General features: G+C 45.3%; 40 protein-coding genes and 3 pseudogenes. 24 read left to right on the top strand and 19 right to left on the bottom strand.

Translation table 11 applies throughout. From position 1 onward, the window contains the following. Window positions 1-463: 463 nt before the first annotated feature. The 4 genes and pseudogenes from carB to RIE73_RS30720 all read left to right on the top strand — a co-directional run bounded on the left by carB (window position 464) and on the right by RIE73_RS30720 (window position 8,239). A complete protein-coding gene (gene carB, locus RIE73_RS30735; protein WP_446404785.1) occupies window positions 464-3,718 on the top strand; it encodes a carbamoyl-phosphate synthase large subunit in 3,255 nt (1,084 codons plus the stop codon). Window positions 3,719-4,240: 522 nt separating this feature from the next. Then, complete coding sequence (locus tag RIE73_RS30730; protein ID WP_446404784.1) at window positions 4,241-4,867, top strand: GNAT family N-acetyltransferase; 627 nt, start codon at window positions 4,241-4,243, stop codon at window positions 4,865-4,867. Between the two features lie 289 nt (window positions 4,868-5,156). Then, a complete protein-coding gene (locus RIE73_RS30725) occupies window positions 5,157-6,356 on the top strand; it encodes an RNA-guided endonuclease InsQ/TnpB family protein (protein ID WP_446404783.1) in 1,200 nt (399 codons plus the stop codon). Window positions 6,357-6,938: 582 nt separating this feature from the next. Then, window positions 6,939-8,239 (top strand): annotated as a pseudogene (locus RIE73_RS30720) (group II intron reverse transcriptase/maturase). Between the two features lie 203 nt (window positions 8,240-8,442). Here the strand turns inward: RIE73_RS30720 and RIE73_RS30715 are convergent. The 4 genes from RIE73_RS30715 to RIE73_RS30700 all read right to left on the bottom strand — a co-directional run bounded on the left by RIE73_RS30715 (window position 8,443) and on the right by RIE73_RS30700 (window position 11,582). After that, a complete protein-coding gene (locus tag RIE73_RS30715) occupies window positions 8,443-9,075 on the bottom strand; it encodes a Crp/Fnr family transcriptional regulator (RefSeq protein WP_446404782.1) in 633 nt (210 codons plus the stop codon). A 4-nt stretch (window positions 9,076-9,079) separates the two neighbouring features. Further along, window positions 9,080-9,397, bottom strand: a complete 318-nt coding sequence (locus RIE73_RS30710) for a hypothetical protein (RefSeq protein WP_446404786.1) — start codon at window positions 9,395-9,397, stop codon at window positions 9,080-9,082. A gap of 31 nt (window positions 9,398-9,428) precedes the next feature. Beyond that, window positions 9,429-10,226 carry an alpha/beta fold hydrolase gene (locus RIE73_RS30705; protein WP_446404781.1) on the bottom strand — a complete coding sequence of 266 codons (798 nt, stop codon included), beginning with the start codon at window positions 10,224-10,226 and terminating at the stop codon, window positions 9,429-9,431. 327 nt (window positions 10,227-10,553) lie between these two features. Next, window positions 10,554-11,582, bottom strand: a complete 1,029-nt coding sequence (locus RIE73_RS30700) for a chlorophyll a/b binding light-harvesting protein (RefSeq protein WP_446404780.1) — start codon at window positions 11,580-11,582, stop codon at window positions 10,554-10,556. A gap of 299 nt (window positions 11,583-11,881) precedes the next feature. On the opposite strand from RIE73_RS30700, the gene RIE73_RS30695 reads away from it, so the two are divergent. From RIE73_RS30695 to feoB, 3 genes are all read left to right on the top strand, one after another. Next, window positions 11,882-12,037 carry a hypothetical protein gene (locus RIE73_RS30695; protein ID WP_446404779.1) on the top strand — a complete coding sequence of 52 codons (156 nt, stop codon included), beginning with the start codon at window positions 11,882-11,884 and terminating at the stop codon, window positions 12,035-12,037. A gap of 211 nt (window positions 12,038-12,248) precedes the next feature. Beyond that, a complete protein-coding gene (locus tag RIE73_RS30690; RefSeq protein WP_446404778.1) occupies window positions 12,249-12,914 on the top strand; it encodes a FeoA family protein in 666 nt (221 codons plus the stop codon). Then, window positions 12,907-15,231 (top strand): Fe(2+) transporter permease subunit FeoB, encoded by a 2,325-nt coding sequence (feoB, locus tag RIE73_RS30685; protein ID WP_446404777.1) that lies wholly within the window; start codon window positions 12,907-12,909, stop codon window positions 15,229-15,231. The genes RIE73_RS30690 and feoB overlap by 8 nt, the downstream gene beginning before the upstream one ends. Window positions 15,232-15,432: 201 nt before the next feature. Here feoB and RIE73_RS30680 read toward each other — a convergent pair whose 3' ends face one another. Further along, window positions 15,433-15,714 carry a hypothetical protein gene (locus RIE73_RS30680; protein WP_446404776.1) on the bottom strand — a complete coding sequence of 94 codons (282 nt, stop codon included), beginning with the start codon at window positions 15,712-15,714 and terminating at the stop codon, window positions 15,433-15,435. 29 nt (window positions 15,715-15,743) lie between these two features. On the opposite strand from RIE73_RS30680, the gene RIE73_RS30675 reads away from it, so the two are divergent. Next, window positions 15,744-16,028 (top strand): FeoC-like transcriptional regulator, encoded by a 285-nt coding sequence (locus RIE73_RS30675; protein ID WP_446404775.1) that lies wholly within the window; start codon window positions 15,744-15,746, stop codon window positions 16,026-16,028. A 30-nt stretch (window positions 16,029-16,058) separates the two neighbouring features. Here the strand turns inward: RIE73_RS30675 and RIE73_RS30670 are convergent, their stop codons facing one another. From RIE73_RS30670 to RIE73_RS30650, 5 genes and pseudogenes are all read right to left on the bottom strand, one after another. Further along, window positions 16,059-21,629: a caspase, EACC1-associated type gene (locus tag RIE73_RS30670; protein ID WP_446404774.1), complete on the bottom strand. Its 5,571-nt coding sequence runs from the start codon at window positions 21,627-21,629 to the stop codon at window positions 16,059-16,061. Between the two features lie 10 nt (window positions 21,630-21,639). After that, a complete protein-coding gene (locus RIE73_RS30665; RefSeq protein ID WP_446404773.1) occupies window positions 21,640-22,035 on the bottom strand; it encodes a hypothetical protein in 396 nt (131 codons plus the stop codon). Between the two features lie 48 nt (window positions 22,036-22,083). Continuing rightward, window positions 22,084-22,293 (bottom strand): annotated as a pseudogene (locus RIE73_RS30660) (glycosyl transferase group 1); the annotation flags it as partial. Then, the gene (locus RIE73_RS30655; protein ID WP_446404772.1) at window positions 22,254-22,520 is read right to left on the bottom strand and encodes a hypothetical protein; all 267 of its coding nucleotides are present in this window, start codon (window positions 22,518-22,520) and stop codon (window positions 22,254-22,256) included. The gene RIE73_RS30655 and the pseudogene RIE73_RS30660, both read right to left, overlap by 40 nt. 167 nt (window positions 22,521-22,687) lie before the next feature. Then, entirely contained in the window at window positions 22,688-23,800 is a 1,113-nt protein-coding gene (locus tag RIE73_RS30650) for a precorrin-8X methylmutase (protein ID WP_446404771.1), read from the bottom strand. Between the two features lie 77 nt (window positions 23,801-23,877). Here RIE73_RS30650 and RIE73_RS30645 point away from each other — a divergent pair, with 77 nt between their 5' ends. The 5 genes from RIE73_RS30645 to RIE73_RS30625 all read left to right on the top strand — a co-directional run bounded on the left by RIE73_RS30645 (window position 23,878) and on the right by RIE73_RS30625 (window position 34,499). After that, window positions 23,878-25,776, top strand: a complete 1,899-nt coding sequence (locus tag RIE73_RS30645; RefSeq protein ID WP_446404770.1) for a heavy metal translocating P-type ATPase — start codon at window positions 23,878-23,880, stop codon at window positions 25,774-25,776. 457 nt (window positions 25,777-26,233) lie between these two features. After that, entirely contained in the window at window positions 26,234-27,757 is a 1,524-nt protein-coding gene (locus RIE73_RS30640; RefSeq protein WP_446404769.1) for a carboxypeptidase M32, read from the top strand. Between the two features lie 206 nt (window positions 27,758-27,963). Continuing rightward, entirely contained in the window at window positions 27,964-30,384 is a 2,421-nt protein-coding gene (locus RIE73_RS30635) for a sucrose synthase (RefSeq protein WP_446404768.1), read from the top strand. A gap of 2,036 nt (window positions 30,385-32,420) precedes the next feature. After that, window positions 32,421-33,854, top strand: coding sequence for an ATP-binding protein (locus RIE73_RS30630; RefSeq protein WP_446404767.1), 1,434 nt, complete (start codon window positions 32,421-32,423; stop codon window positions 33,852-33,854). Window positions 33,855-33,899: 45 nt separating this feature from the next. Further along, window positions 33,900-34,499, top strand: coding sequence for a Uma2 family endonuclease (locus RIE73_RS30625; RefSeq protein ID WP_446404766.1), 600 nt, complete (start codon window positions 33,900-33,902; stop codon window positions 34,497-34,499). A 182-nt stretch (window positions 34,500-34,681) separates the two neighbouring features. On the opposite strand, the gene RIE73_RS30620 is transcribed toward RIE73_RS30625, so the two are convergent. The 3 genes from RIE73_RS30620 to RIE73_RS30610 form a co-directional block, all read right to left on the bottom strand. Then, entirely contained in the window at window positions 34,682-35,431 is a 750-nt protein-coding gene (locus RIE73_RS30620; protein WP_446404765.1) for an FHA domain-containing protein, read from the bottom strand. Window positions 35,432-35,620: 189 nt separating this feature from the next. Continuing rightward, window positions 35,621-36,619 carry a cysteine peptidase family C39 domain-containing protein gene (locus RIE73_RS30615; protein ID WP_446404764.1) on the bottom strand — a complete coding sequence of 333 codons (999 nt, stop codon included), beginning with the start codon at window positions 36,617-36,619 and terminating at the stop codon, window positions 35,621-35,623. Between the two features lie 483 nt (window positions 36,620-37,102). After that, window positions 37,103-37,702 (bottom strand): class II aldolase/adducin family protein, encoded by a 600-nt coding sequence (locus tag RIE73_RS30610; protein WP_446404763.1) that lies wholly within the window; start codon window positions 37,700-37,702, stop codon window positions 37,103-37,105. 158 nt (window positions 37,703-37,860) lie between these two features. Between RIE73_RS30610 and hemC the strand changes: the two genes are divergently transcribed. After that, window positions 37,861-38,826: a hydroxymethylbilane synthase gene (gene hemC / locus RIE73_RS30605; protein WP_446404762.1), complete on the top strand. Its 966-nt coding sequence runs from the start codon at window positions 37,861-37,863 to the stop codon at window positions 38,824-38,826. A 147-nt stretch (window positions 38,827-38,973) separates the two neighbouring features. On the opposite strand, the gene RIE73_RS30600 is transcribed toward hemC, so the two are convergent. Next, entirely contained in the window at window positions 38,974-39,339 is a 366-nt protein-coding gene (locus RIE73_RS30600; RefSeq protein WP_446404761.1) for a hypothetical protein, read from the bottom strand. A 190-nt stretch (window positions 39,340-39,529) separates the two neighbouring features. On the opposite strand from RIE73_RS30600, the gene rsmI reads away from it, so the two are divergent. The 4 genes from rsmI (at window position 39,530) to queF (ending at window position 42,231) form a co-directional block, all read left to right on the top strand. Beyond that, window positions 39,530-40,360 carry a 16S rRNA (cytidine(1402)-2'-O)-methyltransferase gene (gene rsmI, locus RIE73_RS30595; RefSeq protein WP_446404760.1) on the top strand — a complete coding sequence of 277 codons (831 nt, stop codon included), beginning with the start codon at window positions 39,530-39,532 and terminating at the stop codon, window positions 40,358-40,360. A gap of 126 nt (window positions 40,361-40,486) precedes the next feature. Next, complete coding sequence (locus RIE73_RS30590) at window positions 40,487-40,864, top strand: phasin family protein (protein WP_446404759.1); 378 nt, start codon at window positions 40,487-40,489, stop codon at window positions 40,862-40,864. 247 nt (window positions 40,865-41,111) lie between these two features. Further along, complete coding sequence (locus RIE73_RS30585) at window positions 41,112-41,528, top strand: hypothetical protein (RefSeq protein ID WP_446404758.1); 417 nt, start codon at window positions 41,112-41,114, stop codon at window positions 41,526-41,528. Between the two features lie 196 nt (window positions 41,529-41,724). Next, window positions 41,725-42,231: a preQ(1) synthase gene (queF, locus tag RIE73_RS30580; protein WP_446404757.1), complete on the top strand. Its 507-nt coding sequence runs from the start codon at window positions 41,725-41,727 to the stop codon at window positions 42,229-42,231. On the opposite strand, the gene RIE73_RS30575 is transcribed toward queF, so the two are convergent. Together RIE73_RS30575 and RIE73_RS30570 are read right to left on the bottom strand one after the other, a co-directional pair. Beyond that, on the bottom strand, window positions 42,193-42,468 hold the full coding sequence (locus RIE73_RS30575; protein WP_446404756.1) for a hypothetical protein: 276 nt from the start codon (window positions 42,466-42,468) through the stop codon (window positions 42,193-42,195). The two genes, queF and RIE73_RS30575, sit on opposite strands and share 39 nt — an antisense overlap. A 76-nt stretch (window positions 42,469-42,544) precedes the next feature. Further along, window positions 42,545-43,873: a glucosyl-3-phosphoglycerate synthase gene (locus RIE73_RS30570; RefSeq protein WP_446404755.1), complete on the bottom strand. Its 1,329-nt coding sequence runs from the start codon at window positions 43,871-43,873 to the stop codon at window positions 42,545-42,547. 241 nt (window positions 43,874-44,114) lie between these two features. Here RIE73_RS30570 and RIE73_RS30565 point away from each other — a divergent pair, with 241 nt between their 5' ends. From RIE73_RS30565 to RIE73_RS30550, 4 genes are all read left to right on the top strand, one after another. Further along, window positions 44,115-45,878, top strand: coding sequence for an alpha-amylase family glycosyl hydrolase (locus tag RIE73_RS30565; RefSeq protein WP_446404754.1), 1,764 nt, complete (start codon window positions 44,115-44,117; stop codon window positions 45,876-45,878). Window positions 45,879-46,111: 233 nt separating this feature from the next. Continuing rightward, window positions 46,112-46,927: a DUF1206 domain-containing protein gene (locus RIE73_RS30560; protein ID WP_446404753.1), complete on the top strand. Its 816-nt coding sequence runs from the start codon at window positions 46,112-46,114 to the stop codon at window positions 46,925-46,927. Between the two features lie 228 nt (window positions 46,928-47,155). Next, window positions 47,156-47,566 carry a potassium channel family protein gene (locus RIE73_RS30555; protein WP_446404752.1) on the top strand — a complete coding sequence of 137 codons (411 nt, stop codon included), beginning with the start codon at window positions 47,156-47,158 and terminating at the stop codon, window positions 47,564-47,566. A 310-nt stretch (window positions 47,567-47,876) separates the two neighbouring features. Next, the gene (locus RIE73_RS30550; RefSeq protein WP_446404751.1) at window positions 47,877-49,328 is read left to right on the top strand and encodes a TrkH family potassium uptake protein; all 1,452 of its coding nucleotides are present in this window, start codon (window positions 47,877-47,879) and stop codon (window positions 49,326-49,328) included. Window positions 49,329-49,522: 194 nt separating this feature from the next. Here the strand turns inward: RIE73_RS30550 and RIE73_RS30545 are convergent, their stop codons facing one another. Beyond that, on the bottom strand, window positions 49,523-49,705 hold the full coding sequence (locus tag RIE73_RS30545; protein WP_446404750.1) for a CsbD family protein: 183 nt from the start codon (window positions 49,703-49,705) through the stop codon (window positions 49,523-49,525). A 216-nt stretch (window positions 49,706-49,921) separates the two neighbouring features. Between RIE73_RS30545 and RIE73_RS30540 the strand changes: the two genes are divergently transcribed. Next, the gene (locus RIE73_RS30540) at window positions 49,922-50,824 is read left to right on the top strand and encodes a YegS/Rv2252/BmrU family lipid kinase (RefSeq protein ID WP_446404749.1); all 903 of its coding nucleotides are present in this window, start codon (window positions 49,922-49,924) and stop codon (window positions 50,822-50,824) included. 57 nt (window positions 50,825-50,881) lie between these two features. On the opposite strand, the gene RIE73_RS30535 is transcribed toward RIE73_RS30540, so the two are convergent. Then, entirely contained in the window at window positions 50,882-51,055 is a 174-nt protein-coding gene (locus RIE73_RS30535) for a YqaE/Pmp3 family membrane protein (RefSeq protein ID WP_446404748.1), read from the bottom strand. 302 nt (window positions 51,056-51,357) lie between these two features. Between RIE73_RS30535 and RIE73_RS30530 the strand changes: the two genes are divergently transcribed. Further along, window positions 51,358-51,723, top strand: coding sequence for a phage holin family protein (locus RIE73_RS30530; protein ID WP_446386656.1), 366 nt, complete (start codon window positions 51,358-51,360; stop codon window positions 51,721-51,723). 652 nt (window positions 51,724-52,375) lie between these two features. Here the strand turns inward: RIE73_RS30530 and RIE73_RS30525 are convergent. Continuing rightward, a pseudogene (locus tag RIE73_RS30525) lies at window positions 52,376-52,610 on the bottom strand (hypothetical protein); the annotation flags it as partial.

Genomic DNA, 52,610 nt, shown 5'->3' with positions numbered 1-52,610 from the left:
GCCTCTGTCGTATAAATGGGTAAAAATGTAAGAGCGATCGCAACACTGATTTCACGGATTTATAGAAACGTTTTGGGTGGGGAGTTAGAGGTTAGTCACACTGATTTCACGGAGGCGTTAGTCCTCAATAGCCAGAAGATGTAAGACTTGTCGGGAAATTATTAAGTTCTCTGTGTCAATATGATCAGCCGATCAGATATTCAAGAGTGCGATCGCGCCTTGGCTGCACTCCATCGGATAACAAGACTAACTTTAATCCTGTGTCCCCTCTCTATTAACGCCTCAGTGCAATCAGTGCGACCAACAGTCCACCTCCCCACCCCTAACCTGCCAATCAATCAGAGAAATCTGTGTTCCACAATCCCCTAAGTCATCAAACCCCAACATAACTGCCGCGACGAATTTCCCTCAAACCATATAAAATAAACAGGATTCAAGAATAGTCACGCAATCACCGACACTTATGCCTCGCCGCGACGATCTTCACAAAATCCTGATCTTGGGTTCTGGTCCCATTGTTATCGGACAAGCCTGTGAGTTTGACTACTCTGGCACTCAGGCGTGTAAAGCCCTCCAGCAGGAAGGCTATCAAGTGATACTGGTTAACTCCAATCCAGCCACAATCATGACCGACCCAGAAACCGCAGACCGCACCTACATTGAACCCCTGACTCCGGAAATTGTGGAGAAGGTGATTGCCAATGAACGACCAGACGCCCTATTGCCGACGATGGGGGGTCAGACGGGTTTGAATGTTGCCGTAACTCTGGCGAAAAACGGGGTTCTGGATAAATACGGCGTTGATCTGATTGGGGCTAAACTCGATGCCATCGAAATGGCAGAAGACCGCCAGCTTTTCAAAGAAGCCATGGGGCGTATCGGTATCCAAGTTTGTCCTTCAGGAATCGCCAGTACCCTGGATGAAGCCAAAGCCCTTGCCCAACGCATTGGCACCTACCCCCTAATTATTCGCCCAGCTTATACATTAGGCGGAACAGGCGGTGGTATTGCCTATAACCAGGAAGAATACGAAGAAATGGCGCAAGCTGGGTTAGACGCCTCCCCCGTGTCTCAAATCATCGTGGAACAGTCCCTCCTGGGATGGAAAGAATATGAGTTAGAGGTGATGCGGGATCTCGCCGATAACGTTGTCATTATCTGTTCCATCGAGAACCTTGACCCTATGGGCGTCCACACGGGGGACTCGATTACCGTCGCCCCCGCCCAAACCCTCACCGATAAGGAATATCAGCGACTCCGGGATTACTCGATTCAAATTATCCGGGAGATTGGCGTGGAAACCGGGGGATCAAATATTCAGTTTGCCATCAATCCCGTGTCTGGGGACGTGATTGTCATCGAAATGAACCCCCGTGTCTCCCGGAGTTCTGCCCTCGCCTCCAAAGCTACCGGGTTCCCGATCGCTAAATTTGCAGCGAAGTTGGCGGTAGGGTATACCTTGGATGAGATTCCCAACGACATTACTCAGAAAACCCCCGCCTCCTTTGAACCCACGATCGATTATGTGGTGACCAAAATTCCCCGGTTTACCTTTGAAAAATTCCCCAACGCCCAACCCGTACTCACCACCCAGATGAAGTCCGTGGGGGAAGCCATGGCAATTGGGCGCACGTTCCAAGAATCCTGCCAAAAAGCCCTGCGTTCTCTGGAAATCGGACGCTACGGGTGGGGATGCGATCGCGCCGAGAAACTCCCCTCCTTAGAACAAGTGCGGTCTGGCTTACGGACACCCAACCCTGACCGCATTTTTACCCTACGTCACGCTTTACAGTTGGGGATGACTGTCGAAGAAATTTATGAACTCACGGGGATTGATCCTTGGTTTCTAGATAAGTTTGCCGATTTACTCGAAACTGAAAAATTCCTCAAGCGCACTCCCTTAAAAAACTTGACAAAAGATGAGCTTTGGTATATAAAGCGTCAAGGCTATAGCGATCGCCAAATTGCCTTCGCCACCAAGACAACGGAAGATGAAGTGCGGACGTATCGCAAGCAACTGGGGGTTGTTGCCGTTTACAAAGTCGTGGATACCTGCGCCGCCGAATTTGAAGCATTGACCCCCTATTACTATTCCACCTACGAAGAAGAAACCGAAATTATCCCCTCTGATAAGCGCAAGGTGATGATTCTCGGTGGGGGACCCAACCGGATTGGACAGGGAATTGAGTTTGACTACTGTTGCTGTCATGCGGCTTATTCCCTCGCCAAAGAAGGGTTTGAGACGATTATGGTCAACTCCAACCCGGAAACCGTTTCCACAGACTACGACACCAGCGATCGCCTTTACTTTGAACCCCTGACGAAAGAAGACGTTCTCAATATCATTGAAACCGAGAAACCCGAAGGGATTATCATCCAGTTTGGCGGTCAAACCCCATTAAAACTCGCCGTTCCCCTGCAAGAGTTTCTCAACAATCCCGAAATCCCCACCTCCGTTCCCACCAAAATCTGGGGAACGTCTCCCGACTCCATTGATATTGCCGAAGATCGGGAACGCTTTGAACAAATCCTGCGCCAACTGGATATCAAACAGCCTCCCAACGGCATCGCCCGCAGTTATGAGGAGGCGTTGGACATTGCCAAGCGCATCGGTTACCCGGTGGTAGTGCGTCCCTCCTATGTCCTCGGTGGACGGGCAATGGAAATTGTCTATTCTGACCTGGAGTTGGAACGGTATATGACCTTTGCGGTGCAAGTGGAACCGGAACACCCGATTCTAATTGATAAGTTCTTGGAAAACGCGATTGAGGTGGATGTGGATGCGATCGCGGATCATAGGGGTCGGGTGGTAATTGGTGGCATTATGGAGCATATCGAACAAGCAGGGATTCACTCCGGGGACTCAGCCTGTTCGGTTCCGTTTATTTCCCTGAATCCCACGGCAATGGAAACGATTCGCACCAGTACCCATCAATTAGCGACAAAGCTGAAAGTCATCGGCTTGATGAATATCCAGTTTGCGGTGCAAGGGGAAACCGTGTACATCCTGGAAGCCAATCCCAGGGCGTCGCGTACTGTTCCTTATGTCTCCAAAGCCACTGGTGTCCCTCTAGCGGCTTTGGCGTCCCGGATTATGGCAGGAGAAACCCTAGACGCCCTGGGTTTAACCCGCGAACCGCAACTCCAGCACATTGCGGTTAAAGAAGCCGTCTTGCCCTTTGATAAATTCCCTGGTACTGATCTGATCCTCGGACCAGAAATGCGGTCTACAGGGGAAGTGATGGGGATTGATACGGACTTTGGTAAGGCATTTGCTAAGGCAGAATTAGCGGCGGGTCAGCGTTTACCCCTGTCGGGTACCGTTTTTGTCTCCACCAATAACCGGGATAAAGCCAATGTTGTCCCCGTGGTGCGAGACTTGATGGACTTGGGCTTTAATGTGATTGCCACCGAAGGAACCCGCCAAGCCCTGAAGGAACAGGGGTTGCAGGTCGATTTAATCCTGAAACTGCACCAAGGGCGTCCCCATGTCTTGGATGCGATTAAAAATAAGCAGATTCAGTTGATTATTAATACCCCAACCGGAGAAGATGCCCAAGCCGATGGTCGGTTAATTCGGCGTACCGCACTGGCGTACAAAATCCCAATTATTACCACGATTGCGGGTGCGAAGGCAACTGCTGGGGCAATTCGTTCATTGAAGTCTCAGCCTTTAGATGTGAAAGCATTGCAGGACTATATTTATGAGACTCAGTAAGCAGTGATCGATATCAACAATATCCAGTGATCAATAAACTGTCATTGGGCGTTGCAGATCACAAAATAACCGCCTAAAGTTCAATCCGGATTTGACGGCAATTGCCTCAATTCCAGCCAATCCCATGGACTTTAGGCGAAAACAGGGATGGTGTTCAGGGAGAATGTATTTGTATATACTTAAAAAAAAATAATCTGCTGCTAAATTCTTAATCAGATGCAACTTTATCTGGTTTAATATTACACTGAAAGAAAAATAGACGTAAAATTGGGGTAAGTTGGGGTGTAGAGAGTCAGAGATGGGCAAACTCCCGTTGTCCGAACGGACAGCATCAGTATCTCATACTGCCGTTTCCCGATAGTGATATCAAGTGGGTATGGAAATGTGACCTCGACACCAAACAGCAGAAGCAATCCTTAATCATTCCACCGTAGAATACAGTGTAAGTCATAAACGGCTGCCCCATCGGTCAAATCGCCCAACGTTAACGTTAATGAATAGTTAAGCAGATTGTGAATCGCGATGGCTGTATCGGTTTCTCAGGCGGCAACATGTTCCAACAGCACTCAACTTCCGGTGTCTTTGAAATCTCCTTCCATAACACCTGTTCCGGATACTCTGGTGATCACCTATCTCCAGATGACCGATCCAACTCAATTCCGTCCGGCGTATCTCAACTACCCGGATGGGATAAAAATGATGTGTATGGATACGCCTGATGTTGCCTTCTATCGGTTTCTGTACAGTACCGTGGGCAAGCCTTGGCGTTGGCGCGATCGCTTATCCTACTCGGATGAAGAACTGCAAGAGATTCTCACTGCCTCTGAAACCAGTATTCACGTCCTCTATGTCAATGGTGCGCCCGCTGGATACATTGAGTTGGTCAAGCGTCGCGAGGGACCATCGGGTCGGTTCTACTCGACGGAAATTGTCTATTTTGGGTTGCGCGAAAACTATTTAGGACGGGGGTTAGGGAAGCATTTACTCAGCCATGGGATTGCTTACGCTTGGAACAAAGGAACCCAACGCCTCTGGATTCATACCAGCAATTTGGATAGCCCCTACGCCCTGGATAATTGTATTAAACGGGGCTTTAAAATCTATCGGATTGAGAAAGAACCCATGCCCGAATTGTATCGGCAACCCTAAGGAGAATGGCACTGAAATAAACATTAGGGAATCGCCGAAACCTTTGACATACCGTAGGGTGGGCATTGCCCACCAGACTTAAGTCAGTATCCTGTAAGAGGGGGGAGATAGAGTGGGCAGTACCCACCCTATAGCTCAAGGTTTTGATGCTTTAAAAATGCTTATCATGCTGTGGGGGTTTGGGGGAGCAATAATACCCACGTCATAATCTTTGATTTGGCGTTGGGATACATGGACTCCCCCAAATTAGCACTTGAAAACTTCCTAATAAACGCCATATAATAGGAAAATGCTAACATTTAACTATTGCTACCGAATCTATCCAGATGCCACTCAAGAACAACGGTTAATTGAGTGGATGGAAACTTGCCGCCGTGCCTACAACTACGTATTGGGGGAAATAAAAGATTGGTGCAATAGCCGTAAATGTTTGGCTGATAGGTGTTCCTTGGTGCGTGAGTATATCACCCCAGTGGATGCCCCATTTCCCAATGAAATCAATCAGCTTAATAACTTGCCCAAGGCTAAGAAGGAATTCCCAAAACTGAAGGAAGTTCCTTCCCAAGTTCTACAACAAGTGATTAAGCAACTACATAAAGCCTGGGATTACTTCAAATCCCGTGGGTTTGGTTTCCCTAGGTTTAAGAAAATTGGGCAATTTAAATCGCTACTGTTCCCTCAGTTTAAGGAAAACCCAGTAACGAATTTTCACCTGAAACTACCCAAACTTGGGGTAATTCCAATCAATCTGCACCGCCCTATTCCACCTGGTTTTATGGTTAAGCAGGTGCGGATTATAAGGAAGGCTGATCGGTGGTATGCATCTATCAATATTCAATGTAATGTTAATGTCCCTGACCCTAAGCCTCATGGACACCCGATTGGTGTAGATATAGGGCTAGAGAAGTTTTTGGCTACCAGTGATGGCGTTGTTGTTGACCCGCCTAGGTTTTTTAAGACACTACAGAGCAAGTTGAGATTACTGCAACGTAGGCTGTCTAAGAAGCAGAAGCGGTCAAGTAACTATGAGAAGCAACGGATCAAGGTTGCCCGACTTCACCACCACATTAACAACATCAGAAAAGACTTTCATTTCAAACAAGCCCATGCCCTTTGTGATGTTGGGGATATGGTTTTCATGGAAGATCTGGACTACAGAATTAGCGCCAAAGGGATGTTGGGTAAGCAAATGCTTGATGGAGGATTTGGTCAATTCCGCACCATCACCCAATATGTATGTTGGAAACGGGGCAAATTCTTTGCTGTTGTTGATGCCAGAGGCACTTCCCAGGAGTGTCCTAAATGCAAGGGTGAAGTCAAAAAAGACCTGAGTATCAGGGTACATGATTGCCCTCACTGCGGCTACCAAACTGATAGGGATGTAGCCAGTGGTCAGGTAATCAGAAACCGAGGTATAGAATCAATTAGTACCGCAGGGCTTGCGGGGTGCGATTCGTTCTCTAGAAACCATGATTTCATGGGGGATTAGAGGCAAGGAATCAGGAGAAGTGCCTTAATCTTCTCAATTGAACCTTGACAACTCAGTAATTCGTGAGAGTGAGGATTAATCCAATTCTCTCCCTCTGAAGGCTTCAGAGGACAGCATAACCCACAGGGTATAGCATGACAACCTATACTCTGCGGCGCATGGGTTAAATGGAGGTAACTGGTAGCCCAAACTGGAATCCCTCCTAGCATAGTCAGATATGATTACGCAAGGAACTCACGTTTTAAGTGCCGTCATCCTGAAGTAGCGAAATAAGGCTGATAAGCTACGTCCAAAAGGACACAGTGAAATATAGGTTTCTACAGTCCCGTAGGTAGAAACAAGCCCCTATAGTAACTCGGCACATAGTAAGAATCTAAGTCTGACGCAATAACGAATACTGGGAACGAAGTAACCTTCTTTATTCGCTCTTGGGTGTTGGTCGATAACCAAGTAGGAAGTCATCCGCAAGCAATAGGAAGGAAGGATTGTCTCAAAAGCCAAAGCTATTCTGTAATGGAATGGATATGCTGACAGAGACACGATAGTTAGGAAGATGGAGTCTACGAGTAGAGTTAAAACGTTATGAACACGGTTCAACCGATGTATGAATGGAATACTATCCCCTGGCGTAAGCTAGAGCGAAATGTATTCAAGCTCCAAAAGAGAATCTATCAAGCCTCTCAACGTGGCGACAGTCAACAGGTTAGGCGATTACAGAGACTGCTTCTAAAGTCATGGTCATCCAAAGCCCTAGCGGTTCGACGGGTTACACAGGACAATACAGGTAAGAAAACCGCCGGAGTAGATGGGGTAAAATCCTTAACCCCAAAACAAAGGATGGTACTTACCCAGAAGCTCGACTTAAAAGGAAAAGTTCAACCAATCCGTCGAGTGTTTATACCTAAACCCAATAAAACAGAAAAGCGCCCTTTAGGGATTCCTACCATTCAAGACAGAGCAAGTCAAGCTCTTGTCAAGATGGCACTAGAACCCCAATGGGAAGCTCTCTTTGAACCCAACAGCTACGGTTTCCGACCCGCACGGTCATGTCACGACGCAATTCAAGCGTTACACGATATGCTGAGGCATCATGACAAATATGTTCTTGATGCCGATATAGCAGGATGCTTTGACAACATCAATCACGAAACCCTAATCAAGAAATTGGATACCAGCCCATTAATCAGTCGTATAGTCAAATCTTGGCTCAAGGCTGGCATCATGGACAAAAACGTATTCCGAATCAACGAAAAGGGGACACCCCAAGGTGGAGTGATATCGCCATTATTAGCCAACACCAAAGACACAAAGACCGGATTAAGGAAGTAGTCAACAAAGGTAAAGCAAAAACACAGCTTGCAATCATTAAGGAACTGAATCCAATTATCAGAGGATGGTGTAATTACTATTCCACAAAAGTAAGTTCAGAAGCCTTCAAATACCTCACCCACTTTACTGCCCAATCACTCATGAAATGGGCAAGACGGAGACATCCAAAGAAAACCTTACACTGGATATACCGCAAATACTTCGGAATCCATGAAGGGTATCAATGGACATTTATGAAGGAGCAATCCAGAGTAATTAGACACTCCGAAACAAAAATCGAAAGATGGGTTAAGGTTGCAGGGGATAGAAGCCCGTATGATGGGGACTGGGTTTACTGGTCAACAAGAATGGGAAGACATCCCGAAGCTAAGAAAAAGGTCGCCTATCTACTCAAGCAACAGAAAGGTAAATGTTCCCACTGTGGATTACGATTCAACGTCGATGACCTTATGGAAATTCATCATATCGACAAGAATCACCACAATAACAAATGGGAGAATCTAACCTTATTACATCGCCATTGTCACGACGAGGTACACAAGACAAGTGCCTAATTATTGAGGAGCCGTATGAACGAAAGTCTCATGTACGGTTTTGAAGACGAGTATAATGCGGTGACGCTTATGCTTAGTTTAACAAAGGAAACTGCCTGTGCAGCCGATCTACCGGGGGTTGGTGAAAACCAAAACCAATCTAGGCAAGTGGCGCAACCCCGAAAGGGAATAACCAGGAAATCCTCAAAGTGATTTGGGGAAGCCTACATCATAATCTTTGATTTGATGTAGGAGGATGTCACTTCAGAATGTTCACCAGTGGTGAGGATGAGCTTTCGATGCGATCGCACAATCTTCCCTTCCCGTTCCAACCGATTGATGAGGCGAGTTGCGGTTACTCGAGTAATGCCAATCGTCTCGGAAATATCCTGATGAGTCAGGTGAAAGTTAAGCAATTGACCCTGAGGAACTTTTTGTCCAAATTGACAGGATAGCCATTCCAAGAAACGCAGCAGGCGATCATAGACAGAGTGCTGATGTAGAATACTCAATAGTTCTTCGCTTTTCCAAGCATGAACCAGTAACGCCTGTTGTAAAGAGTAACTCTCTACGGGGATTTGACTCGCCGTTACTGGGGTCAAACAAACCACCTGGTAAGGCTTGATCCGAGATAACCGTCGTCCCACTACATCTCCCTGACCCCAAAAGCCGAGGGTAACCAGTTGACCTTCTTCGTTCCAAGTTAGCGATCGCACGATACCTTGTTCAATTTCCCACAGATAGTCTGAACCCAGAGGTAGCAAGTCTTTGCGATTAAACGCTTTTTGGGGATACACAACATGCAGACGGGTGGGAAATATATAGGGGATTGACGTGGATAAAGTGGATAAAGACATCGGCTTATTGATGGTTAATGGACAAACAGTTCGAGGTGTGATTAGTTGTCGTTTTGGCACAAAAGCATTGGGAACATACACCGTTAGATCGAGGCGACGCAGCGATTGGTTCGTAGTCTAAACAGCCAATTGCTTCTTCCGATAAAGCCTTGCTAGGATGCACGGTACATTTGAGGCGATAATCTCCTGTAAAAAAGGCACAGTGGCTACAAGGAACTTGATGCAATCGTTTGAGTCGAGTTATCCCATCTCGAACAGCGGCGCAGATGGATAAGCACAAGATCACAAGTAGGCTACAGATCAGAATTGGACAGAGAATCATGGGCAAATTAGTGATTAGTACAGAAACTTCACTACGCATCATTACCTCGCGGAAACGGTTTAATTCCAATAGAGTTAGACTGTTCAGATGGATAAATTTCTAATGGACAAGGAGTTGAAGCGGATAAACTTAGAGATGTCCAGAAATTTACAATTTGCTCACTCACTTGTTGCGGATGAAAATAATGGAAGAAGTAGCGTCCATTGGCACATTGCCAGAGGCGATCATTCTGTTTTAACCAGGGATACCATCCCAGGAGTAAATCCGAGTCAATGATGACATCATCACGGCTACCACAAACTAACAGGGGAACCGGGGATTCCGCCGCTGGAATACTCAGGCGCTGATATAAGGAATGAGGGGATAATGAACTGGTTAAATCCTGCTTGAGAACGGGTATGAGTCTTCGTACCATCAGGGGACAGTGACAGCCAAACAGGTTGTAAACCATCTGGGTTAACACAACGTCGCGGGGTAGGAGCAGCATTTGGCGTTGCATATAATAGTGTGCTTGCCAATCTACCGCTGGATGAACGCCGACTGACAGAAGCGTTAGCGATCGCACACGTTCAGGATAGCGATGGGCATACAGGAGTCCTAATAATCCACCTGTGCCATGTCCAAGAAGATGCAGGGGGCGATCGCCAGACTTGAGATAGTCATGGAGTAATACCAAGGCGGCGTCTAGAGACGTCGGTTCGTCCAGTGTTTGGTGATAGTGCCACCGAGCGATCGCGCCATACTCAGACAGATGACTCAGTAAGGGACGATCAAATCGTGCTAAAGCTGGACTGACATGGAGCCAAAGTGCATCGGGAAATTTAGACATTTCAACAACCCAAGAAAAACGCTATGGATGAACCTTGATCCCTCAAGCTGTTTTCTGACAAGACTGTTTGGGCTTGGCTGGGATCGCTAATCGAGATTTACAACGGAATGTTGAGGAATAATGTTCTGGCAAGAATGAGCGACACGGATCGGACAAAATTGGCATGGATTGACGACAATCTAAGCAGTACCAATACAGTCCAGTTCGACCGATGTGTTGTAGTAACCTTCCCGAACAACAAGGACAATTCATAATGGTATTGGTGTATTTCTTTAAAAAAGAGGGGCTTCAATCATCCGTAGAAACCCCTCATGGTGTGAGGAATAATTAAACTTCAACAGAATTTAATGCCCGCTCCACGCGGCGGAAATCAAATCCAATCGCTCGCAGGGCGTGCCACAAATGCCCTTGCAGGAAAAAGAATGCCAGGAAGAAGTGAGCATTGGCAAGCCAGCAACGCGATGTATGTTCGCCTAGGGGTAATTTAACTGTATCGGCAAAATAAGGCACAATCCCTAGTTTCACCTCTAAGGGAGCGCCGTAAAACTCAACCGGATAGGCTAGGGTATTGACAGCACAGAAATAGGCAGCGACAAACCCCGCTAATGCAATGCCACCCAGGGAATAGGACAAAATTGCCTCGCCGGAAAAGATCAACACTTTCTTAGTCCAATTGAAAGGCGGAACTAAAATGTGCCAGATACCCCCCGCAATCAGCATCACGCCGACATAGATATGCCCTCCAACCAAGTCTTCCAAACTACTGATACTGGCAAAGTGGGTTTGGTAGCCGTAGATAACCAGAGGATCAAGCGTCGGTTGGGTAATCAGGCGAACGGTTTGAGTCGTCGCATCATAAAGTCCCCCCCAGTACATGGCTTTGGCAACAAGTAATAATGCCCCTGCTCCTAAGAAGAGGAGATGATGTCCCAGAATTAGCCCCAACTGTTTTGGGTTGTCCCACTCAAAATGAAACCTCTTTGCCCAACCCTTGGCGTCTTTTAAGTTTTCCGGTGCTTTAAACGTGTGAAATAGCGCCCCGGCTGCCAAAACCGCTGATGAAATCAAATGAACCGCACCCACGACGAAGTAGGGATAGGTATCGACAACTTGACCACCATCGCCAACGCCTAATCCCAGAGTTGCCAGATGGGGGAGCAGAATTAGCCCTTGTTCGCCCATCGCCAGGGTGGGGTCAAACCAGGAAAGCTCAAACAGGGTGAATGCGCCTGCCCAGAAGGTGATTAGGGCAGCTTGAGCAACGTGGGCGGCAATGAATAAGCCAGAGAGATCGGCAAATCGGGCATTGCCTGCCCACCAATCGTACTTTACTTCTGGATTGTCATAGGTTTGCATAAGTGTCCGTCGATTGAGGTGTGCAATTTGTTGCGAAAGATATTCAATAAGATAACGTTAGTTTAGAGAAATTATCAATAAGGCAGTATTAAGTTTTATGACAAAACTGACCCGCTCCGGTTTTGGTAACCCGTTGAATCAACGTTTTATCAGGGTTTACTGACTTGTGCGGCATTCAAAATCTGCCCAAATCTCTGAGTTGAGCTGGAATGAGACGACAATACGTTACGAATCTTTCTCAACTGACTTCGGATTAACAGAAGTGGTTTTCCCAGCTAATCACAGCCCCTAGCCAAGGGATGAAAGCCGTTAAGCCGGAGCATCTGGTGCTGAATGCCAATCTGCAAGAGTTTGCCCAGCGAGCAACTAAACCCGCCCAGACGCGCCATGGCACGTCTCTACATGCAGCCACGCCCAGTCTATTGCGATCGCGTATCATTTACTTTATTATCTAGAGGACAATTATTTGAATCTAATGCCGCCAACTTGGACGGGAATAGAGTTTAGGGTCTTTCACTGGAAAACCCCTATAGCTTCACTCTTGTGGGCGTACTGCCTGCATCTGGTTTTCCCCATCCCGCCTGCCCAAACCCGAATTAATTATTAAAAAAGATTGCTAATAAACGGAAATTGTTATAGAACAATAGTCTTAATCAGGAGCCTGCAATGACAGCCAACAGACACTCAAATCACCGACGCCAACGCAACCGACAGCGTAAAGGATGGGGATTTTCTTTTTTCGGGCAAACATCCGAACCCTCTAGAGATGAAGACAACATTGTTGAGTTCTATGAGGACTTAGCCCATAAGCGGTTCGATGCCGAGACTAATTTCCCTTTAGCGATGACCCGTGCTGGCGATCGCGTGTCGATTATTGGGTTCAAAGGCAAAGGCGGCATCAGTCACCTTCTGAGTCTCGGGTTAACACCAGGTATCCAAGTTCAAGTGGTGAGCTGCGTTCCCAGTGGCTCCGTGATTATCGCCTTCGGGGATAACCGCATTGGTTTGGGGGCGGGTATGGCGAACAAAATTCTGGTGACTCAACCCCATCAAGTTAACGCTTGTAAACAGGGAAAAGCAATGAATACAGACACATATCTCCGCAATTTAACCGTAGGTAGCAAAGGGCGTATTGTGGGCTACGAGAAAAGGACTGGAGGTTATAAGGGCAAATTGCTAGCCATGGGATTGACACCCGGAACCGAGTTCACTGTGATCCGCCATGCGCCCCTAGGGGACCCGATTGAGATTGAAGTGCGGGGATTTAATCTGAGCTTACGCCGACACGAAGCCGATGTCCTTTGTATTGAAGAGGTGAACGAAAATGAATAAGTGGACAATTGCCCTAGTCGGCAATCCCAACTGCGGCAAAACCACCCTGTTTAACGCCTTAACTGGTGCCACCCAGCGCGTCGGGAATTGGCCCGGAGTCACTGTTGAGCGCAAGGAAGGGAACTATCGCGATCGCGACGAGAGTATTACCGTTGTTGATTTACCGGGCGTCTATTCCTTGGATGCTGAAGACCAAGATAGTGGACTCGATGAAATCATTGCCAGAGATTACCTGCTCACTGGCGAAGCCGACTTAGTGGTTAATATTGTTGACGCTTCTAACTTAGAGCGGAACCTGTATCTGACCACCCAAATCATGGAAATGCGCCTCCCCTTGGTGGTGGCGCTGAACATGACCGACGTGGCGCAGGATCGGGGTATCCGCATCGATACCGTTCTCCTATCAGAACGCCTAGGTTGTCCCGTCACACCATTAGTCGCGTCGCGCAATGAAGGTGTGGCGATTCTGCGGGATACGATTAATCAGAACCTGCAAAATCGAGTTAAACCCCACAGCTATGTGGCATACCCCGCCGTACTCGAAGACGCGATCGCTCAGGTGATGCCTTTGGTAATGGAACAAAGTCCTGACCGAGCCGTTGAACCTCGCTGGACGGCGCTGAAACTGCTAGAGTACGAAGACCGGATTGCGCCTGAGTTGAGAGGACAGGAGTTAGAAAAACAGGTAGTAGAGCAGCGCCGCAAGATTCATCAGGTGCTGGGTGAAGATATCGATATTATCGTTGCCGATAGTCGTTACGGCTTTGTGCGCCAACTGGTTAATGGGGCGACAGAACGCACCCGAGAAGTTAGCAGTAATTTGTCTGACCGAATCGATAGTGTGGTACTCAACCGCTGGTTCGGTCTGCCCATCTTTCTGGTGGTGCTGTACCTGATGTTTGTGCTGACGATTAATGTCGGCAGTGCTTTTATTGATTTTTTCGATATCTTGACACTGACGATCTTTGTCGAAGGTTTCGGCGAGTTACTCAGCACGATTGGTACACCCGAATGGCTCAAAGTTCTGCTGGCTGAGGGGATCGGTGGCGGGATCGAGACAGTGGCGACATTTATCCCAATTATTGCCATCTTGTTTTTGTGCCTTTCTGTCTTGGAAGACTCTGGGTATATGGCGCGAGCCGCGTTTGTCATGGATCGCTTTATGCGCTTTGTCGGTCTTCCGGGGAAATCCTTTGTCCCCATGTTAGTGGGGTTTGGCTGTAACGTGCCAGCGATTATGGCAACGCGCACCCTAGAAAATCAACGCGATCGCTTGATGACGATTGCCATGAATCCGTTCATGTCCTGCGGCGCACGACTACCGGTTTATGCTTTGTTTGCGGCGGCGTTTTTCCCGATAGCGGGTCAGAATATTGTCTTTGGACTTTACTTGATTGGTATTGCCATGGCGGTGTTCACAGGGTTGGTCTTGAAAAACACCCTATTACAAGGTGAAGCCTCGCCCTTTGTCATGGAACTCCCACCCTACCATCTACCGAATCTCAAAGGGGTGTTGTTACGTACCTGGGATCGGCTCAAAGCGTTTATGCTGCGGGCAGGGAAAGTTATCGTGATCATGGTGATGGTATTGAGCCTATTGAACTCAATCGGGACTGATGGCTCCTTTGGTCAGGAAAACACGGATAAGTCGGTTCTCAGTTCCATCAGCCGCTCAATCACTCCCGTCTTTACACCGATGGGTTTAGAGCGAGACAATTGGCCCGCGACGGTGGGGATTTTTACCGGAGTGTTTGCCAAGGAAGCAATGGTGGGTACGCTTGACTCCCTTTATGGTCAACTGGGAGCAGAGGTAGAACCAGAAACCCCAGAAACCTTTGACTTTTGGGGAGGAATTGGTGAAGCGTTTGCCACGATTCCAGCCAATTTAGCCGAGGTTCCTGGCAATCTGCTCGACCCTCTGGGTCTATCGGTGGGTGATGTGAGCAATATTGAAGCAGCGGCTGAGGAGCAAGAAGTCGCCACGGGTACGTTTGGGGCGATGGTTCAACGCTTTGACGGTCGAGCGGGTGCTTTTGCCTATTTGCTGTTTGTGCTGATGTACTTCCCCTGTGTCGCTGCTACTGCAGCCATCTACCGGGAAACCAATGTAGGATGGACGGTGTTTGTGGCAGCTTGGACGACGGGACTTGCCTACTGGAGTGCCACGTTATTTTACCAAGGGGCAATATTCCCTCAGCAACCAGGTATATCCCTGGCGTGGATTGCGGGATTAGTGCTAGTCATGGCGATCACGATTGTGGGTTTCAAGATATCGCAACCCGTTCGCCGGAACAGGGGTCAGATGATCAGCAATTAGGGTTTGCTGCATAACTGGACTTTGGACAAACAAAGTGCGATCGCGGTTGGGAATCTGGTGTTTTTTGATCGGGTTTCAGGTTAATTAAAATATGATATTGGGCCATAAAACCCAATGTAGGGGCGGGTTTAGGGACAAATTAATCAAGCCACCAATCATCTTTCGACAAAACCCGCCCTGCCCCAACCTTTCACTAATTCCCTAAAGTCCCAAATTCGACATTTTTTTGGTGCGATCGCGGTTGAGAATAAGGTGGGTTTGGTTGTCCAGTTTGGGATTAATCGATTGCCGTGCGGTGGGGGAATGGGCGGGTTTTGTTGTTCCGTTATTGGTGAGGAGGGCGGGTTTTGTTGTTCCGTTATTGGTGAGGAGGGCGGGTTTTGTTGTTTCGTTATTGGTGAGGATCTGAATTGATTCCCTAAACCCGCCCCTACAATTGTCCCTAAACCCGCCCCTACAATTGTCCTTTAATCGGTTGATCATAATTGAGTGCTGCAAACGGAAAAGAAGACATGATTTTGAATGAGATTCAGAACTATCTATCTCACCAAGGGAGAGCATCCCTTGCCCAAATGCAGGTTCATTTTGGCATTCATGCAGATGCTCTACGCGGTATGCTGAACCGACTCATCCGCAAAGGGAGAGTGCAAAAGTTACCGACTCCAAAACGCTGTCACCATTGTGTTGATTGCTCTCAAGAGTCTCTGGAATTCTATGAATGGATAACCGATGAGCCTGCGGCTGCGATCAACAAGCAGGAGTGCTGCTCCCATGGCACTGAAACGTCGGTTCAGTAACTCGAAACTGCCTCACTGTGCGACCTTTTATCATACTTGACTACTACGGCGCACACTCAAACAGCCTGTTAGTTTCTTTATTCGAGAAACTATTCGTTGAATCTGTTGATGCTCGCAGATATCAATGCATAAATAAATCATAGCCGTTTTGTCAGCGTAACAATCCGTCCGGCTCTTTCGAATATTAATTTTGAACTCCTTTAGAACACTGGTGATATTGTGGAGGACACCCACTTCATCACAAACTTCGACTTGAATATCAATTGGGTAAGTTTGACCTTCTGTATTATTCCAGCTAACCTCGATCAGGCGCTCATCTGGTATATTGTCCCAATTATGACACTCCTTGTGATGAATAGAAATGCCTTTTCCTGCAAGCTTGACAACGCCAATAATCGGTTCACCAGGTACAGGATTGCAACAGCGAGCAAGGTGATAGTCTAATCCTTCTATACCTGCAATGGGTGACTTGCTTAAAGATGAGGTATTGACGATATTGGAGATTGCTGGAGGCGTCGTTGATAACTCAGGGGTATTATCAATATCAATTGGTTGTTGATTTTTAGTAGCTTCTCGTATGCGATTGACCACTTGATTGAGGGAGAGTTCACCGTAACCTAAATTAGCCAGCAAATCATTGACGCTATGATAGTTACATTGTTCTACCACCTCCTTCATTGCTTCAGATTCCAGCAGAACTTCAAAACTATCTTTGCCTAATTCTTTTTGCAGTCGTTCTCGACCACGGGCAATATTTTCTTGCCAATGCGATCGTTTGTACCACTGGCGAATTCTATTGCGGGCAGTCCTTGTTACCACAAAATTTAGCCAATCTAAACTGGGATGGCTGTTTTTGTTGGTGATGATTTCCACGATATCCCCAGTCTTCAGGGGGGTATCCAGAGTCACCATCTGGTCATTCACTATTGCTCCAGCACAGTGGTTACCCAAGTCAGTATGAATACGATAGGCAAAATCAACAGGGGTTGCATCATTAGGTAGTTTTCTGTCATCATCTTTGTCATTATCTCTAGGAATTATTAGTTTTTTGACATCACCTCTGGGGGTTATTAAGTAAATAAACTCATTTGAATTATTTGAATTTCTAGTTAACTCTTGGAGTAACAATGCTTTATCTTTTGTAGACAAGCTAATCCCCTTAAGTTCTGATTCCTTATCCTCAATAACCTTGCAATTTGGTATTTCATTAATGGCTTCTATTAACTGGCTAGAAGCTTTTTCTAGTTCTGCCTTTTCTTTCCTAGAACGACGGCTTTTAGTTACCAGATCAAGATGAATAATTATTTGTTGGTCTGATAATTTATCAAGATCTACGCTCAATAATTCAAATTTACTAGAGCGAAGTCTATTGCCTATAGTCACCACCTCTTTCTTTTCACATTTAATTGCCAAATTAACTCGTTGACTCTGTGTCAGTTCATAGTTTCTTTTTGACAACGGTTGAGCATAAGAGGCTGGATCTTTATAACGGCAGTGAGCAGCCTGATCCAGACCTAGTACACCAATTCCTACCTCTGCAGCAAGATGCATCCTGTGTGTCCGGATCTGGAATTCTACAATTCGCGCCTCTGGTTCTCCATATCTGATATTGATATGAATAGATTGATAACCTGTAATCTTGGGATGTTTAATATAATCTCTTAGGCTTTCTTTCAGAATTCCTTCTCCCTGAAAAAATTCTCCCATTTCCTGTACAATTGCCAAGACCTTGTAACATTCGCTTTCCGTTTGAGTAATAATACGAACCCCAACAATATCCAGGATTTTATCTAAAGAAACTTTGCGAGCTGTTGACTTTTTATAGATACTGTAAATGGTCTTAGCTCTAGGAAAAATTTCAGCCTTGATTTTAGCTTCTTCAAGAAGAGACTCTAAGTCTGAAGTGAGATTCTCGATAAAGTCTTCTCGCTGTGGGAATCGGCTTTCCAGAGCTTGGTTAATTTCTTCGTATTCGCGGGGATGGAGAAAAGCAAGAGCTCGTTCTTCTAATTCTTCACGTAACTCATTGAACCCAAATCGCATAGATAGAGGTGAAACTATGCTTAAAACACAATCGGCTATTCCGGAAGCGAGACCAGAGGATATGGAATTCAAAATACCAAGGGTATACTTAAAATTTAATAATTCGATGTAGATGACATCTTGAGGTAGTTTTTCTGTCTGTAACAACCCATAGGCATCATCATCAGATATAGCCTTTTTACATAAATGCTTAACTGTGAACAGCCAGAGCTTTTTGTGAACTTGTAGTCGTACAATCTGCCGATTGATATTGTTATCTGTTAATTTATTAATTGCCTCATCATAGCACCGCCATACTGGTTCAATTAAGTCTTTTGTATTTTTTTCTTGCCCATCAAAATTAAAACTACTTAAAATTCTATTTTCTTCTATTTGTCCTTGAGTCTCAAGACAAACTATGACAATTGACTGGGCATTAATGTCTGTAGCGATACTCATCGCCTCTTGATTTTGGTTATGTGCTTCTTCAGGCGAGTTTATTAAAGCTGTTAATCTTGCCAAATAAGTGAGCGTATGCGCTTCATGGTAGCGCATACGGTACTCTTTAAAGCGGGCTAAACAGTCTTCCAGATCCCAATTGGCTAAACCAATATTTCCTAATTTTAGGTAGGTTTTACCACGGCTGAATAAAACTCGTGCGTAGCTGCTCGGTACTTCTGGATTGGGAGATTTAAAGCAGGTAGCCGCCTCTGTATAGGATTGCAAGGCAGACTCATATTCACCTTTAGTAAATTGCAAATCCCCTTGAATGATTAGGCGTGAGCCATTTACTCCAACATAACGTTTATTCTGCTTATCAATCCGTTCCTTTGATTTTTGAATCAACTCATCAGCTTCATCTAAGCGGTCAGTTGATAAAGCGATTCTAGCCAAGTTGTTATATGTCTTAATTTGTCCATATACATCAGGTTTAAGACCATCTTTACCTTCTTTAATATTCAAGGATTCTCGATAAGTTGCCTCAGCTTTTTCATAGCGACCTAAATGAGTATAAATATCTGCAAGATAATCCAAATCTCGTGCTTCACCATGACGATCATTGATGGATTGTTTAAGTTCAATAGCACGTTTAAGGTTCTTCTCTGCTTTTTCCAAATCACTTTGAAACTTTTGGCAAATACCCAACCGCGCCCAAGATTTGGACTCTCGATATATATCCCCTAGCTCAGCGAATTTTCTTGCACTCGCGCCAAAGAATTTTTCGGCTTCCAAAAAATTGCCCTGATGACGCTCGATACTACCTTGACGATATAAAATTAAAGCCAGACCCAGTTTATCATCAGAACGAGTAGCTAGTGCATAAGCAGTATTAGCAACATTGCGGGCATTATCACACTGACCAAGATCCGTATAACAGCCAACCATTTTCCCTAAAGTGCGAATTTGCATCGGAAAATCAGCTTGACTTTCCGCTATCTCTAGAACAGACTCCAAGGCTTGCAAAGCTAGTTCAGGCTGCCCTCTAAGATGACGCATCTTGCCCACATAGTACAAAGCAACAGAAGCACCTAGTTGATTCCGTTTTTGCTCAAAAATTTCGTAGGCTTTGTGGAAAACCTCTTCAGCATTTACTGCGCTACCTTGTTTCTCTAGTTTTCGACCTTGCTCCAACAATAGCCAGGGTTTATCTACAAAAATAGCATCATCAAGATTAAGTAGCCATTCTCCTAATCCAGTCAGTCTCTCTGATAGCAGCCGTTCTTTTTCATGTGAGCGACCCACCAGATCATTTAAAACCTGTGCTGCTGTTTCTATTTGCCCAATTTTACACCAGTGATAATATGAGTCGAGGTAAGCACGGCGATCTAATATTTCTAGAGGGCTTCGTTTCCCCTGTTGCCAATAATAGTAAGCTACTTTTTCTTGCCAATATGCTATTTCCTCCTGACACTGAGATGTACGCCAAAACTCGGCAATCAGAGGATGCATTTGGAACTTGTCACAATCCACTCTTGTTAGTAATCGGCGCTGTAGGAGCGCTTCTCCCACACTTTCTGAAATATCTAGATACGTCCAGGCTGAACGTTGAACGGGTGTCCGAAACACTGAAAGACGCCTTAAAGCTTCTTGTTCTGTTTCATCAAGATGTTTAGCTACATTTTCCAATAATCTCTTATTGAGTTCAGAGCCATAGCGTTGATCATACTCTACCAGCCGATTTAGTAGATTTCCCATAGAGTTTCCTAGCAGACAATACCACTGAATAACTAAGTCTATCGCTAGAGGATGTCCGGCTGTTTTTTCGATCACCGCAATCACATCATTTAAGGAGCATTCAATCCCTGAAGCTTGACATCTTTGATTAATATACTTAACCGCTTCCTCGTATTGAAAGCCTGACACATTGAATTTATGAACTCGACTAGCCAGCCATACTCCTAACGACTGCTCTGGAGAATGGTCAATCAAGATTAATCTGTTCTTCCCTCCATGGGTTCTGAAGCGTTGAATAAACGGCTCAATCTCTAAATGGTTGGCAAGCTGAAATCCATCAATAAAGAATGCATAATTGGCTAATTTGCTAGTGCTGACAACCTGCACTAAAGTGGGGATTTTATGAGTGCTTGTAATTTTGTCTTCGGCATAAGTTGTGACAAATCCGTACTCACCATTGCTTTTGAGAAACTCGTTCACCTGCCACAACAGTTCATCCAATGTCAGTTCTTCTTTGTCTAGCCAACAAACTTTGTAATCATTACTGAGCTGATGCGCTAGTTGTGCTGCTAAGTAAGTCTTTCCTACTCCCGACTCTCCCCACATCATTACGACTGGGGAGGCTTGAAGCAATTTTTTTACCTGATCCAACTCAGTCTGCCTGCCATAAAAATCAGGAAAACTTGGAGGTGTAAAAATGGGTATAAGAGGTTCCTGAAAACAAATTTCTGTTTGAGTTAATGATAGTTTGTGACCTTCTTTGAATGGATAGATTTCTGGCTTAATCTCTGTTGAGCATTGCAATATTTTTTCTTTGGCATACTCATGCAAATCATCAACAGAAATTATCCCATCTTTATTCAGATCGGCAGCACCAGTCTCCATCCCTTCAACCAGGAAACGAGTGTACAGTGAGAGATCTGTTCCTGACTGGGAATACTCTAATAATCCAGAAGAGGTAAGAACAGCAGCATCAGCTTTAGCGGTCATTCCCTTAGCAAAAGCACCACTAAAGCAACAGTCAAGAATCACCACTTGTTGCCGAGAAGGGCTGGTGAACATGAGGCTATGCACAAAGTCAGAAGGAATCGCCGTTGCTGCTAGTCGTGTCTTTTTAGTTGTAGGACTGGTTAAGTATAGTTTTCCTCTATTGTCTGTGATGCCATGACCTGAGAAATACAAGAGCAATAGATCATCTTTGTGGCTATCGGCAAATAGTGCCTCAATCTTCTCCCGCATCTGCTGGGGGTCAGGATTGGTGATCACTTCAACGGCATCAAATCCTCCCCTCTCTGGATGTTGCAAAACTTTCTCCATTGCTTGTACATCCTTTATAGAACCGGGAAGTGGGTCTAAACCAAACTCGTACTGACTAATCCCAATCAGCAATGCTAATTTTGCCATTTGCCACGTCCTACGCCCTCTCTACAAAGTCTTTGAGTTGGTCAATCAGAACCAATACCTCTTCTTTGCTGGTGCCAACGGTCTCTAACTCAATGGTTTTACCATTAGCCTCTGCTTTCACCTTAACTTTTTTACTAGACAAGCGGCTGAACAGAAAGTTCACGACAGGTCTTATTGTCGGTAAAGGGATCTGGGTGGTTAAGACGCCAACCATCAATTTACCCAAATCCTCTGCTCCTGCTTTCACGTCTCCGACTGGCTTTTCTCGGATACGCTCAACAGACTCGACTTCTTCTAAAGAATCTATATCCTCATAGAGACTTTGTGTAAGGGTTTCCAAGTCTTCGGAGTCCAAATCAGAATCGCTAAAGTCGATGGTAAGCTGAAGATTAGACAGACCTGCCATTGTCAACCTCTGAGTGGGTATACTATTCTATTCAACCTTAGCCAGACCCTAAATTTTGTGATCTCGGTTATACAAGAGTTGTTTACACTGTTCCTGAAAGGCATCTCGGCTAAATTGAGCCAGACATTGTTCTCGCCACCACTCCCCATCACAGCACTGATCATCGTCAATACATGCAGCTACTACGGCGTCCGGATCACAGTGCGGTACTAGCCAGCCTAAATGTCCATCCTGTAAGGGATCAGCCGATCCATCGGCAAGTAGCCCAAGGGATTGCGTTCAGGTTGTTCATTCTGAGGATGCCTAATAAATGAGTCATCTTGGATACATCCGTAAAACTGGGAAACAGATGCAGCTTCAACCTCTTTAGATATGCTAGTTTGATAGACAATGACAACCTCAATATCCGTATCTCTCATGTCAGGTAAATGAACCTTCAAAAGACCATCACTACCGATATGGGATTTTAGTGTGATGCTCTGCATAGTTCTCACTCTGTACCTACAAACTGATTTCCTCTCCCAATTCTTGCACAATGTCCTGTAACTCTGCTATAGCTGCTTGCCGTTCACCGATTGCTTCCTAGGCGTTGAATCATTATACTCGCGATCGCACCAGGAAAGACAGCACCCAGATGATCAGCGCTAATCCCCTAATGATTCTGCAAATAACAATGGCAATTGGGCTTTTCCATCAAAGATTCAACTAAACTATTCAGGGCGACGGCGGCTAATAATCCACCGCCAATCGTCCCCAGAGTGGTAATATATTCCACACCCGAACCCATTAATCGCCGTTTAGCGGCTGGGGCGTGGCTGAAGCCAATCGGCATTCCTACAATTAAGGAGACTTGCAGTTGTCCTTGTTCGATGCGTTTCAAGGCGGATATCAATACTGATGGGGCATAGCCGATCACTAAGATACAACCAGGCGTGAGGTGTTGTAATCGTTCCTGCCATTTTCCTTGTTGGCAAAACCTGCGTTCGGCTTCATCAGCACTGTGAATATGGGGTTCATCAATTAGAGTCTTGACAGTAAGCCCTAAATGTGCAATTCGAGTCTGGTCAAGAGCGGCGACAACTGGAGAAACATCAGCGACAATTTCACAGTGAGTCTTGAGGGCATTTCTAGCTGACGCGATCGCCCCCTGGCTCAAACGCACAAAATCGACTAAACTGACATCACCACTAGCGAGTACCAATTTAGTCAGTAAATCTCGTTCAATTTCATTCTTTTGGGATAAATCCGGTAACAGTTGCTGTAAGGATTCGCTAAAGTCTTCGGGATGAGCGTCACAGGCAGCATCTAAACTGTGCCAAAATGGTGCTAATTCTTCTAATCCAACCGTCGATTCTAATTCTAATTGTCGCAGTTGCACCAGTGCTTCAGTTTGAATCTTTCGACAACGATGATCGCGTCCTAACAATCCTTCCAAAGCCGATGCTGTTTGGCGCAAACGAGCTAATTGTTGCATCACTGAGCGATATTGCTGTTGCAGTTGAGACGTTAATTGGTCAACTTTTAGATCTCCAGAATCAGGTGTCAATAACTGACGAATATGATCCAATTGAAACCCCTGAGATTTTAACGCCACAATCCGCCGCAAATGCTGCACATCTGCATCGGTATAGAGACGATAGTTAGCCGCAGACCTTTTCGCCTCTGGTAACAACCCCAAGTTGTGATAATGCCTGACCATTCTCGGAGTTAAACCATTACCAACTGCTGCGGTGAGTTGTTTGATGGTTAAGTATTGGTTTGCCATTTTGCTAGTTTAACACTTGACCTTGACATCAATGTCAAGGTTTAGGATGAGGCAGTCGGGGACTCATCAATCATGACATGAAAACAATCATCGCAGAACATCAAGATACTTGGGCGGCGGTAGCCTGTGCTGTTTTAGTATGCTTGGGTTGGCTTTTTCTCCAACTTGGCTGGTTAGGATTAGCGTTATTGATCCTCCCAGCCGCCTATGTGATTGGAGGTTACGGGAGTGCAAAAGAGGGACTAACGACTCTGTTTGTCGAAAAGGAACTCGATGTTGATTTATTGATGATCATCGCCGCATTAGGGGCGGCATTTTTAGGCGTTTGGCAGCGGGACTATTTCCTAATTGTTGATGGCGCGGTATTAATTCTTATCTTTGCCATCAGTGGGGCATTAGAAGATTACGCCATGAAACGAACCAGCCGTGCGATTAGTAGCTTGATGGGATTGACACCCGATACAGCACGGGTTATCCTCCAAGGTAAAAACTGTCAGATTCCGATTCAAGACTTAAAAATCGATGACAAAATTTTAGTCAAGCCTGGAGAATTAATTCCAACCGACGCCTTGATTATTGAAGGTGCAAGCAGTCTCAATGAAGCCTCTATCACCGGAGAGTCGCTACCCAGAGAAAAAACGGTGGGAGATGAAGTTTTTGCTGGCACCATTAATGGGGCTGGGGCGTTAATTCTGCGAGTCCATCAACTCCCGGAAAGTAGCTTAATTCAACGGGTTATTCGTTTAGTCAAGCAAGCGCAAACGGAAGCCCCGCCATCTCAACTATTCATTGAACGCTTAGAACGCGGTTATGCGAAAGTAATTGTAGTTTGTGGTATCCTGCTGGCAATTCTTCCCCCTTTTGTTTTCAATTGGGATTGGCAAAGGACGATTTATCAGGCTTTGGTTTTTTTGGTTGTTGCGTCTCCCTGTGCTTTAATGGCAGCAATTATGCCGACACTGCTATCGGGAATGACGAATGGGGCGCGACAGGGTATTTTATTTAAAAGTGGCGCTCAGTTGGAGGTAATCGGCAAAATACGAGCGATTGCCTTTGACAAAACGGGAACCCTGACGACTGGAGAACCAAAAGTTATCCAAATTATCAGTGCTGACCGAAATAATGAAGATAAGGTTTTGTTAAAAGCAGCCGCTGTGGAAACCTATTCCGAACATCCTATCGCCAAGGCAATTGTGCAAGCGGCTATGGATAAATCCTGGACGTTAACATCGGCTACCAATGTATTATCTCACACAGGTTTTGGGATTAGTGGTAATGTTGACGGGGAAGTAATAAAAGTGGGTACAGCTAAATTTATTCAATCCGAAATTGCTCACGTCCCCACAACTCTAATCGCAGAAAGCGAACGCCTGAAACAAGACGGCAAAACCATCGTTTGGGTGGCGGCGGCGGGTAAACTCTTGGGAATTATCGCGGTTGCCGATACAGTGCGTCCGGCGGCTGCAACTGTGATCAAAGACTTGAAACAACTGGGCATCGAACAGGTGATTATGCTGAGTGGTGATAGCAAAACTACGGCGAGTTACATCGCCCAGCAGCTAGGCATTGATCAGGTTTATGCCGAACTTTTACCAGAAGATAAAGTTAAGGTGATCAAAAGGCTGAAAAAACACGATCAAACCGTAGCCATGGTGGGTGATGGTATCAATGACGCCCCAGCTTTGGCAACCGCATCTGTGGGAATTGCCATGGGAACTGCTGGGAGTGATGTGGCTTTAGAAACCGCCGATGTTGTATTAATGGCAGATCGTTTGGACAAGTTAACGGCTGCGGTTCGTTTAGGTCGTCGTGTGACTCAGGTGGTTACCCAAAATATTGGGTTTGCTTTGTGTAGTATTGGTTTGTTATTAGTGGCTAATTTTACGATTGGCATTAGTCTTCCCCTCGGCGTTATTGGACATGAAGGTTCTACTATACTGGTGATTCTGAGTGGTTTACGCTTGCTTAGAAATTAGACTACGATGGGCGACAGAAGGGGGTTTCACCAAAATCAGGGAAGGGTAAGGAGAACCATTGTAGAGACGCGCCATGGCGCGTCTCTACATAAATGATGTGTCCTTTGGACATAAATTCTGTACGCTGTGCTAAGAAATGTTAAGGAGTCTCAAATTCTGACTGTTCCCGGTTCACTGTTCACTGTTCAATAGTTAAGGTAGAAAGATAGTTTGGTCACGTTCCACCGGATCAGGGTTAGCCGTTGCCGTAGCGGTCAGCCCAATGATGCATTCATTGCCGCTGAGTTACGGTAGTTAAGTACGAGAGTCACTGTACAAGCTTAGAGTTCAGCCTAGCTGTTCGTTCCCTGCCAGTTAGGGATGATTCTCCTTTTCGATTGTCAGGTGTACATTTACTAATCTGGGAAACATTTTCACCAATGTCTCCAAGCCAATACTACAGCATCACCCACCGACTATGCAGACTATCGAAAAGACAGAAACCAAACTCCTAGAGCTGAAAACCCGTCTGAGTGAGATTAATGATATTGAAGCCGCCGCGTCTTTGTTGTATTGGGATCAGGCAACCTATATGCCGCCCAAAGGCGCAGCCGCTCGCGGACGACAGTTAGCGACGTTGCAACAAATTTCCCATAGTAAATTTACTGATCCAGCCATGGGTGAGCTTCTAGAGGACTTACGCTCCCTAGAAGCCAGTTTGCCCTACAATTCGGATGAAGCCAGTTTAGTCCGGGTTACCCGTCGCAAGTATGAGCGGGCGGCGCGGGTTCCCGCCACGTTTATGGCAAAATTTTCTCGCCATCGCACCGATACGTATGGGGCGTGGGTGGCGGCGCGACCGGACAATAATTTTGCCGCCGTTGCACCCTATCTGGAAAAAACCCTGGAGTTGAGCCGGGAATTGGCGAACTTTTTCCCCGGATATGACCATATTGCTGATCCGTTAATTGATTTTGCCGATTATGGCATGCAAGCGGGCTTTTTGCGATCGCTGTTTGCTCAGTTGCGAGACGAATTGGTACCGATTGTGGAAGCGATTACCGCTCAACCGATGACGGATGATAGTTGTTTGCATCAGTATTATCCGGCGCAAGACCAGTTGGCATTTACGCTGAAAATCATTGAGCAGTTGGGGTATGACTTCCAACGGGGACGACAAGATCAAACCCATCACCCGTTTATGATTAACTTCTCCACAGAGGATGTCCGAATTACCACTCGCGTCTACGACAATGACTTAGGACAGGCGCTGTTTAGTAGTATTCATGAAATGGGTCATGGGTTATATGAGCAAGGGATTAGCCCCACCTTGGAAGGAACACCCTTAGCGGGTGGGACTTCAGCAGGGATTCATGAAAGTCAATCTCGATTGTGGGAAAATATCGTCGGGCGCAGTCGCGGCTTTTGGCAATTCTTCTATCCCCAACTGCAAGCCGCCTTTCCCCATCAGCTTAAGGATGTTCCCTTAGAGACATTTTACCGAGCCATCAACAAAGTGGTGCGATCGCTGATTCGCACGGATGCGGATGAGGTGACATACAACCTGCATGTGATGATCCGCTTTGACTTAGAACTGGACTTGCTGGAAGGGAAATTAGCCGTCCGAGACTTACCGGAAGCCTGGAGAGAACGGTATCGGTCTGATTTAGGCATTGTCCCCGAAACGGATATGGATGGCGTTCTCCAGGACGTTCACTGGTATACCAGTCAAATTGGCGGTGTGTTCCAATGCTACACCCTGGGCAACTTGATGAGTGCCCAAATTTTTGACGCCGCCTTAGCCGCTCATCCGGAAATCTTAGCTAACATTGAGCAAGGACAATTCAGTACCTTGCATAATTGGTTAAGAGAAAACATATACCAACACGGTTGCAAGTACACAGCGGCTGAATTAATTAAGGGCGTCACTGGTGCAGATTTGCACATCGCTCCATTCATCCGTTATATCCGGCAAAAGTACGGGCAACTTTACGATTTGTAAAGATTGCTTGCTTTTTTCTGTGTGGCTCAACCGCATAAAACACTCGTGCAGCAAGGTTTTCATGAACTGACCTGTTCAATTACCCCTGTTACCCCGCGCCCGAAAAAAAGTGGTTACTCTGCTGTTACCGCTTTGGAGTAGGGCGTTTTTCCGGAGTCATACCTCTCGACGTCTATCCTTTTTGAATTTCTGCTTGGGACAGTGTAATGCTCAATCTAATCCAGAACGTACTCGATTGTGAAGAACGCAATGATTTACGCCAATTTGCCAGTCAATTAAAACAGTCAGGACCCCGGTATTTACTGCGAAACGATATTCTGTCTGATTTTAGTCAATACTGCGCTGACAAACAAAAACCGGAGTATTTTTATCATTCGTCGAATCTAGGACGATTGATTTATTATACCCAGGAAATTATCCTCGATGAGGAAAGTCTCTACCTAATCATCCGACCCAAGATTGCCGAACAAGAAGCGTTTCAAGTTCTAGAAGATTTAACCGTTGAGCCGATCACGATTCAAACACTGCTCGATGTGCGCGATCGCTTCGTCAATCATTATCGTCCCAATGAAGGGGATGTCCTGGAACTGGATTTTAAGCCATTTTACGATTATAGTCCAATTATTCGGGATTCAAAAAACATTGGTAAGGGGGTTCAGTTCCTGAATCGCTTCCTATCCAGTAAACTGTTTCAAGATCCGCGCCAATGGCAAGAATCGTTATTTAATTTCCTCAGTCTCCATGAAGTGCAAGGGACTCAGCTTCTAATTAACGGACGGATTAAAAGCCAACAACAGCTTTCTGATCAGGTAAAATTAGCCCTCGGCTTTGTCAGCGATCGCCCCGATGATGAATCCTATGAAAGTTTCCGCTTCAAGCTGCAAGACATGGGGTTTGAAGCAGGTTGGGGGAATACCGCCAGTCGCGTCCGAGAAACCCTAGAAATCCTGGATGAACTGATTGATTCTCCGGATCACCAGGGACTAGAAAAATTTCTGTCCCGCATCCCGATGATTTTTCGGATTGTTTTAGTCTCAATCCATGGCTGGTTTGGACAAGAAGGCGTTTTAGGGCGTCCCGATACCGGGGGTCAAGTAGTTTATGTGCTGGATCAAGCGCGGAGTTTGGAAAAGCAACTGCAAGAAGATATTAAACTGGCTGGGTTGGAGTTGCTGAATGTCAAGCCCAAGGTTATTATCTTATCCCGGTTAATTCCCAACAATGATGGCACCCGCTGTAATGAACGCTTAGAAAAAGTTCATGGCACCGATAATGCTTGGATATTGCGGGTTCCCTTGCGAGAATTTAATCCCAACTATACCCAGAACTGGATTTCTCGGTTTGAAATTTGGCCCTATCTGGAAACTTATGCGATTGATGCGGAGAAAGAACTCCGGGCAGAATTTCAAGGGGTTCCTGATTTCATTGTTGGCAACTATTCAGATGGCAACTTGGTGGCATTTCTCCTATCCCGTCGCATGGATGTAACCCAATGTATTGTCGCCCACGCCTTGGAAAAGTCTAAATACCTATTCAGTAATCTCTACTGGCAGGATTTAGAAGACCAATATCATTTCTCGATCCAATTTACCGCTGATTTGATTGCCATGAATGCGGCGAACTTTATTATCAGCAGTACGTATCAGGAGATTGTTGGCAAGCCGGATAGTGTGGGTCAGTATGAATCCTACCAGAATTTTACTATGCCGGATTTGTATCATGTGGTGAATGGAATTGAGCTATTTTCACCTAAGTTTAATGTGGTGCCGCCGGGAGTGAATGAACAGGTTTACTTCCCGTATACTCGTACCGAGAATCGGGTGCCTCGCGATTGTGAACGGTTAGAGGAGTTACTGTTTACCTTAGATGATCCGTCTCAAGTCTATGGCAAGTTAGATGATCCGAAAAAGCGCCCCCTCTTCTCAATAGCACGTCTTGACCGGATTAAAAATCTGACCGGTTTAACCGAATGTTTTGGCAAGAGTAAAGACTTACAAGAGCAGTGTAACCTAATTTTCGTCGCCGGAAAATTACGCACGGAAGACTCGACAGATAACGAGGAACGGGAGGAAATTGTTAAACTTTACCGTCTGATTGACGAATACAATTTACACGGCAAGGTTCGCTGGTTAGGCGTGCGCTTACCGAAGCGGGATTCAGGGGAAATCTATCGCGTGATTGCGGATCACCGAGGGATTTTTGTCCAGCCTGCGCTATTTGAAGCCTTTGGTTTGACCATTTTAGAAGCGATGATTTCCGGGTTGCCCACGTTTGGTACGCAGTTTGGGGGTCCGTTGGAGATTATTCAGGATAAAGTGAATGGGTTCTTAATTAACCCCACGAATCTGGAAGATACTGCCCAGAAGATTTTGGAGTTTCTGTCTAAATGTGAACAAAATCCCGATTATTGGTTGGAGATTTCCAATCGGGGAATGGAACGGGTGTATAGTACTTATACCTGGAATATTCACACCAGCCGCCTGTTATCGTTGGCGCGGATTTATGGGTTTTGGAATTATACCTCGAAAGAAGATCGGGAGGATTTGTTGCGGTATATTGAGGCGTTGTTCTATCTTATTTATAAGCCTCGCGCCCAACAGTTGTTAGAAGAACATACGAAGCGTTAATTGTTTGGCGAGGAGATAGATAAGATGGAATGTAGGGGCGGGTTTAGGAACAAAATTAACAGTGAAACCGATAAGAGTTTGACCCAAACTCGCCCTGTTTCATCCTGTCACTTTAGCGTGCGATCGCGGTGTAAAATCAGGTAGGTTGGGTGATCGGGTTAGGGATTAATTTTCGGTGGGGAATAGGGCGGGTTTTGTTGTTGGGTTTGAGGTGGGTTTCTGGATTGAATCCCTAAACCTGCCCCTACGGATGTCAAATGTTAATATTAGGAAGGCAATGCGCCGGAAAATTCGGTAGGTTATCTTGTCCAATTTCGGTTATATTGATAAATAGAATATCGATAGATAAGCGTTAATGTAGGGGCAGGTTGAGGAACAAAATTAATAGTGAAACCCATAACATTTCGACCCAAACCCCCCCTGTTTCATCCTGTCATTTTAGCGTGCGATCGCGGTGTAAAATCAGGTAGATTGGTTGATTGGGTTGAGGATGAATTGTAGTGGGGAATAGGGCGGGTTTCGTTGTTGGGTTTGAGGTGGGTTTCCCGATTGAATCCCTAAACCCGCCCCTACCGATGTGGAATGTTAATATTAGGAAGGCAATGCGCCGAAAAATCCGGTAGGTTATATTGTCCAATTTCGGTTAATTGATAAATAGAATACAGCGCTTTGCGCTGTAATAAAGTACAGTAGATCAAAGTCCCCCTTTTTAAGGGGGATTTAGGGGGATCGAAAATGTACCGCATAGCAGAGCAAACTGCTGTATCGATAGATAAGCGTTAATGTAGGGGCGGGTTTAGGAAAAAATTAATAGTGAAACCCATAACATTTCGACCCAAACCCCCCCTGTTTCATCCTGTCATTTTAGCGTGCGATCGCGGTGTAAAATCAGGTAGATTGGTTGATTGGATTGAGGATGAATTGTAGGTGGGGAATAGGGCGGGTTTCGTTGTTGGGTTTGAGGTGGGTTTCCCGATTGAATCCCTAAACCCGCCCCTACCGATGTGGAATGTTAATATTAGGAAGGCAATGCGCCGGAAAATTCGGTAGGTTATCTTGTCCAATTTCGGTTATATTGATAAATAGAATATCGATAGATAAGCGTTAATGTAGGGGCGGGTTGAGGAACAAAATTAACAGTGAAACCCATAACATTGCGACCCAAACCCCCCCCTGTTTCATCCTGTCACTTTAGCGTGCGATCGCGGCGTAAAACAGTAGGTTTGTTTATCGGATTGAGGATGAATTGTAGGTGGGGAATAGGGCGGGTTTTGTTGTTGGGTTTGAGGTGGGTTTCCCGATTGAATCCCTAAACCCGCCCCTACCGATGTGGAATGTTAATATCGGCAAGGTGACGCGCCGGAAAATCGGGTATATTTTCTAATTTCGGTTAATTGATAAATAGAATATCGATAGATAAGCGTTAATGTAGGGGCAGGTTGAGGAACAAAATTAATAGTGAAACCCATAACATTTCGACCCAAACCCCCCCTGTTTCATCCTGTCACTTTAGCGTGCGATCGCGGTGTAAAATCAGGTAGATTGGTTGATTGGGTTGAGGATGAATTGTAGGTGGGGAATAGGGCGGGTTTCGTTGTTGGGTTTGAGGTGGGTTTCCCGATTAAATCCCTAAACCCGCCCCTACCGATGTGGAATGTTAATATTAGGAAGGCAATGCGCCGGAAAATTCGGTAGGTTATATTGTAAACTTTCGGTTAATTGATAAATAGAATATCGATAGATAAGCGTTAATGTAGGGGCGGGTTGAGGAAAAAAATTAATAGTGAAACCCATAACATTTCGACCCAAACCCGCCCTGTCTCATCCTGTCACTGTTCCCCATTCCCCGTTCCCTGTTCCTCAACATAACGTATAAAACTCATCTATCTATCAGGAAAAAATCATCTTTATTTAATGATCATCGGATTAAGTGAAAGTAAACCTAGTTTCCCGATGCATCCCTTTTGAATAGAAATAGCCAAACCTCAACTCTAAAATGGGATGTATTTAATGCTGATAGATCGATCAACACTCCGATGAAATTCCCCCGCCGTCTGCTCAAAGTCTTATGTAAAGCCTTACCCAAACTTGACCTTTTATCACTCCAGGTGCGATTAACCGTAGGCATTGCAGCAGTGTCGATTACGGGATTAAGTGCTGTTGCCATCTGGACGAGTTGGTACATGCAGCAAATCCTGATTCAAGCCCAAAAACATCATATTCAATATCTTAGCGATCGCTTCCCCCATGATGTAGAACTTTATAGTGAGATGATGTCCCTAGAAACAGGGATGCAAAAGGCGATTGAGAACTTAACTACGGGGGATACGCTGTTGTGGGTGCGTGGTGCTGATGGCTCAATTCCGGCTCAATCCTCAGCCTTACAGCTTAATCCCACCAATGATTTATTGTCCTCAAAGATACCCCTAATCCCTAAACTCTATCGGCTGAACGGACGCTATTGGATCGCCTGTGGTACTCCCTTACAGGTACAGGGTGAACGGCTAGGTAAGATTTATGTGGCAAAGGATATTACCAGCGAACAAGCTATGTTTTTAAGTTTGATTCGCACCTTGGGGATTGCTAGTTTGCTGTCCATTACCGTCATGATTGTGGTTATTTCCTTTTATATTAAGCGATCGCTGCAACCCTTATGTCAAATGAGTCAACTCACCCAAACTATTTCCGCTGACGATTTAGGACAAGCGCGGCTGCATCTGGATAAAGCGCCGAGTGAGGTGAAAGAATTAGCGCAAACCTTTGATAATATGTTAAACCGCCTGTTTGAGGCGTGGGAACAACAGCGGCAATTTGTGAGTAATGTGTCCCATGAATTGCGAACGCCGTTGACGATTGTTTCTGGATATTTACAAAGCACATTACGGCGCGGACACAACTTAACGCCACCTCAGCAGGAAGCCTTGGGAATTGCCGCCGCTGAAGCGGATCGGACGGTTCAATTGTTGCAAGATTTATTGGACTTAGCCCGGGTTGATCATGGCAGAATGCATTTTTATTTAGAACCCTTTGTGCTTAATGATTTAGTGGCTGAAGTCGTAGAGATGGCGGTGCAATATAGTAATCGAGTGATTGATAGTGATACAACTAGGGATGTTATTGAAGTTTTAGCCGATCGCGATCGCCTTAAGCAAGTGTTACTCAATTTAATTGACAATGCGGTAAAATATTCAGACCCCGATCAACCTGTTACCGTAACCTTAGACCAACAGGGGGAACAGGTAAGGATTCAGGTGTGCGATCGCGGACAAGGTATTCCCTTAGCGCAGCAATCCCGCATCTTTGAGCGATTCTATCGCGGCGACGAAAATCGCGCCCGTTCCCCAGGAGGAACAGGTTTAGGCTTATCGATTGTGAAAACGTTGGTCGAAGGAATGGGGGGTCAAGTTAGCGTGCGATCGCAACTGAATCAAGGGACTGTGTTTACCGTACTATTACCTACACCGGATTAGTGATTGGGGATTGGTAGAAATAACAAATGACAAATGAAAAAAACAATGTCTCAACTACAAGCATCTGATCAAAAATTCACAGCTCAGGAATATTTCGCTTACAACGATGACACCAATACCCGTTATGAATTGGTCAATGGACTATTAGTAGAAGTGCCTCCAGAAAGCAACTTCAATGTGCGAATTGCCGCCTTCTTGTTTGTCCACTTTCTCCAACTCGTACCCTTTACTCGTTTGTGCCACAAAGATGCAGAAATTCAGGTTGCAAGTGTCAGAGCCAGCTTTAGAATACCCGATTTAATGGTACTTTCCGAGAAAGGTGAAACGGTTCTCACCGGCAGTCCTCGCAATACCATCACTTTAACAATGCCTCCACCATTGCTGGTTATTGAGGTTGTCTCCCCCGACGACAGGGCTAGAGATTATCGCTACAAGCGCTCCGAATATGCGGTAAGGGGGCTTCCAGAATATTGGATCATTGACTCATCTGAGCGAAAAGTTATGATTCTCACCCTCGTCGAAGGATTCTATGACGAAGCTATTTTTGAGAATGAGCAAACTCTAGTCTCCAATATATTTCCAGAACTTACCCTGACACCCCAGCAAATTTTCTGTAACTGTTCTGCACCAGAAAACGAGGAATAATCTTGGCAATCTTAGCTTTCAATTCGGAGATTACTAATAACAGCTCAATACAATAATCTATACGTCTAATTCAACACTGTTACTGGTTGGGTCTCGTTCTTCGACCCAACCGACTTGCAATGTTTCCAGCAACAGGGAAGCAGAAGTCGTGTTTTTTGTTAGCTTTGAAAGCAGAACCTTTGCTATTTGACAAGGATACGCTTAATCGCTAATAGATTAACCGTCTTGACCTTGCCAAAGACAAACAACTGATATCCACAGAATAAACTTAAAATTGCTAAGACAACTAATCCGACAACCTTCGTTAGCACAAAAACTTGATGAGTCATGACAGCGATTGCCACTCCAGCCGCAATCAATAGCCAACCAAAATGACGTTTGCGTCCGCCATAATTGACAGTTAGCACTCCCAGTATCTCGACAATCACAAAGGGAAGGGCGAAGTGTGAAAACCAAAGACTGGAACTAAGAAAGGCGAATCCGGCTAGAATTAACCCTGTACCCGTTAACTTGGTCACAAAGGTTTCCTGTTCGCTAAGAGTTTCTGGAGTTTCTGGATTGGTGATCACAGCCAGATTGCTGGCGTCTTCAAAGATAAATGTGACTAAACTATCTTTTCCCAATTCTATTTTGTCGCCCGGATTGAGAAGATGTCGATTGGCGGGGGCGAGACGCATACCATTTAAGTATGTACCATTAGAACTGCCTACGTCTTCGATAAAATAGTGGTCTCCCTCTAGGGAAATAGTGGCATGGGTTCGAGATACAATGTAGGAATTGGGCAAATTGGACACATCAATATCCGGTTGTATGCTGTCCTCAGCCTTACCAATGTGAATCACCGAACGATTAGGCGGTAATTCAACAGGGGTGTTGGTTTGAACGTGGAAGAGTTTTGGTTGATGCCCGGGTTGTATTTGTGTGTTTTTCATAACGTTGGTGTGGAGATAGGGTTCTGAAAGACGGAGAGGATCATGGGAAGATGCTACCGGATTTTCCCATCAAATAATTTAGCTCTGAGTCTTATTATGCTCGATCCATCGGGAATTGAAACGGTTTCGTCTCAAGCAGATCGTTAAGATATTTGAAGTTATGGCAGAAGCCTAACTCAAGGTCTTGGTTTATCGCTTAAGTCGGTTAAAAAAGGCGTGTTTTAGCTTGGGCGGATAGGTAACAAATATAGCTTGACCAACCCAATAATCTTTCATCTGTTCAAACGTCAGGACTTGACGCCCACAAAGCGGGTTACCAATGGTTACCGTTTGTGCTTTTGCATCAATCGATAATAGGGCGACAGCATGGTTAAATATTACGCCATCTACAGGTTCTTTAACAGTCAGTACAGCCGGTTGATCCGCCGCAATTAAATCATCAATCGTTAAACCCCGTTGATAGTTCGGCGCTAAACCCAGCTTTTCCATTGCCCGAATTGAACCTAATTTGTAAGTTCCTTTTCGCGTCGTATGGGTGAGTTGGACTACATCCCGTTCCGATAAATTTGGATCTAATCCCACCAATCGGGCGAGTGTGGCGATACTGGCTGGGGCGCAGGTGTGGGATGTTGTTTGCAGAACCACTCCTTCAATCACTAACGGTTCACTGGCTATCCCCGTGATGGGTAACGTGTAATACAGAATAATTCCCAATGGTAGGATCATTCCTATGACTACTCCCAGCAGCAGGCGCAACCGTTGGCGAGACTGTCGTCCAGACAACTCAATGGATACGACTAGCCCTAGGGTTAAGCATCCCAACGCCAGTATAATCGGCTGATGATAAGCGGCAAGATACAAGCGGACAAATAGGGGGAGAAAGGGGTAAATATTGAATTGGACGCCGAGAATAGTCAGCGTTGCGATTGTCGCGATCGCCAGAAACATGCGATTAATCTTGCGGCGGTAATTCTTAGGGTTGTTAGAGAGAGTGACTTGGGCGGCTAAACGATTTCCCAGAATTGCACCGCTACTGAGAGGAATCAGGCAAAATAAGGTAATAAATAGGATGAGATAGTGCGATCGCATTGCCCAAAGGGTTAGGGAAATTCCTAGAATATAAGCCGCGAGGAGGAGTTGAGGTAATGTGATATGCGGTTTAAGCGGAAGTTTAAATAGACTGTTCATTGTTGTTTCAAAGAACAGCAGCGTTGATTGTTTTGATCTCGCACTCACCAAAGAAAGCTGCTGTATGGGTAGTAAATTCGTGGCGAGTGGAGTCTACTGCGATATATCTCTAGTCGAGTGGGGCTTATGCAGGTTCGTAGTAAGGGCTTTAGCCCTAGATTCTGTTGGGTTTCGGCGCGTCAACCCAACCGACAACGATATGAGTGTCTCATGCCCGCGCCTACCTGAATAAGGGCGGGTTTTGTTGTTCATTTATCGGTGGGGAGGGCGGGTTTTGTTGTTCATTTATCGGTGACAAGCTAAGTTAGTGGCTAAACCCGCCCCTACAATTATGGCTAAACCCGCCCCTACAATTATGGCTAAACCCGCCCCTACAATTATGGCTAAACCCGCCCCTACTATTGACCCTTCACGGCGTTCGGGGGTATGCTGATTAATTATTGATTATTAATTATGACTAATGACTTTTCCATTGTAGTCCGACTACTTATTGTAGTAATGCAAAAGCAGACTACCCGCTTCATCTAAGGTTTCGCCAAAGGTAATAATTCCTTCTTCATGTCCCGCCATAACTAAAATTCTTTTTGTGATCAGATTCTCTTGGTCAAATAATCGCAGCATTTCTCGTGCCATTTCCGGGGTGCCGTAGGGACAATCTTGGGCGGTGGTGGGGACTTGGTGGATTAATTGCTGCCACAGGGGGAGATGGTGAACGTGAATAATCGCCTGAATTGTCGGATTTGCCGCGTAGAGAGTGGCATGAGTTAGCGATTCTGATGAGGCTTGGATAGGTCCTGTACAAGTTAAGGAATTCTGTTCAACATCAAACTCGGTAACGATAGTATAGTGGTGTTCGGTTAAGGTAGGCAGACTGCCCGTCTTCGTGCCAGAGATGATAAACTCACCCGATGGGGTATAACGAATACTTAAATTACCAAAACCAATCCCATTTTCATACATGCCGATTAGGTTTAATTGATAGAGTTTATCGCGCCATTGATTAAGTTCGGCAATCTGGTTATAGGGGAGTGGCTTTGTCTCCATCCAATGGCATTGATACTTAACGTAACCTTCATCAATCATAGTCTTTCATTCCTATACGTATTGCTGATGACGAGGGAACAGGGAACAGGGAAGGGGAAACAGCGACAACGAGCAAAGACAAATAACACAGAACGAGTGACCAAACTGCGGTAGTCTAGAGTAGGTGACTCTTTATACTTGTTTGACGCGATCGCTCTATGTCCTCCACTGTTACCAGTCCTGCTCGCACGATTCGTATCGGTTCCCGCAAAAGCCAATTGGCTCTGGTGCAAACCTATTGGGTACAGGAACAACTACAAAAACACTACCCGGATCGGGACTTTGAAGTCCAGACCATGAGTACCCACGGGGATAAAATCTTGGATGTGGCACTCTCTAAGATTGGTGATAAGGGACTCTTTACCAAGGAATTGGAACTGGGGATGCTGAATCAGGAGATTGATTTAGCGGTGCATTCCCTCAAGGATTTGCCCACTGCGTTACCAGAAGGATTAGTCTTGGGGTGTGTCACGGAACGCGAAAACCCCGCTGACGCCCTGGTACTTCACGCTAAGCACCAAGACAAGCAACTGGATACACTTCCCGAAGGTGCGGTGATTGGCACCTCATCCCTGCGGCGTTTGGCACAATTGCGCTACCATTTCCCCCATTTCACGTTTAAAGATATTCGCGGAAACCTGAATACCCGACTCGGTAAACTGGATGCTGGAGAATTTGACGCTTTGATTTTAGCCGCCGCCGGGTTAAAACGATTGGGTATGAGCGATCGCATCCACCAAGTTATACCCTCGGAGATTTCCCTCCATGCTGTGGGACAAGGGGCGTTGGGCATAGAATGTCGGGGTGATGATCCAGAAATCTTGGATGTACTCAAAGCCATTGAACATTCCCCAACCGCACAACGGTGTTATGCAGAACGGGCATTTCTACGAGAACTCGAAGGCGGTTGTCAAGTCCCCATTGGCGTAAATACAGAGATTAAGGGAAATAGTCTGATCCTTACAGGTATGGTTGCCCGTTTAGATGGGACAAGCTTAATTAAAGATACCGTGACTGGGGAGGCGACTGAGGCGGAAGCCTTAGGAGTTGAACTGGCTCAACTATTACGTCAGCAAGGGGCGCAAGAGATATTAGACGAAATCTTCGCTCAAATTCAGCGATAAGGTAGGGGCGCACCGACGTGCGCCCTTCCCCCTAAATTCACTTAACTATAAGCTTCGTGTTAATTCTCATGTAGGGGCGACCCGCTTGCACAAATCAACAACTGTGTCCATTTAAATTGCTCGGGTCGCCCTTTACTTCAAAAATCCTTACCCAAGAAACCCAAGTTCTTTAAATCCCTCCATATATTTGTCCTCAGCTTCCAGTTTTTTGACAACTCTGCTGGGCAATAAATCACTATATTTAGCCCTGAGGTGTTTAGAGAGAGGTTTATACTCAGAAAAGAAAACTTTCGTCTTTTCGGCTAGATTATCAGTTGACTTTATATGCTCCGAAGTTTCTACAAGCTTGATCAAGTCATCTCTGATTTCCTCTCTAGATAATTGCCCTGTGCCGGATTCAGACAACTCTTCTAATGCTAGCTTTGCTGTAGCTAAACCGTTAACAAGGTTGTCGCTCTTATTTGAGAGTAACGTTGAAAGGGATCGGATTGAATTTTCTGTTGCTATATGCATAATCAGATTCCTTAGCTAATGACTTATAAAAGAAAGAAGGTTGAGAGATAAACTCTACTGCTATTATGCCTTGTCCTGGGTTGTAGACGGTGAGGACATTATCTTTAAAATAGGCGTAAGTCCGAAGAGATGAGAATCCCACGCCAAAAAAGGCTAGAGTAACAAAGTCAGCAGGTATCAAATTAGAGAAATGGGGACACTGTATGTTGTCGGGACGCCAATTGGCAACCTAGAAGATATGACCTTCCGGGCGGTACGCATCTTACAAACGGTCGATACTATCGCCGCCGAAGATACCCGCCACACGGGAAAACTGTTGCAGCATTTTCAAATTAAAACCAACCAAATCAGTTACCACCAGCACAATCGCCAGCAGCGCCTACCCGAATTGCTGAATCGGTTAACCACAGGGAAAACCATCGCCTTGGTTACGGATGCGGGAATGCCGAGTATATCTGACCCCGGTTATGAACTCGTCCAGGGGGCAATAGAAGCCGGAATTACAGTGATCCCCATCCCTGGTGCTACGGCGGGAATTACCGCCCTCAGCGCCTCTGGACTCCCCACAGACCGATTTGTGTTTGAAGGCTTTTTACCTGCTAGTGGACAAGAACGCCAACAACGGTTAGAGGTGTTAGCGGCTGAATCGAGAACCTTAATTTTTTACGAATCGCCCTACCGTCTCCAGCAAACCCTACAAGATTTCGCCAACATCTTTAGTCCTTCCCGTCAAATCGTCCTTGCGCGGGAGTTAACCAAATTACACGAACAATTCTGGCGAGGCACCATTGAAGAGGCGATCGCATATTACACCGACCACGACCCCAAAGGCGAATTTACCCTCATCCTGGCTGGCGCACCTGCTGAAGCCCCCGTCCTCTCGGAAGCCGCCCTCAAAGCCGAACTCAGCCAACTGATTAACCAAGGACTTTCGCGATCGCAAGCCGCCCGTCAATTATCTCACCTCACTAATCTGCCGCGACGCCACCTTTACCAAATGGCACTCTCGTTACCAACGTAAACGGGAGTTCCCTAATTTCAACCGTTAACCTTAATGAAAGTCCGACTACTTAGAAGTAGGCATTTTGCCCGCGTCACTCGTATCCTAGAAAAGGATTCTTGCGTACTTGAAGGAGCATCAGTTAGTATGGCTGACTTGGGAAATCTGTTTCAAAAAGCGTTTTATCTTGGCGTTGGTTTAGCCTCTTATGCCAGTGAGAAAGCCGGGGGAACAATCGGGGAACTGCGCGTTCAAGCCCAAAAGCTGGCAGATGAACTGGTGGCTCGTGGTGAAATGACCACTGAAGAAGCTCGCCAGATGGTTGATGATATGGTGCGACAAGCTCAACAGCAGCAGCAATCGGCTCAACCTCCGCAACCTGACAAGACGGGAACTGAACCCCGCCGGATTGAAATTATTTCCGACGACGAGGAGCAAACCTCTAGCGAAGAGCAGAATATTGAAGCCATGCGCCAACAGGTTCAGGCGATGCAAGAGGAACTGCGTCGGCTCAAACGTGAATAATAGAGGCACGTCTGGAAACAGGGAGAGAACCCGTCCCTACGTTTAAATAAGTGAGAACATGCAAATTTAAGGTACAACAGTTCAATATAACATGTTTTGGGAGTGCAGTCGGCAAAAAGGATTCGACTCAATCCCTCACAATTGGCTATTGTTATACTATCCTAAACAAACATCCCCTTAGCCATGACCCGATCTCTAGCTAAGTGCGGATTTGCCAAACTCGGAGTTTTTTCTATCCGTTCCCCCTATGGATGAGTGGTCTAAAAGTTTTGTGGAATCCCTAGAATCACTGGTAGATGTCGTCGATGAGGTTGTCGTGGAAGTCGCGGACATCATCGAAGACTTTGCTGAAGAATGGCAAAATACCATTGGTGCAGAAATAGATAAGTGCTTAGAGGATATCTTTGAACCAATTATTGAGATCTATTTCGAGTTAGAGTATGACGAACTAGATATTACGAGTGATCCTGACATGGGCTTTACCTATCCCAGAGATCCTACGCCGGAACGACATCCCGCTTGTATTGGGTGTCGTCATTACCACGGTCAAGTCTATGGCGGAAATTTATTAGTCTGTGGAATGCATCCCTATGGTTGGGATGGTGAGAATTGCCCAGACTGGGAATCCAATCCTTCAAACTATGATGACTTTAATCCGTTTTAGCGATTCCGGTGATAGGTTCCCCACTCAGGGAAATGTAGGTCATTGTACTAGTACAAGAAGCCAGAAGTCCGAAGGCAGATGGCAGAAGGCTATAAGGAACATAATGTAGCTGCTTTTAAGGAGCTTGTTAACTGGTTAGTATTTGAAGCCGCGCTGCACTAGATTATGGGTACAAAAATAATCCTCTTCGCTGCTTATGACTCATCTACCCACTCAAAACTCTGTTGTCTCAGATGCACAACCGATGAAATATGGTGAACGTGCCATTGCTGAAGGACAGCTAATCACGTTCCCTAACCCTCGAATTGGGCGTCGTTACCACATCGATATCACGTTGCCAGAGTTTACCTGTAAATGCCCATTTTCTGGCTATCCCGACTTTGCCACCATCCATATCCGCTACATTCCTAATGAGCGGGTAGTAGAACTCAAAGCGATTAAACTGTATATCAATAGTTATCGCGATCGCTATATTTCTCACGAAGAATCCGTTAATCAGATTTTGGATGACTTTGTAGAAGCCTGTGATCCTTTAGAGGTAACGATAAAAGGCGATTTTGCCCCACGAGGGAATGTACACACCGTCATCGAAGTCCAACACCAGAAAGAGGAGAAGCAGGAGAAGCAGAAAAAGCAACTTAACTTCTTGAAGAAGATAAAAGCATCAATTACGATTTTCTGGATTTGTTGGTTCTCCGGATAACTCCGGTGACGCGGAAGGGGGTGGAACCAACTCCGGAGTCAGTGGCGAAGTGGGTGGAGAGGGTGAGGCGGGTGAGACATTGGATGGAGATACCGGAGATTCTGATGGCGTGCGGAATGCCCACCAAATCGCTAGGATAACAGCTAGAATAGCCGCGATCGCACTTATGGCGGCGCCTATCTTGATTAGGGTGTATCGAGTCTGGGGTTTAGTCGGATCATCATCAATATGAATCATGAGTTTAGGATTTGAGTCTCTTACCTACCCAAACTAAACCAACCGACTCAACCAATGAAACTGCCTACAGATCCATTTAACGGGAAATAGGAATTTCTGCACCGTTTTTCAATCCTATGGTTTCTGCTGGCAATCCTGACGACTCCAGATGCAAGGGATTGACCCGCTTAGGTGTCAGAGTTGACGCTAAAACTTGGGCGGTAACGTGAGCAACATCCTGTTGAACACAATAGATGAGTCGTTCGCGCAGATCAGGCATAACCGCTAATGCTCTTGTCCAATCCGGAATCTGAGCGCCTACTGGATCATTAAAATACTGCTCACCTGCGTGCGAAATAACCTGTTCAAAACATTCGATCGCAATCTCTTCTTGGTGGCGATCATAGAACAAATCATTGAAGCGAGCATCGATAAAATACTTACGGGTGAAGCTTTGAGCTTCCCGGCGGAATTTGACGCGCAGCGCATGGATATGCTCTTTCGTAATTACCACCTGTTCCGTTTCGGTTAAAGTTCGCAGGATGGAACGGAAAATATCGCGACACATTTTTTGCAACCCCGAATTTACATCGTCACCCAAGGGTTGATGTTTGTGGTCAAAAATACCTAAATCGACTTGAGCAATGCGTTTAGATGGCATACTGCGATAGACTTCGGCAAGTAAGCCAATTTCTAAACCCCAATTTGCCGGAATGCGCGTGTGTAGGGCTAAATCGCTAGTCAAAGCAAATTCGCCAGCTAGAGGGTAACGATAAGCACTCAGGTAGCTTAAGTAGTCCTTTTCGCCGAATACATCCTTTAACACATTGAGTAACGGCGCAATAAACAAACGCACCACTCGTCCATGAAAACTCTGGGGATAATTGCCTAAACGGGTATAGTAGGCTTTATTAAAGGCAATGCCGAATTCCTTATCCAGCAGGGGATACAGCAGTTTGAGTGGATAGGAACAATCATAGGTAATAATATCAGCATCATGGAGTGCGATCGCATCAGCACTCAGAGACGCTACGCCTAACCCTAACCAAACCGCTAACCCCTTACCCTTATACTTGAGTAAATCTAACCCCCTCTCCCGCACATCGGTTAGAAGCTGAGTAATTCGTGGACCATTTTCCCAAATAATTAGCGTAGTTTGCGGTAGGGTTTGAAAAAATTGTAAGGTTTTGGCATAATCAGTCACCGTTGGCGCATTCACACAAACAATAACCGTCTTGACAAACTTGCAAGTAGCGAGATGATCGCGAATTTTAGTTAACGCGGGTCGTTTGAGTTCCTCGTAGAGCGCTGGAATTAACACCGCCGTGGGCGATTCTTCACTGAAGCGGGTCAATCGGGTTACAAGCGCATCCAGATTACAGCCAAAGTCATGAATCGTTGTAATTAATTCTTGCTTATAGTCCATCAGACTGATGACACCTCTGCACAACCGTTTGATTATTCAATTAATTTGAAAATTATGCTGTGATAATCTATACAAATTTGGAACAGGGTTCGTTCGTAGTAGGCACTTTAGTGCCATAAAGGTTCGTAGTAGGCACTTTAGTGCCATAAAGGTCTGTAGTAGGCACTTTAGTGCCATAAACCCTCCCTGGGTGTGATATCCTCCCAACAAACTATGTCCCGATGATCTGTGTTGGAACCTTATGTCGCCGTCAAGCCAACTGGTCAACTCTTTTAAGTCACGCATCAAGCCGCTACTAGAAGTCATCTATCCAGAGACTGATATCGAGCAACTAGCGGCTCACTTATTACAATTGCTGCACCCCCACTGTTGCGATTCAGGAGCGAAAAATCCCGATAAATGGAATGAGCAGCAGATACTACTGATTACCTATGGCGACAGTATCTATCGTCAGGGTGATCAAAAACCATTGGTGACACTGAAACAGTTTCTCGAACACTATCTTCAGGATACAATAACTGGCGTTCATATTTTACCCGTTTGTCCCTACAGTTCCGATGATGGATTTGCCATCATTGATTATCTCAAGGTTAATCCAGAATTGGGTTCCTGGGAAGATATCAAATCCATTGCCCAACCCTTTGATTTGATGCTGGATTTAGTCCTCAACCATGTTTCTAGTCAAAGTGCCTGGTTTGAACAGTTTAAACAGGGACTTAAACCGGGGTGTAATTATTTTATTGAAGTTGACCCAACGACTGATTTATCCCAAGTGGTGCGTCCCCGGAGTAGCCCTTTATTGGTCAAAGTGGATACCGTAAACGGCGAAAAGCATGTATGGGCGACGTTTAGTAATGATCAAATTGATGTCAATTTTGCCAATCCAGATCTGTTGGTGGAGTATGTCAAAATCCTGTTATTTTATGTCGTCAACATTGGCGCTAACTATGTTCGACTGGATGCCGTGGGATATTTGTGGAAACGCATCGGGTCATCCTGCATTCATTTACCCGAAACTCACGCCCTGATCCGGCTACTGCGAGAACTGTTACAACTCGTTGATCCGGCAGTGGTAATTATTACAGAAACCAATGTGCCGAACCGAGAAAACTTGAGTTATTTTGGCATCGGAAATGAAGCGCATATTATTTACAATTTTAGTTTACCGCCGCTGTTGCTGAATGCTTTACTTCAGGGAAAATCCGATCATCTAAAAACCTGGATGATGAGTATGCCCCCTGCACCGATGGGTTGTGCCTATTTGAATTTTACCGCATCTCATGATGGCATCGGTTTGCGTCCGGCAGAGGGATTGTTGTCCGATGACGAATATGAGATGTTACTGGAGTGTGTGACTCAATTTGGCGGAGAAATTAGCTATCGCCGCCAACCCGATGGCACAGAAAGTCCTTATGAAATTAATATTGCTTTATTTGATGCCCTTAAGGGAACTATAAATGGGGAAGATCAATGGCAAATTCAGCGTTTTATCTGCTCACAAACGATTATGATGTCCTTAGAAGGAATTCCCGCCTTTTACATTCACAGTTTGCTGGGAACGGGTAGCGATCGCGCCCTGATGGAGCAGACGGGTAGAAAGCGCTCAATTAACCGCCACCGTTGGGATATAGCGGAACTAAAGGAAGAGTTAGAATCGGTAAACTCATCTCACGCGATCGTGTTTCAGGAACTGTCTCGATTGATTCAAATTCGTCGCCGCCAGCAGGCATTTCATCCCAATGCGACGCAGTATACACTACATCCATTAAATCAGGCACTGTTGGTGTTTTGGCGACAGAGTATGAAGCGAGATCAGAGTATTTTCTCGATCCATAATTTGAGTGATATGTCCCAAACATTACCGTTATTAGAATTGAATTTAATTGCCACGGATGAGTGGTGTGACTTAATTAGTGGGCAAATTATTCCCGATATTCATGATACGTTTATGCTACAACCTTACCAATCAGCGTGGATTACCAATACGTTTGGCAGCTATAGTTAATTGAGAATCGAAGGCATAAGTGAGGTACTCCAGATCCCCGACTTGAGGTACTCCAGATCCCCGACTTTTTTAACAAGTCGGGGATCGAGTTGGGAATACTTACCACACACCCTCATCATTTTGGCATATAGAGCCGAGGTTTAAATTTCATCCCGACGATAGATATAATTTTGCCTGCAAATCGGTAATCTTTGTACATTCCCAAAGAGAAGAGTTGAGGGCAAAGTATTGTTATGTCTCAAACACGAAATGAAAGTACATGGATCGACAAATTGGCTAGAGTTGGATATACCGCCAAAGGGATTGTGTATGCAACTATCGGCTTATTAGCGGTACAAGCTGCATTAGGCAACGGTGGGAAAACCACAGATAGCAAAGGTGCTTTAGGCACAATTGCAGCCCAGCCCTTTGGTCAGTTCATGTTAGCGATAGTCGCCTTGGGTCTGATTGGATATGTGGTTTGGCGTTTCGTCCAAGCGATTCAAGACCCTGACCATAAAGGCAAAAGTAATGATGCTGACGATATTGTCAGACGTATTGGTTACGGAATTAGTGGTTTGATTTATACCAGTTTAGCCTTCAGTGCGATTCAAATCATTGTAACTGCAACTCAGAGTGCTAGCGGTGGAAGTAAAAAGCAAACGTGGACAGCCCGCCTGCTTGCCCAACCCTTCGGTCAGTGGTTAGTGGGTATAATTGGGGCAATTATTATTGGTTATGGCTTTTACCAATTTTATAAAGCTTACAAAGCTAAATTCCGCAAAAAGCTAAAGTTGTACGAAATGAGTTCTACTGAAGAAACATGGGCAACTCGTGCGGGCAGACTAGGTTTAGCGGCGCGGGGTGTAGTCTTGGTGATGATTGGTTTCTTTGCGATTCAGGCAGGTCGTCAGTATGATTCTAGTGAAGTCAGAGGACTCGACGGGGCGTTAGAAACACTGTCTCGACAACCTTATGGACCTTGGTTATTGGGAATTGTGGCGATTGGTTTAATTGCCTACGGAATTCACATGTTTGTCCAGGCAGAATATCGGCGGATTCGGGCGTAAACTCTATCTTATTTTGGATTGTCGAACTGATCGTTCAAAATATTTTCAGGTAAAAAATTTGTTAAGTAGTCTGACAAAAGAAAACGGCACTGTATTAAGTTTTGTAAAGCAGCCTCAAACCCTTACTGTTCCCTGTTCCCCGTTCCCTGTTCCCTAATCTCAACCGTTAACTTTAATTGTCCCCACCTACTTATCTGTTATTGCTTGTTTTTTTAGAGAACCATTGTCATGTACTTGATTGTCTTAGGCGCAGGACCGGAGGGGGCTAGCTTAATTGACTTAGCCCTTAAAGATGGTCATGAAGTTGCCCTGATTGAAGAAGATGTAGAACGAGCCAGAAAGGTTCTCAAAAGCCACGATATTAATGTATTTCAAGGGGATATTGCCAAGGGGAATCTCCTGGGGGAAGCCAGCGCGGATCGGGCTGATGCCCTGATCGCCGCAACGAGTGATGATTCAGCGAATCTGATGGCGATGGTTTTGGGCAAAGAGTACGAAATTAAGACGCTGATTAGCATGGTCAATCAATCCAATCATCAGTCTCTTTTTGAACGTTTGGGAGTACAGGTTCTCACCAATCCAGAAATGATTATTGCTAAGTCTCTCTATCGGATGATGGAAGATTCTGACAATGAATAAAAGTTAAAGCCTGGGGAAGTTTCCTACGGATTGGTCAGACCGAATAGGTTAAATCATTACAATTGAATCCCACTCGGCAAGTCAAAACTCGGTCTGGGCGGGTTTAGTTGCATTTAGGTACAGCCATAAACGATAATAGTGAAACCCGCCCCTACAGACGCTTCAAAAGCATGTCTCTACACCCAAAAACTGGTTCCCTCATACGAAGCGACGTGTCAAAACTCAGACCTCATTTTTTTTAGTTATCGTGAATCGACATATTAAAACAATCTTACGTGACCTAGGTTTATTTCTGTATGTTCCAGGCGCCATGGCATTAGTGTCTATACCTATCGCCATTTTGTTGGGTGAATATTATGCAATATTACCCTTCTTCGGGACAGCATTAGCGTCATTAGCGGCGGGACAAGGACTTTATCGTTTGTTTCGCCATGCAGAAGCCTCACGCCTACCTCATGCATTGATAGCTGTTGCCCTCAGTTGGGGGCTAATTCCCTTTTTTGGTGCGATCCCATTGGTCTTAATTGCGTCTCATTTAGCCAATGTTACTCTTCCGTCCATAACTGTGCTTAATTTTCAGGAACCTTGGAATGCTTTATTTGAAGCGTTTTCCGGGTTTACGAGTACAGGACTAAGCATGGCGCTGCGATCGAGTGATTTGCCACGTAGTATCCAGTGGTGGCGTTCTTTTATGGAATGGATTGGTGGCGTGGGTGTGATTGTGCTGATGGTTTCCATCTTGGAACCCAGTACCGATGCTTATCAACTTTACTATGCTGAAGGGCGCCAGAAGCGAATTGGTTTAACGATTACAGAAACAGTACGTCAAATTTGGTGGATTTATCTCCTCTACACGGTGGTGAGTATCGTCTGGTTACGCTTAGTTGGAATGCCATGGTGGGATGCGCTGAATCATGGCATGACAGGAATTTCTACGGGGGGGTTTGCCATAACTGATAATAGTATTGGTTCCTATAGTCCCCAAATTCAGTTAGCTGTTATCCCGATTATGATCGCGGGGGCGATTAGTTTTCCCATTCACTATCAATTGCTTCGCCAGCGAAAGCTATCAGCATTATGGCAGGATACTCAACATCGGGCGCTGTGGATACTGCTAGCTGGGGGGATCGTGATCCTGGTTCTCGAAGACTATTGGTTTAGAGGTCAAATTCGGTGGATTGATAGTATATTCCAGTGGGCTTCAGCCTTCGGAACTTGTGGTTTTAGTACGACAAACTTGCGATTGTGGAGTCCCACAACCAAATTGTTATTAACATTCGGCATGATTTGCGGTGGGGCTTCCGGTTCTACAGTGGGTGGGTTGAAACTAACTCGGGTTGTATCGTTGTTCAAAGGGATTCTGTGGCGCTTTCAACGCATTACCCTAAAACCCCATCAGATGATGCGCTATAAATTAGATGGCAAAGTCATTAAGGAAAATGAAGCGAATCGTCGGATTGAGTCGGCGGCTGTTCTGGCAATACTTTGGGTAAGTTCAATCGCGATCGGTGTTGTGATTTTACTCCATATCGTCACACCTCAATATAGTTTAAGTGACATTATCTTTGAAGCCGCCTCAGCCCTGGGAAGTGTCGGTTTGTCTACAGGCATCACCCATCCTAATTTACCGTGGCTAGGTAAGTTGACGTTGATTCTTTTCATGTGGATGGGACGTTTAGAGATTATTCCCGTACTGCTGTTGCTGTCTTGGCCCCTAGGTGGCTTAGGTAAGATGATTGGTAGGAAAATCCGTCGGATGTGAGGGGAGGGAACAGGGAACAGGGAACAGGGAATAGGGAACAGGGAATAGGGAATAGGGAATAGGGAACAGGGAATGAGAAAAAGTAGTGCTAACGTCCCGCTAGCTATTTTATTTAGTTTTTTATCTATCGAGGCTTGAGTAATCGTAGAGGCAATTCATCAATTGCCCCTACTTGGTATAAAAAATTACACAGATTAGTCAATTTTTTTCTTGACTTTCTCTTTTACATTTTCTACCGAATGTCGCACTTGAGCCTCAGTTTGTTTGGCTTGACCTTCCGCCTTATCTTCTGGATCACCCGTAATCGCTCCCATGGCTTCTTGGGCTTTCCCTTCAAGATTTTTGGCTGTGGCTTTCATTCGATCTTCAGTACTCATATTGATTTATTTAGGTAACTTCTACATCCAAGAGTATATCGAATTAAGTAGACTTATACGTCTAGCTACAGAAGTACTTCTTTAGGAATAGGTATTATTATACATAGCTTGATTTTGAACAAACTATTAAAATAGTATAAGCCTAATTTAACGACGGCGTTAATTTTACATAGCCCCTATTCCACTCAAAACTATTGAGGCAGTATATTAATAGTCATGACTCGTTCAGCGTGCCTAATTTTTAATCCTGTGGCTGGTCAAAGCGACCCCGACAAAGATTTAAAGAAAATCGTTAGTATTTTGGAGCCAGAGATTGAACTCGATGTTCAATGCACCACGCCAGAAAAGGATGCGGGTCAACTGACAAAAACTGCCGTTGAGCGAGGTGTTCAGACTATCATTGCCTCTGGAGGGGACGGGACGCTCTCGGCGGCGGCTGGCGCACTGGTGGAAACCGATATTCCCTTGGGTATTATTCCCCGGGGGACGGCTAACGCTATTGCCTCAGCTTTGGGAATTCATGACACGATTAAAGCAGCGTGTCAAACGATTTTAGACGGAAAAACCAAGAAAATTGATATGGGTCGATGTAATGGCAAGCCAATGGTACTGCTAGCCGGAATTGGCTTTGAAGCTAAAACCGTTGAAGAGGCAGATCGAGAGCTAAAAAATAATTTTGGTATGCTTGCTTATGTCGTATCAGGACTACAAAATCTCAATGAGTTGGAACCCTTTGAGGCAAAAATTGAGACTGACGAGAATACTGTTACCATTACAGCAACGGCAGTAACGGTAGCTAATGCCGCACCGCCGACATCAATTTTGGCTCAAGGACCGGCTGGTATTGTTTATGATGATGGACTTCTGGATTTAACTGTCGTCACTCCCAAAGATAAAACCAATGTAATCGCCGCCTCTTATGAACTCTTACAATCGGCTATTTTGGGGGAAAGTGCAGACCATGAGGATATTAAGTATATCCGAACTCGCTACGTTAAAGTGACCACGCAACCTGCCCAGAAAATTGTCTTGGATGGAGAAATTATTGGCGAAACTCCAATTCATGTGGACTGTATTCCTGGAGGCTTAACCATCTTCATGCCGATGCAGCAAGACTAAAAAAGAGACGTGCCATGGCTGGCACGTCTATACAAGACAAGGTGGCGGTATGTGGTATTAAGCGTATCTTTCTTCATGTTTGACAATGACCCAAATCGCATGAATGGAACCAGGAAGCCAACCCAGTAAAGTTAACAAAATGTTAATTAAAAAGGCTGAACTAATTCCTGTGGTCATAAAAACACCCACAGGTGGGAGCAGGATTCCCAAAACTATTCGGAGTAATTTCATAAGGATTAATAAATTAAGTTTGTCGGTTACTCTATAAAGCTTAACGGCTAAACTCGGTTATTAACCTCCATCTAGAGGATGATTTTTTTATAATTGTTGGGTGGGCAAGGTGAATCACCTCCTCCTGTGTATCACTGGGGTAGGTTGGGTTGAACGACGTGAAATCCAACAGACTAAAGCCAGCTAATCTAACAGGTGGCAAAATCTATCTCTGTAGAGATGACAATCAGACCCATGGAGATAGATACTAATGGTAGTATCGTTTTTTCAGATATTTGAAGATTACAAGTGAGGAAAAATTTATGAAGGCATTCTTTTTTACCTTGTTAGCTACAGCCTTGAGCTTATTGGTTGTTGATCTAATTGTTCCAGGTGTTGACCTAGCCACGTTTATAGCGGCTTTATTAGGGGCTGCATCCATTGGCGTGGTGAACTCATTTATCAAGCCAATTCTGTCTGTGCTATCTCTCCCATTGAATATCGTGACACTCGGATTATTTTCTTTGGTGGTCAATGGATTGTGTTTTTGGTTAGCTGCTGTAGCTGTACCTGGATTTGCCGTTCAGGGCTTACCCGCGTTTATTTTCGGTCCGATTGTCCTATCTCTGGTTAATACCTTCTTGAGTAACTACTTTGCTCAACGAGAACCGGAACTTGAGATGGAATAAGGACAACGCTGTATTGGTGGAAACCTGGACTTTCATTTCTAGAGTCGCCAGATTACCACTTTTAGAGGATGATGGTTAGTGCCATGTATCCTCAAGTACAGTTGTCACAAGAGTAGCTCATCCCCGGTTCAACTGAATCACTGACTTTCAAGTTATCACTGGCTTTGAGTATAAATACGCAGATACTGATTCAAGTCAACAAGCGTGAAAACTAGGATTCGGTTAAGCGAACTAGACACAACGTCTTCTTTATCCTACAGTGGGGATGGGTATTCGCCCTTATTTATCAATAACGTATTTTAAATCGGTTTTGACGATAACCTGTGGAGGTTGATAACAGACAGCCAGTATGATACTATATGGTCATATTGGCTTAAATTTACTCATATTGGCGATATTCCTTTGAGAGAAGCCGTTAAGCGACTTGGATTACATAAAAACACTTGCTCCCAGATAGGCTTCGACATCAAAAAGCCTTTGTCCGGCTCTGTTGAGTATAGAGGGAATGCTGCCATTATCTGCATACTTCCTGCTTCGTGTTTTTATGTAATACAAGTCGCTTAAAGGCATCTCTCAAAGGATTATCGCCAATATGAGTAAATTTAAGCCAAAATGACCATATAGTATCATACTGGCTGTCTGTTATCAAACTTCAAAAAATACTGCTGACGATATGCTGTGCGATGATGCCAAATCCATAACCCACCAGGGAAAAGACCAACAACACACTAAAGGCTTCCCAAACCCCGAACTTGGCAACTTGCAAATCTAACCTCACCAACGCCCCGCCTGATAGCAGCACCAGAATCCGGACAAAAACATGTATCCAGCAGAGAATCAACACTGCCAGAAAAGCGCCCACAATCACGGAAATAAAAGCGCGAGTA

The sequence above is a fragment of the Coleofasciculus sp. C1-SOL-03 genome, from assembly GCF_040220555.1.
Classification (GTDB): domain Bacteria; phylum Cyanobacteriota; class Cyanobacteriia; order Cyanobacteriales; family Coleofasciculaceae; genus Coleofasciculus.
This window is presented reverse-complemented; position numbering and strand designations above follow the sequence as displayed.

What these genes read in the sequence shown, in the direction of transcription:
- carB (WP_446404785.1), top strand. Translation starts at nt 464, where the DNA reads ATGCCTCGCCGCGACGATCTTCACAAAATCCTGATCTTGGGTTCTGGT.
- RIE73_RS30730 (WP_446404784.1), top strand. Translation starts at nt 4,241, where the DNA reads ATGGCTGTATCGGTTTCTCAGGCGGCAACATGTTCCAACAGCACTCAA.
- RIE73_RS30725 (WP_446404783.1), top strand. Translation starts at nt 5,157, where the DNA reads ATGCTAACATTTAACTATTGCTACCGAATCTATCCAGATGCCACTCAA.
- RIE73_RS30715 (WP_446404782.1), bottom strand. Translation starts at nt 9,075, where the DNA reads ATGTCTTTATCCACTTTATCCACGTCAATCCCCTATATATTTCCCACC.
- RIE73_RS30710 (WP_446404786.1), bottom strand. Translation starts at nt 9,397, where the DNA reads ATGATTCTCTGTCCAATTCTGATCTGTAGCCTACTTGTGATCTTGTGC.
- RIE73_RS30705 (WP_446404781.1), bottom strand. Translation starts at nt 10,226, where the DNA reads ATGTCTAAATTTCCCGATGCACTTTGGCTCCATGTCAGTCCAGCTTTA.
- RIE73_RS30700 (WP_446404780.1), bottom strand. Translation starts at nt 11,582, where the DNA reads ATGCAAACCTATGACAATCCAGAAGTAAAGTACGATTGGTGGGCAGGC.
- RIE73_RS30695 (WP_446404779.1), top strand. Translation starts at nt 11,882, where the DNA reads ATGAAAGCCGTTAAGCCGGAGCATCTGGTGCTGAATGCCAATCTGCAA.
- RIE73_RS30690 (WP_446404778.1), top strand. Translation starts at nt 12,249, where the DNA reads ATGACAGCCAACAGACACTCAAATCACCGACGCCAACGCAACCGACAG.
- feoB (WP_446404777.1), top strand. Translation starts at nt 12,907, where the DNA reads ATGAATAAGTGGACAATTGCCCTAGTCGGCAATCCCAACTGCGGCAAA.
- RIE73_RS30680 (WP_446404776.1), bottom strand. Translation starts at nt 15,714, where the DNA reads ATGATCAACCGATTAAAGGACAATTGTAGGGGCGGGTTTAGGGACAAT.
- RIE73_RS30675 (WP_446404775.1), top strand. Translation starts at nt 15,744, where the DNA reads ATGATTTTGAATGAGATTCAGAACTATCTATCTCACCAAGGGAGAGCA.
- RIE73_RS30670 (WP_446404774.1), bottom strand. Translation starts at nt 21,629, where the DNA reads ATGGCAAAATTAGCATTGCTGATTGGGATTAGTCAGTACGAGTTTGGT.
- RIE73_RS30665 (WP_446404773.1), bottom strand. Translation starts at nt 22,035, where the DNA reads ATGGCAGGTCTGTCTAATCTTCAGCTTACCATCGACTTTAGCGATTCT.
- RIE73_RS30655 (WP_446404772.1), bottom strand. Translation starts at nt 22,520, where the DNA reads ATGCAGAGCATCACACTAAAATCCCATATCGGTAGTGATGGTCTTTTG.
- RIE73_RS30650 (WP_446404771.1), bottom strand. Translation starts at nt 23,800, where the DNA reads ATGGCAAACCAATACTTAACCATCAAACAACTCACCGCAGCAGTTGGT.
- RIE73_RS30645 (WP_446404770.1), top strand. Translation starts at nt 23,878, where the DNA reads ATGAAAACAATCATCGCAGAACATCAAGATACTTGGGCGGCGGTAGCC.
- RIE73_RS30640 (WP_446404769.1), top strand. Translation starts at nt 26,234, where the DNA reads ATGCAGACTATCGAAAAGACAGAAACCAAACTCCTAGAGCTGAAAACC.
- RIE73_RS30635 (WP_446404768.1), top strand. Translation starts at nt 27,964, where the DNA reads ATGCTCAATCTAATCCAGAACGTACTCGATTGTGAAGAACGCAATGAT.
- RIE73_RS30630 (WP_446404767.1), top strand. Translation starts at nt 32,421, where the DNA reads ATGAAATTCCCCCGCCGTCTGCTCAAAGTCTTATGTAAAGCCTTACCC.
- RIE73_RS30625 (WP_446404766.1), top strand. Translation starts at nt 33,900, where the DNA reads ATGTCTCAACTACAAGCATCTGATCAAAAATTCACAGCTCAGGAATAT.
- RIE73_RS30620 (WP_446404765.1), bottom strand. Translation starts at nt 35,431, where the DNA reads ATGAAAAACACACAAATACAACCCGGGCATCAACCAAAACTCTTCCAC.
- RIE73_RS30615 (WP_446404764.1), bottom strand. Translation starts at nt 36,619, where the DNA reads ATGAACAGTCTATTTAAACTTCCGCTTAAACCGCATATCACATTACCT.
- RIE73_RS30610 (WP_446404763.1), bottom strand. Translation starts at nt 37,702, where the DNA reads ATGATTGATGAAGGTTACGTTAAGTATCAATGCCATTGGATGGAGACA.
- hemC (WP_446404762.1), top strand. Translation starts at nt 37,861, where the DNA reads ATGTCCTCCACTGTTACCAGTCCTGCTCGCACGATTCGTATCGGTTCC.
- RIE73_RS30600 (WP_446404761.1), bottom strand. Translation starts at nt 39,339, where the DNA reads ATGCATATAGCAACAGAAAATTCAATCCGATCCCTTTCAACGTTACTC.
- rsmI (WP_446404760.1), top strand. Translation starts at nt 39,530, where the DNA reads ATGGGGACACTGTATGTTGTCGGGACGCCAATTGGCAACCTAGAAGAT.
- RIE73_RS30590 (WP_446404759.1), top strand. Translation starts at nt 40,487, where the DNA reads ATGGCTGACTTGGGAAATCTGTTTCAAAAAGCGTTTTATCTTGGCGTT.
- RIE73_RS30585 (WP_446404758.1), top strand. Translation starts at nt 41,112, where the DNA reads ATGGATGAGTGGTCTAAAAGTTTTGTGGAATCCCTAGAATCACTGGTA.
- queF (WP_446404757.1), top strand. Translation starts at nt 41,725, where the DNA reads ATGACTCATCTACCCACTCAAAACTCTGTTGTCTCAGATGCACAACCG.
- RIE73_RS30575 (WP_446404756.1), bottom strand. Translation starts at nt 42,468, where the DNA reads ATGATTCATATTGATGATGATCCGACTAAACCCCAGACTCGATACACC.
- RIE73_RS30570 (WP_446404755.1), bottom strand. Translation starts at nt 43,873, where the DNA reads ATGGACTATAAGCAAGAATTAATTACAACGATTCATGACTTTGGCTGT.
- RIE73_RS30565 (WP_446404754.1), top strand. Translation starts at nt 44,115, where the DNA reads ATGTCGCCGTCAAGCCAACTGGTCAACTCTTTTAAGTCACGCATCAAG.
- RIE73_RS30560 (WP_446404753.1), top strand. Translation starts at nt 46,112, where the DNA reads ATGTCTCAAACACGAAATGAAAGTACATGGATCGACAAATTGGCTAGA.
- RIE73_RS30555 (WP_446404752.1), top strand. Translation starts at nt 47,156, where the DNA reads ATGTACTTGATTGTCTTAGGCGCAGGACCGGAGGGGGCTAGCTTAATT.
- RIE73_RS30550 (WP_446404751.1), top strand. Translation starts at nt 47,877, where the DNA reads ATGGCATTAGTGTCTATACCTATCGCCATTTTGTTGGGTGAATATTAT.
- RIE73_RS30545 (WP_446404750.1), bottom strand. Translation starts at nt 49,705, where the DNA reads ATGAGTACTGAAGATCGAATGAAAGCCACAGCCAAAAATCTTGAAGGG.
- RIE73_RS30540 (WP_446404749.1), top strand. Translation starts at nt 49,922, where the DNA reads ATGACTCGTTCAGCGTGCCTAATTTTTAATCCTGTGGCTGGTCAAAGC.
- RIE73_RS30535 (WP_446404748.1), bottom strand. Translation starts at nt 51,055, where the DNA reads ATGAAATTACTCCGAATAGTTTTGGGAATCCTGCTCCCACCTGTGGGT.
- RIE73_RS30530 (WP_446386656.1), top strand. Translation starts at nt 51,358, where the DNA reads ATGAAGGCATTCTTTTTTACCTTGTTAGCTACAGCCTTGAGCTTATTG.